The organism is Nostoc sp. UHCC 0870 (assembly GCF_022063185.1).
Taxonomy (GTDB): Bacteria; Cyanobacteriota; Cyanobacteriia; order Cyanobacteriales; family Nostocaceae; genus Trichormus.
Genome location: NZ_CP091913.1, coordinates 1 through 57,671 on the forward strand (window position 1 = coordinate 1; position 57,671 = coordinate 57,671).

At 40.1% G+C, this 57,671-nt stretch carries 41 protein-coding genes and 1 tRNA gene (1 of these 42 running past the window's edge); 22 read left to right on the plus strand and 20 right to left on the minus strand.

Annotated features, from left to right (window positions below; genetic code table 11):
• Complete coding sequence (gene dnaA, locus L6494_RS00005; protein WP_237990860.1) at window positions 1–1,380, plus strand: chromosomal replication initiator protein DnaA; 1,380 nt, start codon at window positions 1–3, stop codon at window positions 1,378–1,380.
• Between the two features lie 536 nt (window positions 1,381–1,916).
• On the plus strand, window positions 1,917–3,077 hold the full coding sequence (dnaN, locus tag L6494_RS00010; RefSeq protein ID WP_237990861.1) for a DNA polymerase III subunit beta: 1,161 nt from the start codon (window positions 1,917–1,919) through the stop codon (window positions 3,075–3,077).
• 115 nt (window positions 3,078–3,192) lie between these two features.
• Here the strand turns inward: dnaN and L6494_RS00015 are convergent, their stop codons facing one another.
• From L6494_RS00015 to L6494_RS00030, 4 genes are all read right to left on the minus strand, one after another.
• Window positions 3,193–4,380 (minus strand): TRC40/GET3/ArsA family transport-energizing ATPase, encoded by a 1,188-nt coding sequence (locus tag L6494_RS00015; protein ID WP_237990862.1) that lies wholly within the window; start codon window positions 4,378–4,380, stop codon window positions 3,193–3,195.
• A 108-nt stretch (window positions 4,381–4,488) separates the two neighbouring features.
• Window positions 4,489–4,764, minus strand: a complete 276-nt coding sequence (locus L6494_RS00020) for a hypothetical protein (RefSeq protein ID WP_237990863.1) — start codon at window positions 4,762–4,764, stop codon at window positions 4,489–4,491.
• Window positions 4,765–4,840: 76 nt separating this feature from the next.
• Window positions 4,841–5,230, minus strand: a complete 390-nt coding sequence (locus L6494_RS00025) for a DUF2358 domain-containing protein (RefSeq protein ID WP_237990864.1) — start codon at window positions 5,228–5,230, stop codon at window positions 4,841–4,843.
• Window positions 5,231–5,234: 4 nt separating this feature from the next.
• Window positions 5,235–5,813: a hypothetical protein gene (locus L6494_RS00030; protein ID WP_237990865.1), complete on the minus strand. Its 579-nt coding sequence runs from the start codon at window positions 5,811–5,813 to the stop codon at window positions 5,235–5,237.
• A 772-nt stretch (window positions 5,814–6,585) separates the two neighbouring features.
• On the opposite strand from L6494_RS00030, the gene ppsA reads away from it, so the two are divergent.
• The 7 genes from ppsA to L6494_RS00065 all read left to right on the plus strand — a co-directional run bounded on the left by ppsA (window position 6,586) and on the right by L6494_RS00065 (window position 17,548).
• The gene (ppsA, locus tag L6494_RS00035) at window positions 6,586–9,078 is read left to right on the plus strand and encodes a phosphoenolpyruvate synthase (protein WP_237990866.1); all 2,493 of its coding nucleotides are present in this window, start codon (window positions 6,586–6,588) and stop codon (window positions 9,076–9,078) included.
• A gap of 237 nt (window positions 9,079–9,315) precedes the next feature.
• Window positions 9,316–10,209 (plus strand): adenine-specific DNA-methyltransferase, encoded by an 894-nt coding sequence (yhdJ, locus tag L6494_RS00040; protein ID WP_237990867.1) that lies wholly within the window; start codon window positions 9,316–9,318, stop codon window positions 10,207–10,209.
• Complete coding sequence (locus L6494_RS00045) at window positions 10,190–11,308, plus strand: restriction endonuclease (RefSeq protein ID WP_237990868.1); 1,119 nt, start codon at window positions 10,190–10,192, stop codon at window positions 11,306–11,308. Before yhdJ ends, L6494_RS00045 begins: the two co-directional genes overlap by 20 nt.
• A 283-nt stretch (window positions 11,309–11,591) precedes the next feature.
• Window positions 11,592–13,088: a dolichyl-phosphate-mannose--protein mannosyltransferase gene (locus L6494_RS00050; protein ID WP_237990869.1), complete on the plus strand. Its 1,497-nt coding sequence runs from the start codon at window positions 11,592–11,594 to the stop codon at window positions 13,086–13,088.
• 385 nt (window positions 13,089–13,473) lie between these two features.
• On the plus strand, window positions 13,474–15,771 hold the full coding sequence (locus tag L6494_RS00055; RefSeq protein ID WP_237990870.1) for a sensor histidine kinase: 2,298 nt from the start codon (window positions 13,474–13,476) through the stop codon (window positions 15,769–15,771).
• A complete protein-coding gene (locus tag L6494_RS00060) occupies window positions 15,725–16,171 on the plus strand; it encodes a response regulator (protein WP_237990871.1) in 447 nt (148 codons plus the stop codon). The genes L6494_RS00055 and L6494_RS00060 overlap by 47 nt, the downstream gene beginning before the upstream one ends.
• 222 nt (window positions 16,172–16,393) lie before the next feature.
• On the plus strand, window positions 16,394–17,548 hold the full coding sequence (locus L6494_RS00065) for an ATP-binding protein (RefSeq protein WP_442947022.1): 1,155 nt from the start codon (window positions 16,394–16,396) through the stop codon (window positions 17,546–17,548).
• 118 nt (window positions 17,549–17,666) lie between these two features.
• On the opposite strand, the gene L6494_RS00070 is transcribed toward L6494_RS00065, so the two are convergent.
• Entirely contained in the window at window positions 17,667–18,290 is a 624-nt protein-coding gene (locus tag L6494_RS00070; RefSeq protein WP_237990873.1) for a class I SAM-dependent methyltransferase, read from the minus strand.
• Window positions 18,291–18,383: 93 nt separating this feature from the next.
• Here L6494_RS00070 and hemH point away from each other — a divergent pair, with 93 nt between their 5' ends.
• Window positions 18,384–19,550: a ferrochelatase gene (gene hemH, locus L6494_RS00075; RefSeq protein ID WP_237990874.1), complete on the plus strand. Its 1,167-nt coding sequence runs from the start codon at window positions 18,384–18,386 to the stop codon at window positions 19,548–19,550.
• A gap of 245 nt (window positions 19,551–19,795) precedes the next feature.
• Here hemH and L6494_RS00080 read toward each other — a convergent pair whose 3' ends face one another.
• The 5 genes from L6494_RS00080 to L6494_RS00100 all read right to left on the minus strand — a co-directional run bounded on the left by L6494_RS00080 (window position 19,796) and on the right by L6494_RS00100 (window position 27,126).
• Window positions 19,796–20,335, minus strand: coding sequence for a DUF4126 domain-containing protein (locus tag L6494_RS00080; protein ID WP_237990875.1), 540 nt, complete (start codon window positions 20,333–20,335; stop codon window positions 19,796–19,798).
• 200 nt (window positions 20,336–20,535) lie between these two features.
• Window positions 20,536–21,093: a recombination mediator RecR gene (gene recR, locus L6494_RS00085; protein WP_199319279.1), complete on the minus strand. Its 558-nt coding sequence runs from the start codon at window positions 21,091–21,093 to the stop codon at window positions 20,536–20,538.
• Between the two features lie 183 nt (window positions 21,094–21,276).
• Window positions 21,277–22,359 carry a photosystem II q(b) protein gene (gene psbA / locus L6494_RS00090; RefSeq protein ID WP_237990876.1) on the minus strand — a complete coding sequence of 361 codons (1,083 nt, stop codon included), beginning with the start codon at window positions 22,357–22,359 and terminating at the stop codon, window positions 21,277–21,279.
• 196 nt (window positions 22,360–22,555) lie between these two features.
• A complete protein-coding gene (locus L6494_RS00095; RefSeq protein WP_237990877.1) occupies window positions 22,556–24,055 on the minus strand; it encodes an MBOAT family O-acyltransferase in 1,500 nt (499 codons plus the stop codon).
• A 77-nt stretch (window positions 24,056–24,132) separates the two neighbouring features.
• On the minus strand, window positions 24,133–27,126 hold the full coding sequence (locus tag L6494_RS00100) for a DUF1574 family protein (protein ID WP_237990878.1): 2,994 nt from the start codon (window positions 27,124–27,126) through the stop codon (window positions 24,133–24,135).
• Window positions 27,127–27,502: 376 nt separating this feature from the next.
• On the opposite strand from L6494_RS00100, the gene L6494_RS00105 reads away from it, so the two are divergent.
• From L6494_RS00105 to L6494_RS00125, 5 genes are all read left to right on the plus strand, one after another.
• The gene (locus L6494_RS00105; RefSeq protein WP_237990879.1) at window positions 27,503–27,742 is read left to right on the plus strand and encodes a hypothetical protein; all 240 of its coding nucleotides are present in this window, start codon (window positions 27,503–27,505) and stop codon (window positions 27,740–27,742) included.
• Between the two features lie 152 nt (window positions 27,743–27,894).
• Window positions 27,895–30,972, plus strand: a complete 3,078-nt coding sequence (gene ppc / locus L6494_RS00110) for a phosphoenolpyruvate carboxylase (protein WP_237990880.1) — start codon at window positions 27,895–27,897, stop codon at window positions 30,970–30,972.
• Window positions 30,973–31,152: 180 nt separating this feature from the next.
• Window positions 31,153–31,413, plus strand: coding sequence for a hypothetical protein (locus L6494_RS00115; RefSeq protein WP_237990881.1), 261 nt, complete (start codon window positions 31,153–31,155; stop codon window positions 31,411–31,413).
• 31 nt (window positions 31,414–31,444) lie between these two features.
• Window positions 31,445–31,750 carry a small RNA NsiR4-regulated ssr1528 family protein gene (locus tag L6494_RS00120; protein ID WP_237990882.1) on the plus strand — a complete coding sequence of 102 codons (306 nt, stop codon included), beginning with the start codon at window positions 31,445–31,447 and terminating at the stop codon, window positions 31,748–31,750.
• Window positions 31,751–32,035: 285 nt separating this feature from the next.
• Entirely contained in the window at window positions 32,036–32,890 is an 855-nt protein-coding gene (locus tag L6494_RS00125) for an SDR family NAD(P)-dependent oxidoreductase (RefSeq protein WP_237990883.1), read from the plus strand.
• A gap of 124 nt (window positions 32,891–33,014) precedes the next feature.
• Here the strand turns inward: L6494_RS00125 and L6494_RS00130 are convergent, their stop codons facing one another.
• The gene (locus tag L6494_RS00130) at window positions 33,015–33,443 is read right to left on the minus strand and encodes a hypothetical protein (protein ID WP_237990884.1); all 429 of its coding nucleotides are present in this window, start codon (window positions 33,441–33,443) and stop codon (window positions 33,015–33,017) included.
• Between the two features lie 887 nt (window positions 33,444–34,330).
• Between L6494_RS00130 and acs the strand changes: the two genes are divergently transcribed.
• Window positions 34,331–37,126 carry an acetate--CoA ligase alpha subunit gene (gene acs, locus L6494_RS00135; RefSeq protein ID WP_237990885.1) on the plus strand — a complete coding sequence of 932 codons (2,796 nt, stop codon included), beginning with the start codon at window positions 34,331–34,333 and terminating at the stop codon, window positions 37,124–37,126.
• A gap of 194 nt (window positions 37,127–37,320) precedes the next feature.
• Here acs and L6494_RS00140 read toward each other — a convergent pair whose 3' ends face one another.
• From L6494_RS00140 to L6494_RS00170, 7 genes are all read right to left on the minus strand, one after another.
• Complete coding sequence (locus tag L6494_RS00140) at window positions 37,321–39,648, minus strand: NACHT domain-containing protein (RefSeq protein WP_330911060.1); 2,328 nt, start codon at window positions 39,646–39,648, stop codon at window positions 37,321–37,323.
• 54 nt (window positions 39,649–39,702) lie between these two features.
• Window positions 39,703–40,836 (minus strand): hybrid sensor histidine kinase/response regulator, encoded by a 1,134-nt coding sequence (locus L6494_RS00145; protein ID WP_237990886.1) that lies wholly within the window; start codon window positions 40,834–40,836, stop codon window positions 39,703–39,705.
• 32 nt (window positions 40,837–40,868) lie between these two features.
• On the minus strand, window positions 40,869–43,805 hold the full coding sequence (locus L6494_RS00150) for a PAS domain S-box protein (RefSeq protein ID WP_237990887.1): 2,937 nt from the start codon (window positions 43,803–43,805) through the stop codon (window positions 40,869–40,871).
• A gap of 200 nt (window positions 43,806–44,005) precedes the next feature.
• Window positions 44,006–44,578: a response regulator gene (locus tag L6494_RS00155; RefSeq protein ID WP_237990888.1), complete on the minus strand. Its 573-nt coding sequence runs from the start codon at window positions 44,576–44,578 to the stop codon at window positions 44,006–44,008.
• A 428-nt stretch (window positions 44,579–45,006) separates the two neighbouring features.
• Window positions 45,007–45,462 carry a cupin domain-containing protein gene (locus L6494_RS00160; protein ID WP_237990889.1) on the minus strand — a complete coding sequence of 152 codons (456 nt, stop codon included), beginning with the start codon at window positions 45,460–45,462 and terminating at the stop codon, window positions 45,007–45,009.
• A gap of 3 nt (window positions 45,463–45,465) precedes the next feature.
• Window positions 45,466–46,257: a cysteine hydrolase family protein gene (locus L6494_RS00165; RefSeq protein ID WP_237990890.1), complete on the minus strand. Its 792-nt coding sequence runs from the start codon at window positions 46,255–46,257 to the stop codon at window positions 45,466–45,468.
• Between the two features lie 75 nt (window positions 46,258–46,332).
• Window positions 46,333–48,372: a serine/threonine-protein kinase gene (locus L6494_RS00170; protein ID WP_237990891.1), complete on the minus strand. Its 2,040-nt coding sequence runs from the start codon at window positions 48,370–48,372 to the stop codon at window positions 46,333–46,335.
• Between the two features lie 381 nt (window positions 48,373–48,753).
• On the opposite strand from L6494_RS00170, the gene L6494_RS00175 reads away from it, so the two are divergent.
• Window positions 48,754–50,013, plus strand: coding sequence for a peptidase (locus L6494_RS00175; protein ID WP_237990892.1), 1,260 nt, complete (start codon window positions 48,754–48,756; stop codon window positions 50,011–50,013).
• A 260-nt stretch (window positions 50,014–50,273) separates the two neighbouring features.
• The gene (locus L6494_RS00180; protein ID WP_237996308.1) at window positions 50,274–51,671 is read left to right on the plus strand and encodes an amidohydrolase; all 1,398 of its coding nucleotides are present in this window, start codon (window positions 50,274–50,276) and stop codon (window positions 51,669–51,671) included.
• 273 nt (window positions 51,672–51,944) lie between these two features.
• Here the strand turns inward: L6494_RS00180 and L6494_RS00185 are convergent.
• Window positions 51,945–52,016 (minus strand) — tRNA-Gly (locus L6494_RS00185).
• A gap of 639 nt (window positions 52,017–52,655) precedes the next feature.
• Between L6494_RS00185 and L6494_RS00190 the strand changes: the two genes are divergently transcribed.
• Together L6494_RS00190 and L6494_RS00195 are read left to right on the plus strand one after the other, a co-directional pair.
• On the plus strand, window positions 52,656–53,531 hold the full coding sequence (locus L6494_RS00190) for an Npun_R2479 family HD domain-containing metalloprotein (RefSeq protein WP_237990893.1): 876 nt from the start codon (window positions 52,656–52,658) through the stop codon (window positions 53,529–53,531).
• A gap of 387 nt (window positions 53,532–53,918) precedes the next feature.
• Window positions 53,919–55,037 carry an ABC transporter permease gene (locus L6494_RS00195; protein WP_237990894.1) on the plus strand — a complete coding sequence of 373 codons (1,119 nt, stop codon included), beginning with the start codon at window positions 53,919–53,921 and terminating at the stop codon, window positions 55,035–55,037.
• A gap of 124 nt (window positions 55,038–55,161) precedes the next feature.
• On the opposite strand, the gene L6494_RS00200 is transcribed toward L6494_RS00195, so the two are convergent.
• Window positions 55,162–56,130 (minus strand): DNA polymerase III subunit delta', encoded by a 969-nt coding sequence (locus tag L6494_RS00200; RefSeq protein ID WP_237990895.1) that lies wholly within the window; start codon window positions 56,128–56,130, stop codon window positions 55,162–55,164.
• Between the two features lie 345 nt (window positions 56,131–56,475).
• Between L6494_RS00200 and L6494_RS00205 the strand changes: the two genes are divergently transcribed.
• Together L6494_RS00205 and L6494_RS00210 are read left to right on the plus strand one after the other, a co-directional pair.
• Window positions 56,476–57,216 carry a choice-of-anchor W domain-containing protein gene (locus L6494_RS00205; protein WP_237990896.1) on the plus strand — a complete coding sequence of 247 codons (741 nt, stop codon included), beginning with the start codon at window positions 56,476–56,478 and terminating at the stop codon, window positions 57,214–57,216.
• Between the two features lie 159 nt (window positions 57,217–57,375).
• A protein-coding gene (locus tag L6494_RS00210; RefSeq protein ID WP_237990897.1) for a class I SAM-dependent methyltransferase crosses the window boundary here: on the plus strand, window positions 57,376–57,671 show its 5' portion. 457 nt of this gene lie beyond the right edge of the window; 296 of the gene's 753 nt are visible here — the first part of the coding sequence; its start codon is at window positions 57,376–57,378; its stop codon lies off the right edge, out of view.

Sequence of the window (57,671 nt, forward strand, 5' to 3'; positions counted from 1 at the left end):
ATGGAAATTACTATTGACAATTTATGGAATCAGGTACTAGATCGCTTACAAATAGAATTATCCCGTCCCACCTTTGAGACTTGGATTAAAACTGCTAGTGTAGAAAAATTAGAAAATAATTGTTTATTTATCGTTACCCCTAATCCTTTTGCTCGTAATTGGTTACAAAAGTATTACATTAATACCATTGCTAATGTAGTACAGGATATCCTGGGACATCCTGTAGAAATTTATATTAAAGTCGCTCAAAGTGATGCAGTTGAAGAACTAGGGGAATCAGCAGTCAATTGGGAATCACCAACTCCAAATACTACTTCGGAAACTGGGACTAAAAAAAGACAGCCAAACACTGACTTAAATTCTAAATATGTATTTTCCCGCTTTGTGGTAGGAGCAAATAGTCGCATGGCTCATGCTGCATCGTTAGCGGTTGCTGAATCGCCTGGGAAGGAATTTAATCCTTTATTTTTATGTGGTGGTGTAGGTTTAGGCAAAACTCATCTCATGCAAGCGATTGGTCACTATCGCTTAGAAATTTGCTCTGATTGTAAGATATTTTATGTTTCTACAGAACAGTTTACTAATGATTTAATTACAGCTATTCGCAATGACAAGATGCAGAGTTTTCGAGAACATTATCGGGCTGCTGATGTGTTGTTAGTAGACGATATTCAGTTTCTGGAAGGTAAGGAGTACACCCAAGAAGAATTTTTCCATACTTTTAATACGTTACATGAAGCTGGTAAGCAAGTTGTAATTGCTTCTGACCGTCCACCTAATCAAATACCCCACTTACAAGAGCGTCTTTGTTCTCGCTTTTCAATGGGGTTGATTGCTGATATTCAGTCTCCAGATTTAGAAACGAGAATGGCTATTCTCCAGAAAAAAGCGGAATACGAAAATATCAGATTACCCCGTGATGTCATTGAATATATTGCTGTTAATTATACTAATAATATCCGGGAATTAGAGGGAGCTTTGACGAGAGCTTTAGCTTACATTTCTATTTGGGGGTTGCCGATGACGGTAGAAAATATTACCCCTGTTTTAGAAACTTCCACGGAAAAATTTGAGGCTACACCAGGGGCAATTTTAACGGTGATAGCTGAAAATTTTGCTCTCTCAATTGAAGAACTGAAAAGCAACTCCCGCCGACGGGAAATTAGTTGGGCGCGTCAAATTGGGATGTATTTAATGCGTCAACATACTGATTTAAGTCTACCGAGAATTGGTGAAGAGTTTGGCGGTAAAGACCATACAACTGTCATGTACAGTTGTGAGAAAATTACTCAACTGCGGGAAAGCGATCGCAGTTTATCACAAACTCTCCGTCAACTTAGCGATCGCATCAACATGACTAGTTCATCACGGCGAAAATAATTCTACAAAGTTTTCCACAACTAGTAATCATGCCACTCTCTAAAAATGATTTTAAATATTAAGTAATGTATAAAAATAGATTAAATTTAAATCTATTTTGTGGGAAACTGGAAATTTTCGGGGAAAATTTTCTTAAGTATAATTACCCTGTGGAAAATACCAAGGGGTTTTCCACAAGTTTTCCACAGATATTCATCTTCCCAACTGTGACTAACTAGGGAATTACGGAAGGTTTTCCACAGTTTCCACAATTTTTAACCTAGGTGTTTACAACAACAGTCTGAGAGGTTGTTTGAAAAGTTTTGTCAGGTATCATTTGTCATTCTGAGTGGAGCTTTGCGGAAGGAAGAATCCGCGTTTTCACCGTTATACTGGGATGCTTCCTTCGTCAGCATGACATAAAAGGGGACTTTTCAAACATCCTCTGATAGCCGTGACGATGGCAGACGTTAAATTAAAACTAAAAACTATTCTCGTCTGCCCCCTTAGCTAGATATGGGAATGCTACTATATTTACTCACCTGCTGAATCTGATCATGAAATTAGTTTGCGCTCAAAGCGATCTCAGTACAAACCTCTCACTTGTTAGTCGTGCTGTACCGTCACGACCAACTCATCCCGTACTTGCTAATGTGCTACTGCAAGCAGATGCTCAAACTAACCAAGTAAGTCTCACAGCCTTTGATCTCAGCTTGGGTATTCGCACTAGTTTTAATGCTGAGGTATGGCAAGAGGGAGCGATCGCACTTCCTGCTAAATTACTTGTAGATATCACCTCCCGTCTACCAGAGGGAGAAATCACCCTAGATGATGAATCGACAGATAGCACCGCCACAGGAGAGGGTTTAGTTGTTACCCTCACACCCAAAACTGGAAAATACCAGTTACGCGCTATGGGTGCAGAAGAGTTTCCCGAATTACCTCTAATTGAAAATACTCAAGCTATTAATATCACCGCCACAGCCTTAATCGAAGGATTGCGGGGTTCTTTGTTCGCTACGAGTTCTGATGAAACTAAGCAAGTCCTCACGGGGGTTCATCTGACCGTTAAACAAGACACATTAGAATTTGCTGCTACTGATGGACATCGCCTAGCAGTAGTAGAAACTAGTAATGAGCGTCCATTGGAAGATAGCGAACAACAACTAGAAGTTACAGTACCAGCGAGAGCCTTACGAGAGCTAGAAAGGATGTTGGCTCATAAGGCTGCATCTGATGAACCTATAGCCCTATATTTAGATCAAGGTCAAGTGGTGTTTGCATGGGGTAATCAACGCCTTAGTAGCCGTACCTTAGAAGGTCAATATCCCGCTTATCGGCAACTCATTCCTAAACAATTTGAACGACAAGTTACAATCGAACGCCGACAATTTTTAAGTACATTAGAGCGAATTGCTGTATTAGCCGATCAAAAGAATAATATTGTTAAACTTAGCATTGATAGCAATGCCCAAGAATTAACCCTATCTTGTGAAGCGCAAGAAATGGGTAATGGTAGAGAGTCAATGTCGGCTCAAATTTCTGGAACAGATATAGATATTGCCTTTAATGTCAAATATTTAATGGAAGGATTGAAAGCTTTACCATCCTCAGAAATTCAAATGCACCTGAATCAAGATTTAACTCCAGTAATTTTTACACCATTAGGTGGGTTAAAGATGATTTATTTAGCTATGCCAATTCAATTGAGAAATTAAAAAGGAGATTGAGGAAAGGGTATAAACCGACCTTCTACCCTTTCCTTGTTCCCTGTCACCTGATCAATAAAACAAGATGATTATGGCTTTAAGATTTGCTCAGGATTCTGAATTTTTAGACTCTGGCATTATCGGCAAAGCGAATTTTGAGATAATCATCTTCCATCTTTGCACCTGCGGGTTGTAGTGCAGCTAGGGCTTGGGGTAAGACTAGGTTACGGCGATGATTACCAATCGTAATATTTAATTCGTCCCCAGTTTTACTAAGTTGAACTTGGTCTTTGGGAATCCCCGGCAAATACAATTCTAAGCTGTATTGATTTTGTTCTTGCACTACTCTCAGGGTAGTTTCTTTGTAATATACTTGGGTTGGATCTTCATCTTTATAGAGGGTTTCTTTTAACCTCTCTAAGGCTGCCAAACCACACATCTCTTCAGAAAATAATGGTACTTCTTTGACAGGGAGAGGATGAAAATCATCGTGAATTTCTTGACGATATTCTTCTTGATTTTGTTTCCAACGTTGGAAGAATGGATCTTGCACTTCTGGCGGGATAATTCGATTAGCTACAACTAAATCTGTGGCGACATTATACAAGCTGAGATAGGCATGAGCGCGGAGAGATTCTTTAATCACCATCTTCTCTGGATTAGTGACTAAGCGGACTGAAGTTTGAGTATTATCTGTTAATACTTTTTCCAATGCTTCAATTTGCTCATAAAACTCATAAGGCGCATCCATTACTTCTTTGTTGGGTAAAGAAAATCCCGCAATGGGTCTAAAAATGGGTTCAACTAGGGGACGCAGTGCTACTGAGATGTTTTGAAATGGCTTGTAAAAACGCCGCATATACCAACCACCAACTTCCGGTAAACTCAACAGTCGTAATGCTGTGCCGGTGGGTGCAGAGTCGATAATCAAGACATCATACTCGCCTTCATCGTAGTGGCGTTTCATTCTGACCAAGCCAAAAATTTCATCCATACCTGGTAGGATGGCTAATTCTTCTGCTTGTACTCCATCTAAACCTCTTGCCTGTAAAACCTGGGTAATATATCGTTTGACTGCACCCCAGTTTCCTTCTAATTCTTGGAGTGCATCTAATTCTGCGCCCCACAATTTAGGACGAATTTGCCGGGCTGCATGGCCTAGTTCCATGTCAAAACTGTCTGCTAATGAGTGGGCAGGGTCTGTACTCAAAACCAGTGTACGATATCCTAATTCTGCACAACGCAGTCCAGTTGCTGCTGCAACGGAGGTTTTACCCACGCCGCCTTTACCTGTCATTAAAATTACTCGCATGGATGATTATGCCCTGCCTGAGAATTGTTTACATTTATTTACGCTATTTCTATTATCAATGGTTTTGCGGATTGGGGCATTGGGCAAGGGGCATTGGGTATTGAAGATTTATTCATCTTGGGGATGTTGCTGCAATAGTTGATCTAGTTTGGTTTCAATTTCTGAGAGTTTGTTAAGAATTGTGGGGCGATTGCCATCTACGGAAAGTAACAGGTTGAAGATTCCTTCTTGTACCTGGGTTAATCGTTCTACTGCTTTTTGTAGTTGGATCATACCTTCACGGAGTTCTTGCCGTTCCTCTCGTGTGTCTGTCATGTCATCTAACATGGCTTGGACGGTTTTAGCGTTAGCTTCTATGAGTTGTTTGAGGTCTTTGTCAGCCATTGCGATCGCTCTTTGGGATATATACTTATCCTAATTTGTAGCTGAGATTGGGTAACTACTCCAACTTAGATTCGATTTACTGCTGTTTGCCAGGGATTATATGCTGTTTCAACACGTCTAGACGGGAACAGTGCCAATAATCAATGTGAGAAACTATCAAGCCATCTGAGTTAAGTCCTAGTTCACTCCAACCAGAGATAGAGATGCGCGGTTTCCAGGGTAAGGGAGTATTCCAACTGAGTGTCCATTCTGTTTTGATGGTGTCTCCCAAGGGTTGAATATTATGTACATCCATGTGGCAATTGAGAAACCAAGTTTTGATGAATTTAATCATCTGTTTATAGCGTTCAACACCGCGAAAACTATTTAGCGGGTCTTGAAAATAAACATTTTCGGCATAAATACTGTAGGTTTGATTGTCTGGGAAGCGTTGATAGTCTAGTTTCAGGATTTCGATGATGTCCATTGTCTTATTCTGGTTGAGATTCTACTTCATGCCATAGCCGTTCTAGCTGTCGTTGCCAAGCTGCTAAAACTTCTTCTCTTGTTTCTGTCGTTTGGTTGATTTCTCCTAACAATCCTTCAGCATAGAACCGTTCTAGGGTTTGCATTGTGGCTTGCAGAGATTGTCCTTGTTGTTTTGCAGCTTGCACAATTTGGCGAATGCGGTTTTCGATGAGGCTATTGAAGACATCGTTTAAGCCTGCGGTATGTAACGATATGAGTCTAGCGATCGCATTTTTCAAGTCATCTCTCACTAAAGTACCGCTATGATGCTGATATACTCCCCACATCACGCTGTCATACAAGGCGTAGCGGACTTCTTGGGTGTCATCAAAGTTGGCTGATAAAAACTGTGCTAAGAATGGTTGCGCTTCTTGTAATGGCACAATCGGTAATAAAACCCGCAACCAATTGCTATCTTCCGACAGCAATACTAAAAGCCTAAATGTAGATGTGTCTATTTGCCACGAGCCAGATGTGATCTCTTGTACATTGGTTGTCCCAAATAATTCGGTCAAAGTCTCTGCAAGTTCTCGAGGTGTCATAGTTTTTTTGAGCTTTAACCTCTAGGGTAACGCTATTACTTTTATTGATACATCAGCTTATTATTGAAATTATAAGGGGAATGCTGAAAACCCGTGAGAAGCAGGACACGCAGGTGTCCGAACTTCGTACTTCTCCCAAGGGGAGACGCTGCGCGAACAGGCACGGGATGAAAGCTTCTTTATTGCCTTTAGGCTTAAGTCAATTTTGTTGATGAACATGGTAAAATACTCTAATCAGTACAAGATTTAAAAACCTACCCCCGGACTGGGGGAAAGTCTACGCCCGAAAAACCTTGAGGAGATATCACTACGCCCTACTGGGCAAACGTGGTGAGCCTGGGAATCTGTGCAAACAGAATATTAAGGCTGTGAGGTCTTAAGAATCTCCGTACCTTTAGGTCGGAGAGTGTCAATCTACGACTTTCAGTTAAAATTAATCCCAACAAAATATACGTTTAACATCCGCGACTTCTTCAAAAAGTTGCGGATCTGCTTTTTTAAGGATAGTTGAAGTTGGTTCACCATGTAACAAAATCTTAATTAAAACCTCCATCTGTGGTTATAAATTGTTGTCAAAAATGAATTGTTTTGAAAGCAAAACCAAAATCTAATTTTTTTTGTTATGGTGATCCCAAAGGAAACATTAAGCACTCAAGCAAGGTAGAAAACACGATATTTCGTGTCTATCAGGCTGGCAATTGCCAAATCAAACAATAAGTCAAAAACCTAACTTACTATCAATAACCAGAGTACAATCGGGGAGGTAATATCTATGTTTACAGTATCTCATCGCACTGTGGCTCAATTCTCTAAAGAGAAATCATTTGTTCTCTGGTTTGATGAAGTGGGAATTGCGGATATCGGCTTAGTCGGTGGGAAAAATGCGTCTTTGGGGGAAATGATTCAACAGTTAACACCCCAAGGCGTGAATGTACCTACAGGATTTGCCACTACAGCTTATGCTTATCGTTACTTCATCCAGTCGGCGGGTTTGGAAGGGAAGTTAAGAGAACTATTTGCTGACTTGGATGTAGAAGATGTCAAAAATTTACAAGCAAGGGGAAAACAGGCGCGATCGCTCTTGATGGACACACCATTTCCTCTAGAATTACAACAGGCGATCGCTAGTGCATATAAAACTCTGTGTGAAGTGTACAACCCCAACACAGATGTAGCAGTGCGTTCCAGTGCTACCGCCGAAGATTTACCCGATGCTAGTTTTGCAGGACAGCAAGAAACCTATCTGAATATTGTTGGTGTAGAAGCAGTATTAACAGCTTGTCATCAATGTTTTGCTTCCCTATTTACAGACCGTGCTATTTCTTACCGCCATACCAAAGGATTTGATCATTTTAGCGTCGCCCTAGCTGTGGGTGTACAGAAAATGGTGCGTTCTGATTTAGCTACCTCTGGGGTGATGTTTTCTATTGACACTGAAACAGGTTTTAAAGATGCTGCTTTAATTACGGCTGCTTATGGCTTAGGAGAAAACGTTGTCCAGGGGACAGTTAACCCCGATGAATATTATGTTTTCAAACCAACTTTAAGAACAGGTTTTCGTCCCATTATTGATAAAAAATTGGGCAGTAAAGAATTAAAGATGGTCTATGACCAAGGCTCTCAATCTACTAAAAATATACCTGTATCTAATTTAGAACAAAATCAATTTGCCCTGAGTGATGAAGAGATTTTACAACTAGGGCGTTGGGCTTGTTTAATTGAAGACCATTATTGCCAAGTCCACGGAATTTATACGCCGATGGATATCGAATGGGCAAAAGATGGGATTACTAATCAACTATTTATAGTCCAAGCGCGTCCTGAAACAGTCCAGTCACAAAAGCAAGGTAACGTACTGCGGAGTTATCGGTTGGTATTGGGAAGTGGGGATTGGGGACTGGGGACTGGGGAGAAAACTAGCCAAATCTCTACTCCTCAATCTCTACACCCCTTAGTTATTGGACGGGCGATTGGGGAAGCGATTAGTCAAGGAAAAGTGCGAGTAATTTTAGATGTTAAACAAATAGAAGAGTTCCAGGCTGGGGACGTTTTAGTTACAGAAAGAACTGACCCAGACTGGGAACCTATTATGAAACGCGCCAGTGCGATTATTACCAATTCTGGCGGACGTACCTGTCATGCAGCAATTATTGCACGGGAATTGGGTGTACCTGCGATCGTTGGTTGTGTTAACGCAACGGAAGTTTTAACAACTGGTCAAGAAGTGACGGTTTCTTGTGCAGAAGGTGAAGAAGGCAAAGTTTATGCAGGTTTATTACCTTTTGAAGTTAAGGAAGTGCCTTTAGAAAACTTACCTCGTACCCGCACCCAAATTTTAATGAATGTCGGTAATCCCCAAGAAGCCTTGAGTTTATCTGCAATTCCTAATGATGGGGTAGGTTTAGCGCGGACTGAGTTTATCATTGCAAACCAAATCAAAATTCATCCTCTGGCGTTGATTCACTACGACAAATTAGAAGATGCGGACGCAAAAGCCAAAATTGCTGCCATCACCGCCATGTATGATGATAAACCCCAGTATTTTGTCGATAAATTAGCCCAAGGGATAGGTAGAATCGCCGCCGCCTTTTATCCCAAACCTGTAATTGTGCGAATGTCAGATTTTAAGAGTAATGAATACGCCAACTTGGAAGGTGGTAGACAATTTGAGCCAAAAGAAGAAAACCCCATGCTTGGCTGGCGGGGTGCGGCACGATATTATGATGAAGGCTACAAAGATGGTTTTGCCTTAGAGTGTCAAGCCATTAAGCGAGTACGGGAAGATATGGGTTTAACCAATGTCATCCCGATGATTCCCTTCTGTCGCACTCCTGAAGAGGGACTGTTAGTTTTAGCAGAGATGGCAAAAAATGGGCTAAAACAAGGCGTGAACAACTTGCAGGTGTATGTAATGTGCGAGTTACCTAGTAATGTAATTCTGGCAGAACAATTTGCTGAGATATTTGACGGTTTCTCGATTGGTTCTAATGATTTAACTCAGTTGACTTTGGGTTTAGATAGGGATTCTGCTTTGGTAGCGCGACTGTTTGATGAACGTAGTCCGGCTGTGAAGCAAATGGTGAAAATGGCGATAGAAGCAGCTAAAAAACACAACCGCAAAATTGGTATTTGCGGACAAGCACCCAGCGATTACCCAGAATTTGCTCAGTTTTTGGTAGAACAGGGTATTGATTCTATTAGTCTCAATCCTGATTCGGTGTTAAAGACAATGTTAGAAGTGGCGAAGGTGGAACAGCAAAAGTAGGTGAGTGATTGCACTGGAGTACAGCTTTGTGTAAAATTGTGACGAATTGAGGTTGATCTTTGAAGGATAATGTCTACAGTGGTGAGCAATAAAAGTAACAATGTTCATAACCATGCTTTGTTGCTTTCCGTCTGCTTATTTGCTTAGAGCATAATCTGTAAACTAATAGACATCTCCGAAAAAGAATATGAAAGCCTTGTGCAGTGAGGGTTGATACCTCATTTATGGAGATGTCTAATGGTAATGTTTGAAAGATATGAAGATGGAGCGCATACGATATTTCACGGTGATGCTCTGTATATTTTGTCCAGCGAGATTGCCTCCGAATCTGTAGACCTAATTTTTCTTGATCCTCCCTACAACATAGGAAAAAGATTTTCAACATTTTACGATAAGTGGGAGTCTGACGAGGAATATGCAAAGTGGGCATATACATGGCTAGATGAGTGTATTCGTATACTCAAACCGAACGGAAGTCTATATGTGATGACAAGTACGCAAGCCATGCCGTACTTTGATATTTATTTAAGGCAAAGATTGATCATTCTGAGCCGAATTATCTGGCATTATGACAGTTCTGGAGTTCAAGCAAAAAAGTATTTTGGTTCAATGTACGAGCCATTACTCTATTGTGTCAAAGATAAAAATAATTATACTTTCAATTCAGAACATATAAAAATAGAAGCAAAAACTGGCGCACAACGAAAGTTAATCGATTATAGAAAAGCTATTCCAACACCATACAACACAGAAAAAGTCCCTGGTAATGCCTGGTATTTTCCTCGTGTGAGGTATCGAATGGAAGAATATGAAAATCATCCCTCACAAAAACCAGAATCATTACTGGAAAGAATTATTCTTGCAAGTAGTAATAAAGGTGATATTGTACTTGATCCATTTGCAGGTACTTTTACAGTTGGTGCTGTTGCTAAAAAACTGGAGAGAAATTCAATTAATATAGAATCTCAGGAAGAATATTTAAAAATTGGATTGAGAAGAGTTTTGAAATGTCAGGAATACAAAGGTGAACCCCTTTTATCTATACAAAAAAATCATATTAGAAAAAATAAAAATGGGCAGAATTTAGATATTTTACAGGGGAATCTCTTTGATGCCAACAGTACAGCATGAATTCACAAAAAAAATAATTGAAATTCTAGATATTCATTTTCCTAATCAGGGCAATCTAGTTTTAGAATCTAGTGAGCTATTACAGTATCTAAATATCAAAAGTAAAGCTGCAAATCGAGGTTCTAAGTCACGAGCAGGATTTGCCAATCATTATGCAATCTATGTATTAATCGAAGATTATATAAAGCATGATTTTCATATTAATAATAACTATGAAGACTATGAAGGTTCTCAGTTTACTGTTCTTTTGAGGAGACAAAGAGAACTTCCTTTTGGAAGTAAATTACAAAATCATGCACTAAATCATAGACTAAATGAAGAGTTCAAAAAATATTTTCCTACATCTTTGCATCTACCTATTATTAGAGACGCTACAACAAATAGATATTGGATTAATGAAAATATTATAAAAATCATTGTTAATAATCAACAAATCAATATTGCTTTAGCTATAAAAAACATTATTGATACTTATATACAAGCAAGAAGTGAGGCTTTTAATGAATTCATGGTTTATTGCCAAGAAATGATAAACATTCAACAACAGGATGCAACACAATCTATCGAATTTATTCGAGGATTGCTCAGACCAAATATAGATGCAAGGATTTTTGAGATTGTAAGTTATGCAATTTTAAAAGAGTATTATGCCGAACAGCAGATATACTGGGGTTGGTCACAAGATGATCTAAATACTGATTCTTTAATTCTGTATAAAACAGGCCGTACTAATGCAAATGATGGCGGTATAGACTTCGTAATGAAACCACTTGGTCGCTTCTTTCAAGTGACAGAAACTATAGATGTAGGTAAGTATTTTTTGGATATAGATAAGGTGCAAAAATATCCGATTACTTTCGTTGTCAAAACTGAGGAAACAGTTAATAAAATCCTAAAAAAATTAGAGGAACAAGCAACAGCAAGATACAAAATTAAAGCTATTATTAATAGATATATGTCATCCGTGGAAGAAATTATAAATATACCAGAAATAATGCGTCGTTTTGATACAGTTTTAGCCTTTAATAAAGGTGCAGCAGTAATTGAAGAGATAGTTATACAAAGCCGAGTTGAGTTCAACGTAGAAGCAGAAGAATAGGATCTCCTCACCTACGAACAAACGTTAATTTAAGCACCCAAATACCAGAACAGTTTGTTTGTTTTGTTACACACTGATGTTAATCCCTAAAATGTTGGGTTACTTTGATATTCAGCAGTGATCATTCACTACGTATACCAGAACACATGAAAACGAAGATGGTCGGGATAAGTTATAGTTCGTAGTGGGTAGCTCATTGCGTATAACAAGTATGATGAAGGACTAAAGTCCTTACTACAAACGTTAATGGGGTAACTCAAGAGTGACTAATAACTAATGAGTAATGACTAAGAATTGGTATCGAATTGGGTTGGTAGGGATATTTCTGCTGTCTCTGACTCTACGTTTTTGGGGATTAGATAGATTTAATACGTTGGTATTTGATGAAGTTTATTATGCTAAGTTCGGTCATAACTATCTAACCCATACACCGTTTTTTGATGGTCATCCACCTTTAGGTAAGTATATGATTGCTTTGGGAATGTGGCTTGGTAGTCATGTTCCTTTTTGGCAAGAACCAGTAAATGGAATGACAGGTTCTTTGCGATCGCCTTGGAGTTATCGCTGGATGAATGCTCTATCTGGTTCGTTTATTCCTATTATTATAGCTAACATTGCCTATCAATTAAGTTACCGTCGCAGCTTTGCTTTACTAGCAGGGTTATTCACTGCTTTGGATGGTATGTTTATTGTCGAATCTCGCTATGCTTTAATTAATATTTATATAGTTCTGTTTGGATTATTAGGACATTGGTTGTTTTTATTAGCGTTAGCCAAGCAACAAAAACGGCAATTATATTTAGTGTTGGCAGGCATAGCTTTTGGTGCTTCCTGTGCTACAAAATGGAACGGGCTATTTTCTTTATTTGGTATCTATGTTATTTGGAGCTTCAGTTGGATATACCAATTACTTACCCATAGAAATCAAACTAAAGATATTATAAAAAATTTATTTACGTTTAATATAATTAACTCATCTAACCAGCAATCAAATAATATTACCAATCCTTTACCACTACAAAAACTTACACAAATCAACTTTTGGCAATTTATCTTGTCTCTAGGAATTGTTCCCGTCGCTGTCTATAGTCTCCTCTGGATTCCTCACCTACAAATGAATCCTAAATATGGATTTATAGCAGTACACAAGGAAATTTTAGGATTTCACGAAAAACTCGGTGGTAATTCTCCTACAGTCCATCCCTACTGTGCTGCTTGGTATAAATGGCCTTTGCTGACTCGTCCAATGGCTTATTATTATCAGACAGCGCAAAGTATAACTGATCCTTTACCTGTATTGGGGCCTCCTTTACCTAGTGGTACAGGAAAAGTTATCTATGATGTTCATGCTATTGGTAATCCTTTTTTGTGGTGGCTTGGTTTCGCATCTATATTATTTCTGCTGGGGATGCTATTAACATCTGTTGTGATTCCTGTCATTAAACAAAGACGCTTATCTTTACCTGAAAATATTCCTACTGATAGTTGGATAGCTTTATTTTTAGTCGTAAATTATGCTGTCAACTTACTACCTTGGGTAAAGGTAACAAGGTGTGTTTTTATCTATCATTACATGACATCTGTCGTATTTGCATTTTTAGCGATCGCCTGGTTTATCGATCAATGTCTACACAGTTATCATCGATCACTCAGGGCTGTAGGCATTTCTATCTCTTTTCTCATTATCGCCGCTTTTGTTTTCTGGATGCCGATTTATTTAGGTTTACCCCTTTCGCCTGAAGGTTATAGATTGCGGATGTGGTTTAGTTCTTGGATATAAGCCTAAAACAAACTTGTAGAGACGCGATTCATCACATCTAAAAATAGTTTACACAGCTAAACACAATCTGCTTAATCAATCACTTAACTTTTCACATTTCTTATCTCTGCATATCATGAGTGCCTGTTAGACTGTAAAACGCGGACAGTGTAGAAATCAACTGCCGCTAACTTACTGAGGAGTTAAAAATTAGTAGTCTGAAACCGTTAGCCAACGTAACAATAGCAGAACTAAAGGGCAAATTGAGCCAAGATAGATGATGACAGGATAGAATTTTATATTTTGGTGTTTCTAACGTAATCTAGATAAAAATTGCTGCTCTTTGGACTCTAGAAATATCAAAATTATTTTGATGACCTCAGACAATAAAAGAGGATATTTATTTATGACCATAAGCTTAGAACTAGCAGATATTAATGTAACGCGTTTAAAAGAAGCTCCAATTCATCTTTCTAGCCAAGTTCAACCGCATGGAGTGTTGCTAGTCTTAGAAGAACCTGATCTAAAGATATTACAAGTTAGCAACAATACCTGGGATATTTTAGGCATTAATGCTGAATCTGTTTTACAGAAAAAGCTGGAAGACTTACTTGATTCATTCCAAGTTGAAAGAATTAAAGCTGGATTATTAGAAGGTAATATCGAATTTATTAATCCGACCAAGCTGTGGATGCGGAAGAAAGGAGATGATTACGTAGTTTTTGATGCCGTCTTCCATCGGAATTCTGAAGGATTTTTGATTTTAGAGTTAGAACCTGCTATTTCTCAAGAAAATATTCCTTTTTTAAGCTTTTATCATCTAGCTAAAGCTTCTATTAATGAGTTAGAAAGAACGGCGAATCTGCGAGATTTCTGTCAGATAATTGTGCAAGAAGTCCGCAAAGTCACAGGTTTTGATCGGGTGATGTTATATAAATTTGATGATGATGGACATGGTTCTGTTGTCGCTGAGGAAAAAATCGCCAGCTTAGAACCATATTTAGGACTGCACTATCCAGAATCGGATATTCCTAAACCTGCGAGAAAATTATTTATTTCTAATTCTATTCGACTCATCCCAGATGCTCAGGCTGAAGCTGTACAGATGTTACCAGTGAAAAATCCGGTGAGCGATCGCCCGCCTGATTTAACTAATTCTATCCTGAGAAGTGCCGCTTCCTGTCATTTGGATTACTTACACAATATGGGTGTAGGTGCTTCCTTAACTATTTCCTTGATTAAAGATCAAAAACTTTGGGGATTAATCGCCTGTCACCATCAGACACCTAAATATGTTTCCTACGAATTACGCAAAGCCTGCGAATTTCTAGGAAGAGTGATATTTGCAGAACTTTCAGCCAGGGAAGAAACGGAAGACTACGATTATCGAATGAATCTCACCCATATTCAATCATTGTTGGTTGAATATATGTCCCAGGAAGACAACTTTATTGATGGTTTAGTTAAACATCAACCTAATCTTTTAGATTTAACCAGCGCGAAAGGTGCGGCTGTGTGTTGTGGCGACCAATTTACTTTGATTGGTGAGACTCCTAAAGAAGAAGACTTAGTTTTTTTGGTGCAGTGGCTGAAAAATAACGCCGAGTCAGAAATTTTCTCCACCGATTCACTACCACAAGTTTATCCAGATGCGGAAAGGTTTAAAAACGTTGCTAGTGGGTTGCTAGCCATTCCCATTTCCCATCGTAATTATGTATTGTGGTTTAGACCGGAAGTGATTCAAACTGTAAATTGGGGTGGTGATCCTCACAATGCTTTTGAAGTCAGCCAGTCTGAGGGAAATGTGCGCCTCTGTCCCCGAAAATCCTTTGAACTGTGGAAAGAGACAGTCCGCCTCACCTCATTACCTTGGCGATACGTAGAAATTAAAGCCGCGCTAGAATTGAAAAAGGCAATTGTCAATATTGTCCTGCGCCAAGCCGATGAACTAGCACAGTTAGCGCAAGATTTAGAACGTTCCAACGCCGAACTGAAAAAATTTGCCTACGTTGCTTCCCATGACTTGCAAGAACCGCTTAATCAAGTAGCGAATTACGTCCAACTATTGGAAATGCGCTATGAAGATGAGCTAGATGCAGATGCGAAAGAGTTTATCAACTTCGCAGTTGAGGGAGTCAGCCTCATGCAGACATTAATCGATGATGTCTTAGCATACTCCAAGGTAGACACCCAAGCGATCGCTTTTCAACTTACGGATGTAGAAATCCCACTAGAAAGAGCATTAGGCAATTTACGCCAACGCATTATCGAAGCCAAGGCTACCGTCACCCATGACCCCTTACCCACAGTCATGGCTGGTAGCACCCAACTCATGCAGCTATTCCAAAACCTGATTGCTAACGCCATCAAATTCCGCAGCGACAAACCACCCGAAATTCACATCGGTGCAGAAAGATTAGACGATGAGTGGTTATTCTCAGTCAAGGATAACGGAATTGGGATTGATCCACAATTTAGCGATCGCATTTTTGTGATCTTTCAACGCCTGCATACACGAGACGAATATCAAGGTACAGGTATGGGTCTAGCCATCTGTAAGAAAATTATCGAATGTCATCGGGGACGCATTTGGGTAGAGTCACAACTTGGTGAGGGTGCGACCTTCTACTTTACAATTCCAGTTGGAGGCCGAGAGCGTGAGCGTAGAAACGGAAGAAAAACTCAAAACAATATTTTTAGTTGAGGATAACAAAGCCGATATTCGTCTCATCCAAGAAGCGTTCAAAAATAGCTCAATCCCACACCAAGTGGTTACAGTCCGGGATGGTATAGACGCTATGGCCTATCTTCGCCAAGAGGGTGAATATACTGATGCGCTACGTCCAGACCTGATTCTGTTAGATTTGAACCTACCTAGAAAAGACGGTCGAGAAGTATTAGCCGAAATCAAAGCCGACCCCTTACTCAAACGCATTCCGGTAGTAGTGCTGACAACTTCGAGAAACGAAGATGACATTTTTCACAGCTACGAACTGCACGTAAACTGCTACATCACCAAATCTCGCAACCTCACTCAACTATTCCAAATTGTCAAAGGAATTGAAGAGTTTTGGCTATCTACAGTTACGCTACCACCGGTGTAGGGGTGTAGGGGTGTAGGGGTGTAGGGGTGTAAGGGTATAGGGGTGTAGGGAAGAATTTGTAATTTCCCACTCACAACTCATTACTCATTACTCATTACTCAGCACTCAGCACTCAGCACTCAGCACTCATTACTCATTACTCAGCACCGGCTAAACGCCGCGCTACCGCTAACAGCACTCAGCACTCATTACTCAGCACTCAGGAGGTGAACCCAGAAGATGATAGTTGGAAATTCAGTAAAAATTTTGTTAATTGAGGACAACATAGCAGAAGCGAGGTTATTACAAGAATATTTGCACCAAGCTGAATCCAAACAATTTCTTCTGGTTCATGTGAAGCGATTGCGGGAAGCACTCAGCGAACTTAGTCACACTAGTTATGATGTGATTTTACTAGACCTTACACTGCCTGACAGTCAAGGTTTGTCATCTCTATCTTTGCTGATAAAGCAAGACCCTAGTGTGCCAATTGTTGTTCTAACTAATACCAATGACGAAGATTTAGCAATTGAAGCAGTGCGACAAGGAGCGCAAGATTATCTAGTCAAGCGACAGGTAAATGTTCATGTTTTGGTGCGGGCTTTGTGTTACGCAATCGAGCGTAAACAAGCCGTAGAAAGCTTACGTGTCCTTAACCAATCTCTAGAAAACCGTGTTGAAGAACGCACGGCTGAACTGGTAAAAGCTCAAGAAATCAACCAGTTTAAATCTGAGTTTGTCTCTATGCTTTCCCATGATATTCGGAATCCCTTAAATACTATTCTTTTAGCTGCCGGATTATTGCAAGATAATGAAGAAAAACTCAGTCAAGAGAAAAAACATTCTCATTTTAAAATGATTCGTTCAGCAATCAAAAATATGGCACAGCTATTAGATGAAGTGTCATTCATTGGTAGAGCGGATGCTGGTAAACTTTGGTGTGACCTGATTGCCATAGATTTAGAAGCATTCTGTCGTCAAATAGTAGAAGAAGCGCAGTTAAGTATTAAAGATAAGCATCTTACAGTTATTTTCAACTGTCCTCAAAAATTAGAACCAGTATTATTAGATGAAAGCTTGCTGCACCACATTTTAGGTAATTTGCTAGGTAATGCTATTAAGTATTCACTACCCAGTGGTATAGTCAATTTTGAATTATTTGGTCAAGAACACGCGGTAATTTTTAAAATTCAAGATTGGGGTATTGGCATTTCCCCACAAGACCAAAAGCATTTGTTTCAGCCTTTCCATCGTGGAGAGAATGTTGGCGGAATTGCTGGTACTGGGTTGGGTCTATCAATTGTCAAAAAATGCGTTGATGCTCACCAAGGAGAGATTTTAGTTCATAGTGAAGTAGGCGTTGGGACAAGTGTTACTGTCATTTTGCCTAAGGAATAGGGGACAGGGGACAGGTGACAGGGGACAGGTGATAGGGGACAGGTGACAGGGGACAGGGGAGAATGTTTTGAGTATTGACATACCAATTCCTCATTCCCAATTCCCCATGCCTAATTAATTATTTTTTCGCCTGAATGACCTGCAAACTACCACCCGCATACAAAGTTGGTTGACTTACACTAAATCCTATTTCAGTTAACAACCCAGTTAAATCAGTTTTTAATAATTTCCAGGCTGTTTCTGTCTCAAACAACCAAAAAAATAACGCTAAACCAGGCCAGAAGATGGGATTAGTAGGTGGATGAAAATCAACAATAGTAAATACTCCTCCTGGCTTCAGTACGCGATAAACTTCTTGAATAATTTCCCGCAATTGTGCAGGCTGCATTTCATGTAAAGCCGCGCTGGTATGCACTACATCAAATTGAGCCTCCGTAAAGGGTATTTTTTCCGCAAAAGCTTCTACATAAGCTGCTTCAGGTACATTCTGCCTAGCTCTTTGTAAAGATAATGGTGAAGCATCTAGTCCTGTTACATTTTGTGAATATTTAACTAAAAATTGCGTTGTTTGACCACTACCACAACATAAATCTAAAACATGAGTATCTGATTGAATTGTTAACCCTTGCAGAGCCAATTGCCGAAAACGAGGTTCACCACCAACGCTAAGGGCTGCTAACCGCGATATTCCATCATATAGCCATTGATAGCGATAACTTAAATCTCTTAAAATTGTTGCCATTGTACCTTTGCTCACTATTAAGCTTTATATTTAATAAAGATATATTGTTAACATTAGTAAAAAATCTGAAAAAGTCGGGGGAAATTAACTGCTATGGGTCGTGTAGGCGTATTATTACTCAATCTCGGTGGACCCGATAAATTAGAGGATGTCGGGCCGTTCTTATATAACCTCTTTTCTGATCCAGAAATCATACGCTTACCATTCCGTTGGTTACAAAAACCCCTGGCTTGGTACATCGCCTCAAGACGCACGAGCATATCGCAAGAGAACTATAAGCAAATTGGTGGTGGCTCGCCCTTACGGCGGATTACAGAAGCCCAGGGAGAAGCTTTACAAGAACAGTTAGGTGATTTGGGACAGGAAGCCAAAATATATGTAGGAATGCGTTATTGGCATCCTTACACAGAAGAAGCGATCGCACTTCTCACCCAAGACAACCTTGACAACTTGGTGATTCTACCCCTCTATCCTCAATTTTCTATCAGTACAAGTGGTTCTAGCTTCCGGCTTCTAGACAGACTTTGGCAAGAAGACCCCAAACTACAACGGATTGAATACACCGTCATTCCGTCTTGGCATAAACAACCAGGTTACTTGCAATCAATGGCGGAACTGATTAGCCAAGAAATTGACCAGTTTGCTAATCCTGATGGAGTTCACATCTTCTTTAGCGCACATGGTGTTCCCAAAAGCTATGTCGAAGAAGCCGGCGACCCCTATCAGCAGGAAATTGAGGAATGTACTGCTCTCATTATGCAGACCCTCAATCGTCCCAATCCTCACACCCTAGCCTACCAAAGCCGTGTCGGCCCGGTAGAGTGGTTACAACCCTATACGGAAGATGCTCTCAAAGAACTAGGTGCAAAGGGCGTTAAAGACTTAGTTGTCGTACCCATCAGTTTCGTCTCAGAACATATTGAGACATTACAAGAAATTGATATTGAGTATCGGGAAGTCGCCGAGGAAGCCGGAATCCACAACTTCCGTCGCGTACCCGCACCTAATACCCATCCAGTCTTTATTAGAGCTTTGGCAGATTTGGTAATTGATGCACTGCAAAAACCCAGTCTTAAGCTTTCCCAAGTCACCCAAATGAAGAAGCGGGTGAAAATGTATCCTCCAGAAAGTTGGGAATGGGGGATGACCACCAGTGCAGAAGTGTGGAATGGTCGGATTGCAATGCTAGGCTTTATTGCCTTAATTATTGAGTTGGTTACAGGTCAAGGTTTACTACATATGATCGGACTGTTGCAGTAAAACTTATACTAAACAAGTGTTTTTTCACTTTTAACTTCCCTCTTTTGGGAGGTTTTTGTTTTTATATGTAGTATTTTAATGCTTTTGGGCTTCCCATCACAGACAGATGTAGTTAGACAGCAATTGCAGGAATATCGTCAGTAAAGCTTGAATTTTCTGTTTATTGGCGGTGAGCAATGAAAAAAATGATTGGGTTTTCTACCGTAAGTTTAGCGACCCTATGGTTTCGCCCAAATTCAGGTATTTTAACGGCTTTTGTGATACCAGTCATACCACTCTTTAGCACTACGTAAGGCAAACCACAGGAGGATTAAAGCAATTAATCCTCCTTGCCACGGAGCATCAAACGCAAACAGCACTAAGGCTATACACAAAACATCCTGTAGAAACACTGCCCACAACGGCAACCCACGTAAGCGATAGAACCAACCGACCTGAACTAGCTGCAATACTAAAGCCAATGAACCCCCAATCACAGCTATTAACCAGTGTGGCGTTGCTGTCGCTGAAGCTACTGCTAACCCCATAATCGCCCCCACTAGGGGAGATAAGAATAAATGAATTATTTGTAAAATTCGTTGTCCCCAAAGTTTTTTGGAAACAAATAATTCAAAAAATGAACAACTAATTAAACAGGTTAATAAAACCCCAGGGGAAACGTGAGAGACAATTGGCACTTGTGACCAAAAGTTACTACCCTGCAAAAGCACAATAATTAATAAAGGTATACCTATTCTTATTCCTGCTGCGGCAGAAGCAGAAAGTGTAGCTAGAATTTCAATCATCAGGGTACTCGAATAGCGAATAAATAATAAATGAAGTCTTCGCTTTGTTATTGAGATTATCCATTACCGAGAGAAATCACAGCAATAACTTTACAGTCATTAAAAAAATATATTTTGTTTTTAAAGATTTTACATATTGCACAAATCTAGAACCCCGGTTTCTCCAAGAAACCGGGGTTCTAGAGAAAATAGGGTTGGTTTTAATCTAACTCTCGCCGTCCTTCTAAAGCCCTTGCTAGCGTCAATTCATCAGCGTATTCCAAATCGCCACCTACAGGCAACCCAAAAGCAATTCGCGTCACTTTAGTAAATGGTTTAAGTAGCTGGCCTAGATACAAAGTCGTAGTTTCCCCTTCTACACTAGGACTAATCGCCATAATTACTTCTTGGGGTTTTTGCTGACTCACCCGCCTTACCAAAGCTTGAACAGTCAACTGTTCTGGGCCAATACCATCTATGGGAGAAATCACTCCTCCTAAAACGTGATACTTACCTTTGTATTCACGGGTTTTTTCCAGTGCAATCACATCGCGCGAATCAGCTACTACACAGATAGTCTGATTGTCGCGGTTGGGATTACGACAGATTTCACAAACAGGTTCAGATGAAAGATGGAAGCATACAGAACATAAACCTACCTGTTTTTTGGCATCAATTAGGGCTTGCGCCAAAGCCTCTACTTCAGATTCTGGACGTTTTAAAATATGCAAAGCCAGTCGCTGGGCAGATTTGGGTCCAACTCCTGGAAGGCGTTGCAACTGTTCGATTAACCGTGCTAAAGGACGTGCGTAAACCGTGGCCGTATCTCCCGTATGTTCTCACCTTAACTATGATGACATTTTTCGCGTACTCTTATTTGCATCTGGTGGGTGCGAATTTCATTGCATGAAAAAACGCCCCCTGTTTCCAGGAGGCGTTTTTTATTTAACTAAGCTTGAAGATTAACCGTTGATAGCAGGTGCGCTGATAGCAACAGGAGCAACTTCACCAGCAGCCAAGTCTAGGGGGAAGTTGTGAGCGTTACGCTCGTGCATTACTTCCATACCCAGGTTAGCGCGGTTGATTACATCAGCCCAGGTTGCAATGACGCGACCTTGGGAGTCAATGATGGATTGGTTGAAGTTGAAACCGTTCAAGTTGAACGCCATTGTGCTGATACCCAAGGCGGTGAACCAGATGCCTACTACTGGCCATGCAGCCAAGAAGAAGTGCAAGGAACGGCTGTTGTTGAATGAAGCGTATTGGAAAATCAAGCGACCGAAGTAACCGTGTGCTGCAACGATGTTGTAGGTTTCTTCTTCTTGACCGAATTTGTAACCGTAGTTTTGTGATTCGGTTTCGGTGGTTTCACGCACCAAGGAGGAAGTTACCAATGAACCGTGCATTGCGGAGAACAATGAACCGCCGAATACACCAGCTACACCCAACATATGGAAGGGGTGCATCAAGATGTTGTGTTCTGCTTGGAACACGATCATGAAGTTGAATGTTCCGGAGATACCCAAGGGCATACCGTCTGAGAATGAACCTTGACCGATTGGGTAGATCAAGAATACTGCGGTTGCTGATGCCAAAGGTGCAGAATATGCTACGCAGATCCAAGGGCGCATTCCTAAGCGGTAGGATAGTTCCCACTGACGACCTAGGTAACAAGCACATCCGATCAAGAAGTGGAAAATTACCAATTGGTAAGGACCACCGTTGTACAACCACTCATCTAAGGAAGCTGCTTCCCAGATTGGGTAGAAGTGCAAGCCAATGGCGTTGGAGGAAGGAACAACTGCACCAGAGATGATGTTGTTTCCGTAGATTAATGAACCTGCTACTGGTTCACGGATGCCATCGATGTCTACTGGAGGTGCAGCGATGAAGGCGATGATGAAGCAGGTGGTTGCGGCTAGCAAGGTGGGGATCATCAATACGCCGAACCAACCGATGTAAATCCGGTTTTCGGTGCTGGTGATCCACTCGCAGAACCGTTCCCATACATTCGCGCTTTGACGCTGTTGTAAGGTTGTGGTCATTTTTTTATGATTGCTTTGGGTTTTATGATTGAGGCGTGTAATATTTTCGCCTGCCCATAAACTTTACATCTATTTACTTTATTTTATTGATTGAATTTCTTATGTGTTGGTTAATTAATAATTAATTTTACTTATATCAAAAGTGTCTCTGTGTTAGAAGGGGATTTTTTAACCACGGAGACACGGAGAAGATAAATTAGAAATCGAAGTAGATGTAAGGAAGGCTACCTTCAGGGGCGAGCAACCAAACAGCATAGAAGCAAAGTGGTACAAATACTAGTTTGAGAGGCCAACTCAGATCCAGTTTGAGTTTACCTTTGAAGGCATAAGTTATGCTCATGAAAGCGGCTAACAAGACCATCATCCAGGCGATTTGATAGGGGCTGGTGTTGAGAGCTTCGACATAAACTTTTTGATAAAATTGGGCATCAGCAGTATGACCCCACAGGTGCTGAAATACCCAAGTGGATTGTTGGGGGTTAGGTAGACGAAACCAAATCCAAGAGGTGAAGACCATTAGTTGGGTTAAAAGCCAAGCTATGAGTACGCCTAGAGGATTTTGCCAGAATTGTTCTAGTTTCTCATAGCGATCGCTCATTTCATCTGTGAGTCGATGCACTACTAAGGCTAAACCGTGATAAACACCCCAAATGATAAAGCCCCACAATGAACCGTGCCAAATCCCAGCAATTAGCATGACAATAAACAAGTTCCCACAGGTGCGTGTTAAACCTTGACGAGAACCACCTAAAGGAAAATAAACGTAATTACGCAGCCAGTCACCCAGAGTCATGTGCCAACGTCGCCAAAATTCCGCAATACTGGTGCTGAAATAGGGAAAATCAAAGTTTTCTGGGAGTGCTAACCCAAACAGTAAAGCACTACCACGGGCAATATCTACATACCCACTGAAATCTAAATACAATTGCAAACCATAGGCTATGGTAGCCAACCATAAATCATGACTACCAGCCCGTTGCAGATTACCAAAACATAAATCAACGAAAATGCCTAGATTGTCTGCTAAGATGCCTTTTTTCACAGCACCTCTAGCAATTAACCATAGAGCTTCGGCTATTTTATCAGTACCAGGAAATTCCAGAGAGTTAAATTGATTTGCTAAGTTGTGATAGCGGGTAATTGGCCCGGAAATTAATTTAGCAAAGAACAATTTGTATGTCGCAAATTTGATAAATTGATTACTAGCAGGCGCACCCCGATAAACATCTACTAAATAAGCAATGCACTCAAAGGTAAAAAACGATATCCCCAAAGGTGCAATGATTTTAAAAGGGCTATCTGATGCACTAACTGGCACATCAAAAAGTAATTTTACTAAGCCATTTATATACTTAAATCCTAATAATATTGAGACATTTAAACCTATTCCCAGCCATAATAGCTTTAATCTGCGGCGATTCCAATCCATGTGGGCAAATTGCCATTCTTCATTAGAAATCTGCCAATCTAGACTATGTTGTCCCGGCGAAGTATTTTTGCCAATTTCTCGCCCTAACTGAAAGTTAATAAAAGTTAGTGCTAATAGGAGAGGTACATATTGTATATTTAAAGATGCGTAGAAAAAAAGGCTTGCAATCAATAAAGCCCATAGGCGCAATTTTGGCAGTTCTAAAGACCAATAAATAACCAATACACTCAGCAAAAACAGTCCATAAAGAATAGATATAAAGTTCATATTTTAGTCATTATTTATTAGTTGCTCTCCCCTGTCACCTGTCACCTGTCCCCTGTCACCTGTCCCCTATCACCTATCTACTTCACTGGCCAAGGAATCATCGGATCATTGGCTAGTTTTTTCGAGACTTCGTAACCACCAAAACGATTGAGGTGGCTGGGGTCAGAAAAGTATTCATGGGCTTTTGTCCAAAGTTGACTTAAATCTCTATAAATAAAGTTGGGATTAGTTGACAATCGCAACATATATGTTTGAAATTCTTGTTCATGTTGGCGGCGGAATTGATCCAAATACTCAGAAGTGAGGGGGAGATTAATAAAGACTAAAGGAATATTTCGAGATTGGGTAAATTGCAAAACATCTTGGAATGCTGCATCTTGTTCTGCTCCTAGTTGAAAATCTTTATAATCGTTATCATATTTGCCAGCAACTTTAGGATGTTGTTGATAGTATCTAGCAGGATTAAATCTTACAGATAAGGGTAGAAAACCATCAAAGTCAACTGCTTGTGTCAAGGTACTGTCATCTTCAGAATTATCTGTGTTTGATTGGGTAGGTGATGAAGGTTTTTGAGATTCTTTCAATATTGGTAAAGATTCTAGTTGCTTGTGGAATAAAGTTTGAATTTGGTCGCGGTGTTGGTAGCTAGTGGAAAGACCACCAAAAACCTGATTTAACCACTTATTAATAACTTGATAGTTGTTTATTTCATGTTGAGGTGTTGTTTTAGTATCTTTAGGGGAATTGGCTTGATTTTTTACGGATTCATCGCTGTCACTAGATTTTTGTGCCTGTTTTAACACATATTCATAACCTGGAGAAGTAGCGATCGCTTTAAATGTTAAGTCATCACGACCACTGTTAAAAGCACGAGAACCATCCGCCCATAGAATTAATTTTGGTAGTTCCGATGGCTGTAACACTTGACGAATCACAAAATCTACAACTTGTGAGGTTGCACCGTTAATGCCAAAATTAAATACGTCAACATTGGGATAACCTTGACGCGCCAAGGCTTTTGACAACGCGACTGGATCAACTCCCCGCAAGGCACGGGATGAACCGATAATTAAGACATCGGCAGGTTTACCGTTTTTGGCAATGCGTTGTCTGTATAAGGCTAATTGCTCATCTAATTGCCGAATATTAAAGCTAGGCATGGACGATCGCGCCGCCAGTAAAATAGCTGTAGCATTGGCTTTATCTTTTAATGGTGCAGCTCTTAAATCTCTGGGTTGATCGTCTTCTTGGGTAAACCCAGACCGATTAAAGGCTGCATTTGGTGGCTGGGAATTAGTAAAAAATGCTGTCCTTTCGTTTTGATTGTCTCTGGCACTTGCAGATGATTTTGGCTCAGAGGATGATGGTGATGAAATATTGTTAACCTGTGGTGAACTCGGTATGGTGCGAGTCACGATGTAACCCAAGACCCAATCGGTTTGTAGGGTGAGCAATAAACCTAAAGTACCCCAGACTAAGGCAACTTTCACGCCTTGAGCATCAGGAATTTGGCTAGTTGACTGATCGCTTTCTGTAAATAACTGAGTATTCAAAAGCCATTGTTTAACTGTGGTAGTTGCAGTTTCTACCCAATCCCGCGCGACTTCGGTGACAAAACTTTGAACTTCTTCTGTAGTTAAGTCAGGACGCAAAATGGGTTCGTCGTCATCTTGGGTAATTAAGTCACTGACATAATCAGCAGTAGCCGCAAATTCTGGGGTAGCCTCTGGAACTAACCGTTGACGCTGGGCTAAATCTACACCATGATGCCAAAAAGGTTCTTTATTACCAGCGCGTCTACCATAAACCCGCACTCCAGCAATTCCAGGAATTTTTAATTGGCGAATAAATTGGGTAACTCTGGGGGCTACTTGTTTACGACTGGGACAAATAGGTGCATCACACATGATGTGGAATAAATCATCTTTCCGCAACAGCAGCACCCGCAAACCGCCTGTTTTTAATTTGCGATCCAAATTGGGATTAAGTAAGCGTTCTAGCAAGAAAATAATTGCTGGTTCATCACCTTCAGCCGCCAATTCTAAAGCTGGAGTAGCCAAAGCAGGATATTCTTTAGCTGGTAAAGTCAGCCAATCAATCCAGTCGGGTTGCTTATCGTCATTGGTTTTCTGTCCGTAAACAGTGGCGGCGAGGATACCTTGAGGCGCGATCGCATCTAATTGCTGTGATATTTTTTCTATACATACTGCTTTCTCTGGTGTAGAGGAGTTAGCAAGCGGTAAACAAAAGATATGTAAGGTCGATTCTTGTAGAGAAACCTGGACAGTAACTTTTAATTCTGATAATACTGCTGTTAACAGTCGAGCGATCGCCTGCACATCACCCCACCGCGCCCATTCTTTGAGCATTACTTCCGGCGGTGTTAAATCAATCCGCAACCGCCAATCATGCTTTGTTTCACCACTAATTTGGGAAACAATCACTGCATCTTTGTAGCCAGTTAGCTTTAATTGCCGCAATTGATGGGCTACTGGTTCGGCTAGTATTGAAGGATCGGGATTATAGCTTGACTGGCAAAATATCCACAGACGATTAGATACAGCTTGACTATCATCGCTAGCTTCGATCTGCTTAACTTTTACCTGTACCGCCACACCCATAGCACTCAGAGTTTCGCTGAGATAGCGGGCTATGGCGTTGGGATCTCCCCGCCGTGCCAAACTTTCATTAGAAATAATTAACGCGCCCCCAGGGGCTTTAGCGGCATCTTCTAACAGGGCTTTTTCTACCTGTTCTAGATGACGTTCTAGTTGATTTAAGTAAACTTTGTGACACCACTGGGGACGATATTCCCCCTTCTTTCGCCCGTAGACGAATACTTGGTATATTGATGGTTGTTCGTGGCTGGTTAAGGCATCTAAATCTGTTTGTTGGAGTGCATGAAGCAAATCAGATAGAGTCCGCCAGCGTTGAGGACACTCTGTACCTTCACACAAAATATGAAGGTCATTTCCCCGTAATCGGACTTTCACCCCTAAAGTGTTAATCCCTGTTGCTTGGCTTACCCACTGCAATAAGGATTGCTGGCTATCTAATACTAATGTTTTCATGGGCAGTTAACTCTGAAGGAACACTGGGGACTGGGGACTGGGGACTGGGGACTGGGGACTGGTCTACACGTAGTATCATTTACCGGGTGGGAAGCAAGCTATGGTCGGGGTTTAAATCCGCTACTCTTCGCGTAGCTTGTCTTAGGCAAAATGTCTTGGATTTTAAATTTTGAATTTTGAATTGTTAACGGGGGGTATGGCTTGGACTTGTAAACTAGAACCATAGGTCTATCACATTTTGGATTTTTTTGTTAACAGTTTTGTTACCATCTGAGCTTGCCAAGTGAGACAGAATAGTCTTATAAGGTTGCAAGTCATACAGATTTTGAGTTTTGCGTTTTATTTTACTCGTTGGCCAATCACTAAGAACAAAGCAATGCCTCCTATTACCCAACAGTCCACAACTGAATCAGGATTGAATTTGGTTCTGTTTAGCATTCCCCAATCTCTCCTCTTACAAATAGGTTCAGCGTCTATACTAATGCTGCTTACTACAGGGAAAATGTCAATAAAAGCCCTAGAATCTATGGGGCAAGCCAGTGAAGAATTATTTCGGGGCGATCGCCTGCCGATTCTTCCCTTCCCAAATGAAACAGAATTAGATAATTACAGTTAAAAAAAATATACTTACCAAAAACTGCTCAATCGAATGTCAACAAAGTCATGATTCAAAACTAGCAAAAAGCTTCCTAGATAAGACTTTTGACTTTTGACTTCCGCGTAGCGGCACACCGTTAAACAGCAATCGGCTTTACGAGACAAGCAAATATGAGTTCTGTTTTATACTCTTTATCTGAATCTGCCAATCTATACCCCACCTCAGAATTATTTTTGCGTCATCGCCTCCAAATTGTGGAAGAATTGTGGGAGTCTGTACTCAGGCAAGAATGCGGGCAGAATATGGTGGATTTGTTGCGGCAGTTGCGTGACTTATGTTCACCAGAAGGACAAGCGACAAAAGACCAAGCCATTTCTGCTGTCAAGTTGATTGAACAGTTAAATATTAACGAAGCAATTCGGGCTGCGCGGGGTTTTGCTTTGTATTTTCAGCTGATCAACATCATAGAGCAGGAATACGAACAACGGCAGCAATTAACTCGCTATTCTGAAGCCGAACAAGAACTAGCCCATCAAGAAAATTCTCACAATATTAGCTATTCCTCTAACCAAAATGAAGATGATGTCATTTTCAATGGTTCAGGAGGAATGGACTGGCTAACTAAAAATGGTTCTTCCAGAGAACAAAACAGACAAAAAGGTACATTCGCCGCCCTGTTTCCCCTATTACACAAGTTGAATGTTCCACCCCAACAGATTCAACGCCTAATTTCCCATTTGGATGTGCGTTTGGTATTCACAGCCCACCCGACAGAAATTGTCCGCCACACCATTCGGGATAAACAACGGCAAGTAGTCAAATTACTACAACAACTGGATGCGGTAGAAAACCGGAAGAGTGAAGGCGGTGGCTATCCTTGGGAAGCTGGAGAAATCCGCGAAAAATTAATGGAAGAAATTCGCCTCTGGTGGCGCACTGATGAACTGCACCAGTTTAAACCCACGGTGCTAGATGAAGTAGATTATGCTCTGCACTACTTCCAAGAAGTCTTATTTGATGGTATCCCCCAACTATATAAACGCTTCAAGTACGCTTTGGGGAAAACATTTCCTTGGTTAGAACCACCAAGTACAGATTTTTGCTCCTTTGGTTCTTGGGTGGGTTCAGATAGAGATGGGAATCCATCTGTCACCCCGGAAGTTACCTGGCAAACAGCCTGCTATCAGCGCAAAATGGTGCTGGAGAGATATATCAAGTCAGTTACACAATTAATTGAATTACTGAGTATCTCCATGCACTGGAGCGATGTTTTACCAGATTTGCTGGAATCTTTAGAGTTAGATCAATCCCAATTAAGTGACGTTTACGACGCATTGGCTTTAAGATATCGCCAAGAACCCTATCGTCTCAAACTATCTTATGTCCTGAAGCGGCTGGAAAATACCCGCGATCGCAATTTATCTTTGTACAAGGGCGAAACTCCCACCAACGAAGATAGCCCCATGTACCGTTCCGGGGCAGATTTCTTGATAGAACTGCGGATGATTCAGCGCAACTTGACGGAAACTGGCTTAAGTTGCCGAGAATTGGATAATCTCATCTGTCAAGTCGAAATTTTTGACTTTAACCTCACCCAGCTAGACATCCGCCAAGAATCTTCCAGACATTCGGATGCTTTAAACGAGATTCTGGAATACTTGCAACTTTTACCCCAATCTTACAATGACCTCTCAGAAGAACAGCGCGTTGAATGGTTAACCAGTGAACTGCAAACCCGCCGCCCATTAATTTCGTCAGAACTACCATTTTCTGACAAGACTAATGATGTCATTAAAACCTTTAGGGTAGTGCGATCGCTACAACAAGAATTTGGGATTAGTATCTGCAAAACTTACATTATTAGTATGTGTCGTCAAGTCAGCGACGTACTGGAAGTTTTGCTGTTAGCCAAAGAAGCCAGATTATTTGACCCCGCGATCGCAGTCGGCACAATTCAAGTTGTACCATTATTTGAAACAGTCGAAGACTTACAACGCTCTTGCAGCGTCATGCGTCAATTGTTTGAACTGCCCTTATATCGTGCCTTATTAGCTGGTGGCTATGAAAGTGCTGAGTTAAAAGTAACGAGTGCTGAGTCAACAAACAACTCACAACTGAGTATTCAGAACTCCCTACTCACCCCCGACTTACAAGAAGTCATGCTGGGGTATTCTGACAGCAACAAAGATTCTGGCTTCTTAAGTAGTAACTGGGAAATTCACAAAGCCCAAAAATCCTTGCAGAAAATCGCCGAAGCATACGGTATACATCTGCGGATTTTCCACGGGCGCGGCGGTTCAGTAGGAAGAGGAGGCGGCCCAGCCCATGAAGCGATTTTGGCGCAACCAGGGCATAGTATCAATGGCCGCATCAAAATTACTGAACAAGGGGAAGTATTGGCTTCTAAATACTCCTTGCTGGACTTGGCTTTATACAACCTCGAAACCATTACTACAGCAGTAATTCAAGCCAGTTTACTACGTACAGGGTTTGATGATATCGAACCTTGGAATGAAATAATGGAAGAATTGGCAGCGCGATCGCGGCAGCATTATCGTGGTTTAATCTACGAACAGCCAGATTTTATTGACTTCTTCCACCAAGTCACCCCCATTGAAGAAATTAGCCAACTACAAATTAGTTCCCGTCCCGCCCGTCGTCCCTCTGGTAAAAAAGACTTAAGCAGTCTCCGCGCCATCCCTTGGGTATTTAGCTGGACACAAACCCGCGTTTTGCTCCCTTCTTGGTACGGTGTAGGTACAGCTTTACAAGAATTTTTGGGTACAGAACCAGAAGAACACCTGAAATTACTCCGCTACTTTTACGTGAAGTGGCCGTTCTTCAAAATGGTCATTTCCAAAGCTGAAATGACACTAGCGAAAGTAGATATGCAAATGGCGCATCACTACGTTCAGGAATTATCTAACCCTGAAGACAAACCCCGATTTGAGAAAGTATTTGAGCAAATCGCCAGTGAATTCTATCTCACTAGGGATTTAGTTCTCAAAATCACTGACCATAGTCGGTTATTAGATGGTGATCCTGTGCTACAACGTTCTGTACAGTTACGTAACGGTACAATTGTCCCCCTTGGTTTTATCCAAGTTTCTCTCCTCAAACGCCTGCGCCAGTCAAAAAATATTGCTACCTCCGGCGTAATTCATTCACGTTACAGCAAAGGCGAGTTACTCAGAGGCGCATTATTAACTATTAACGGTATCGCTGCGGGAATGAGAAATACAGGTTGAAAAGTGCTGTTAGCGGTAGCGCGGCGTTTAGCCGGTGCTGAGTTTGGTAAACAGTCAATAGTCAAAAACCATTTATGTTGACTGTTGACTGTTGATATCAATTTTCTATGAAATTGCACCAAATAAATAATGTAGAGACGTTGCATGAAACGTCTCTACAGTGCTAATAAATAATGATTTATGACTAAAAATCCAATTTTAATTTGTACCTTTCTAGCACTAACATCAGGATTTTTCGGCAGTTATATTGGCGGACAAATCACTTTGATGCTGCATAGCCAAAAGTGTCAAAATCAGTCTTGGGCATTACAACAAATGTGCCAAGTTTGGATAACACCCGGCGCAACATGGAAAGGTAGTACAACAGGTATTTGGACAGGGACAATATTAGGTGCTTTTGTTGGTGGTTTGGTAATACGAGAGAAGCGACATCACTGGTAAGATATACCTATAACTTTAAGAAAAAACTACCATGACTGCTGATACTAACCAAGTAAATACCGCTACCAAGGGTGCTGATGCTATTGATGAAGCGATCGCTAAAGGCATCGATTTTGATGGTACACCGATTCCAGCAGCAAAGTTAGACCTATACACCAAAGTCATGGCATTAGAAGCCAACAGACAGCGTAGTGGTGTATCTAATACTATGCGATCGCGCATCATTCGCATTGGGGCAAAACACATCCCTCAACCAGAACTCGATCAATTACTCATAGAAGCAGGCTTTGCACCCCTAAAAGAAAAAGATATTGCTTTTTTCTACGGCGGTAAGTAAGTTTGAGCGTAGGCGGAGCATCGCCTACGCTCATCTTTGTGAGTGAGCGCAATGCTAAAATAAGCGCAAAAAATTCAATTCATTGCTGAAGAGAAAGAAGAGGTAATATCTTTCTTTTAGCAGATGAAAAAATATTATAAAGATATAAAGCAATAGTAAATAGGAAACCCAACCTATTTTTTGCAAAGATTAAATAACTTAATAAATATGAAATATAAGTAGCAAATCTATCATTTGTTATTAGCAAGTAATTTTATAGTTAATCTCAGAGAGTGGATAACATAAATGCTTGCAAAAAATCAAGGTACAGTTGTTATTACAGGCGCATCAACAGGAATTGGTGAAGCCTGCGCTTTGCGTTTAGACAAATTAGGATTTTGTGTCTTTGCTGGTGTGCGTAAAGATTCTGATGCTCAAAAACTTCAACAAAAAGCCTCTCAAAGACTTATCCCTATTTTTTTAGATGTTACTGATGCTGATTCCATTGCATTTGCAGTTGAGACAGTAAAAAATACAGTTGGTGATGAAATTTTCGGTTTAGTAAATAACGCTGGAATCGCCGTTCCTGGCCCATTAGAACTATTACCAATTGCCGATTTTGAACAACAAATGCAAGTTAATGTCACCGGACAACTAGCAGTCACACAAGCATTTCTGGGGTTATTGCGCCAAGGTCAAGGACGAATTGTCAATATGGGTTCTATTAGCGGTAGAAGTGCTGCGCCCTTTCTTGGTGCTTACAATGCTTCCAAATTTGCACTTGAAGCACTCACCGATGTGATGCGTATGGAGTTACGACCTTGGGGAATTTCCGTTTCAATTATAGAACCAGGTGCGATTGCGACCCCCATTTGGGAAAAGTCTTTCACTCAAGCTGATACAGCAAAGCAAAATTTATCACCATCTGCCCTAAATCTCTACGGTCATGCGCTGACTGCTGTCCGTAAACAAGTAGGAATTCTGGCATCGAAGAGTATTTCATCGGATATTGTAGCTGATGCTGTTATTCACGCACTCACAGCAAAAAAACCAAAGACACGCTATCTCATTGGTCAAGACGCGAAAATAGGAGCATTCCTCAAGTATCTTTTGCCTGATAGATTGTATGACCGTGTAATTTTATATTCAATGGGTTTATAGATAATTTGCGATCGCACATAGGGCGACTAATTTTTTGTTCTGAATCTCAAGGATTGCAATTCGTCTGCGATATTTTACCGAGATTCTTTCTTAGGGTGTGTTAAACCAATTCGCAATTCAATTCCTAATCACTCGGTTTATTAAACACTTCTAAAATCTGACGACAAACTTGTTTTAGTTTCTCTGTGACTTCGGGAGAAGGGATACACTCACCGACAAAACTCCAAGTTTCTACTGTCGAAAGTCGCCACACCTCACCCCGATGGTCAAACCCAGCTACCTCTAAGCCAATAGCCCGTCGTAATTTCGTGATGGGGTCTTGGTGAAACCGAATTTGAATTAGAACGCTGCGACTGCGCCAAGATTTACTGACACCTGGAAAATGAAACCCTATATCTATAGAGTCTGGATCAACTAATTCTCTGGTGTCTGGGTCATTTTTCCAGGGTTTTAAATCTGATTTAGCATCAGGAAACTCGAATTTGAACAAGTTAACTGCTGTAGCAATCTTGCTGGCGAGTTCAAGGTTGGTTGCCTGTTCAGCTGCATTCACGAAAAAACACTCCTTGATGTGGACTGAATTAAAGGTGGGGGAGTGGGGAGTAGGGAGTAGGGACTGTGGACGGGGAATTTTAGATTTTGGATTTTGGATTGAATAATCTAAAATTCACTCATTGCAAATCCAAAATTGAAAAGCTGGGGACTGGGTATTAGGTCAATTATCCAGCCTTTAGCCTCTATCCTCTAGCCTTTAATCTCTAATTAAGTAATTGTACTTAAAAATTTTACCAAAATAGCTCGTACTGAGCTTTTTGTGGAAAATAGCAAGAGATATATTAAAAATTTTCTCCAAAATCATTTGCTGGTAGGAATCCCCAATGAATTATTCAGGGTTGGTAACAGGCTTGCCCCGAATCAAGTAAGCTCAATATTTTTAATTTTTGCTTCTGATATTTGAGACATTTTTTACCCTCAAAATTTTTGAGTTTTTTTGATTGTCTCACTTCTGGTATCGCCCATAAATCAGCATCATAAAACAATCTATGTTTAGTTTTGTGAAAGGACTGAAACCAAGCATTTATGAGCTTTTTCCCGACTTTATACTTCGCAATCTAGGTTTATTCTTAATACCGAATTACTTAAAGATTATGAGTATTTTTATTTACTCGTATCACAGCAGCATTACGTAATATATTGCACTACATTATGAAGTGCGGAATGTGGGTTTAAAAAAACCTTGAATTTTCGGTTTGAGAAACTAAGTCTCAGTTAGAGTTAAGCCAAAAGGCAAAGGACATTTTACCCCAATGCCCAATGCCCAATTACGTAAAGCCTGCGGCATAGCTGCGCTTAGAGCGTAGCGGGGCGCAGCCAATTACGAGTTACGTTAGCGGAGCGGGGCGTTAGCCCATTACAAATTACGAATTATTTGGAGGATTGATGCAAAAGTCTCTCAAGCCCAGCGATGCAAGTATAGATCGCGCTTATGATATTTTGCAGGCAGAGAAGGTCAATCCTCTCAATGCCATCTTTGCACCCCAGAGTGTCGCGGTGATTGGTGCTAGCGAAAAAGTCGGTAGTGTCGGACGCACGATTTTATGGAACTTAATTAGCAGTCCCTTTGGTGGTACTGTTTACCCTGTCAATCCCAAACGCCATAGTGTTCTCGGTATCAAAGCCTATCCCTCTATTGCGGATATTCCCGAAACTGTTGATTTAGCAGTAATTGCTACCCCAGCCTCCACCGTTCCAGGAGTCATTGCTGATTGTGTCGCAGCAGGGGTAAAGGGGGCAATTATTATTTCCGCAGGTTTTAAAGAAGCTGGTGCGGAGGGTATAGCCTTAGAACAGCAAATTTTAGAGCAAGCACGGCGCGGCAATATCCGCATTATCGGCCCTAATTGCTTGGGTGTAATGAGTCCCCAAAGCGGTCTAAATGCTACTTTTGCCAGTGCAATGGCTCGTTCTGGTAATGTCGGCTTTATCAGTCAAAGTGGGGCATTGTGTACTGCCATCCTTGATTGGAGTGTGCGGGAAAATGTCGGTTTTAGTGCTTTCGTTTCCATCGGCTCAATGCTAGATGTGGGTTGGGGTGATTTGATTTATTACCTCGGTGATGACCCGCAAACGAAAAGTATAGTCATTTACATGGAATCCATTGGTGATGCGCGGTCTTTTATCTCCGCCGCGAGGGAAGTCGCACTTACCAAACCAATCATTGTCATTAAAGCCGGACGTACAGCCGCCGCCGCCAAAGCCGCCGCCTCCCATACAGGGGCTTTAGCTGGTAGTGATGCCGTCTTGGATGCAGCTTTCCGGCGTTGTGGAGTGTTGCGGGTTGATAGTATTTCTGATTTGTTCGATATGGCGGAGGTACTGGCAAAACAACCCCGTCCCAAAGGGCCAAAATTAACAATTCTCACCAATGCTGGGGGGCCTGGGGTACTAGCGACTGATGCACTCATCGAGGCTGGCGGGGAACTGGCGACAATTTCCCCGGAAATCATTACCTCCCTGGACCAAATTTTGCCGAAACACTGGAGTCACAGCAACCCAATTGATATTCTCGGTGATGCTGACCCCCAACGCTACACCCAAGCTTTAGAAATTGCTGCCAAAGATCCCCACAGTGATGGTTTACTGGTAATTCTCACACCCCAAGCCATGACTGACCCCACCCAAACGGCAGAACAGTTAAAACCCTACGCCCAAATTGCCGGTAAACCCATCTTAGCTAGTTGGATGGGGGGTGCAGATGTGGCAGATGGGGAGATGATACTTAATAGCCAACGCATCCCTACCTATCCTTATCCAGATACGGCGGCGCGGGTGTTTAGTTATATGTGGCAATCTAGCTATAACTTACGCGGTATCTACGAAACTCCGGTATTACCTACAATTGATGCTGATACTGGCATTCCCTATCGCCACTTAGTCGAGAATATCATCTCCTCGGCTCGTCAATCAGGACGGACGATTTTAACGGAATATGAATCAAAGCAGATTTTGGCAGCCTATGGTATACCCACTGTGACAACTTGTGTCGCCAAAACTGAAGATGAGGCGGTGCGATGTGCCGACAATATTGGTTATCCAGTTGTTGTCAAACTCTATTCTGAGGTCATCACCCATAAAACTGATGTCGGTGGTGTACAGTTAAACCTACAAGATGCCGATGCAGTCCGCCGCGCCTATCGCACTATTGAATCGAATGTCCAGAAATTAGAAGCTACTTTCACCCACTCCCCCCTCTTCCTGGGTGTGACAGTGCAACCAATGGTAAAAATGGACGGCTACGAACTGATTATTGGTAGTAGTTTAGATCCTCAGTTTGGCCCAGTGTTGTTATTTGGTGCTGGGGGACAATTGGTAGAAGTATTACAAGATAGCGCGATCGCACTTCCTCCCCTCAACACAACTTTAGCGCGGCGGATGATGGAACACACCAAAATTTACAAAGCCCTCAAAGGTGTGCGGGGACGGCAAAGTATTGATATGGATGCCCTTGAGCAGTTGCTGGTAGCCTTTAGTCACTTGGTAGTAGAACAGCCTTGGATTAAAGAAATTGATATTAATCCCTTGCTGGCGACTCCTCCCAACCCACAAAATCAAGGTAATGGGGGATTAATTGCTTTAGATGCGCGGGTAGTTCTCCATGAACCAGAGATGACAGCAGCACAACTACCCAAGTTAGCCATTCGTCCCTACCCTACACAATATGTAGGAGAGTGGACAATGAAAGACGGTACACCTGTAACTATCCGTCCCATTCGTCCCGAAGATGAGCCATTGTTGGTGCAATTCCACGAAACACTCTCAGAGGAAAGCGTTTATTTCCGCTACTTCCACCTGATGAAATTAAGCCACCGCATCACCCATGAACGGCTGACACGCATTTGCTTTATTGACTACGATCGCGAAATGGCGTTAGTAGTAGAACACCAAAATCCACAAACCGGGACACGGCAAATCTTGGGAGTTGGGCGATTAAGTAAATTACATGGGACTAATGCAGCCGAATTTGCGATATTAGTAAGCGATCGCTATCAATGTCAGGGTATCGGTACAGAATTAGTTAGCCGATTGCTACAAGTAGGACGCGATGAGCAAATCACACAGATCACAGCCGATATCCTCGCTGATAATAATGGGATGCAAAGAGTCTGTGAAAAACTCGGTTTCCGCGTAGCCAGCACCAGCGATACCACCGTCAGGAAAGCTGAAATTGCCCTCTAGCTGTATTGATACCGTTTCTTAATGAAGATGCGCTTTATTCTGGACTGTAGAAACGTTCCATGCAATGTCTCTGCATATTTATTCCCCTTCCCTAGTAGGGAAGGGGGTTAGGGGGTTAGGTTTTCCACATAACGTAAAAAGTCAGCAATCCCGACGACCTAAAAATCAGGACTGGAGGGCATTTTAATGCAATTCTACGAGTAACTGACAACAGATGTATCTGGAGAGAGAAACAAACTTTTTTCAATCAAATTTTGTAATTGCGGAGTAACATTACTAGCCGTATTCAGACAAGAGACTAATAAACTATTGGCATCCCAATATTGTTGAATCAACTCCAATTGTTCATCACTAAATTGCCAATCATAACCAATTTGACGGTGACTTATCAGCAAATTTTTTAATTGCCTAGTCCAAGATTGACCGTTAGTTTGCCACCATAATTTTAATACTTTCCTATCTTGATTTGAATCTGGTAATTCATCTTGCAAATTTTGCAGAGATTGACCTAACAATGAATCTTCTGGTAGTAAATACTCAATATCCAGAGCTATTTTGACAGCAGAGATACGTTTACAAAAAATCTCTGCTGTCAAAGCGAGGGTGACAGCCAGAGTATGGCTAAGAGCCAAATCTAAAGCTAAATCATTAGACAATTTACCAGCAAAATGATTATCCAAACTTATAGCTAAAGCTTGGTTTCGGGATAGATGATAATGGGAAGGTAGAGCCAATGTAAAGTAAAAAGCGCGTACAGCCGCCGGATGATAAGTAGTGCTAACTGCTAAAGATTTCTGTTTTACCCAATCTATAAAACCCTTTAATGTGTCATCATCAGCAACTAATTCATCAACTTTTTGCTTCATTAATTGGAACAAGTGATCAGCAGAAACTAACATTTCACTGGTGAGGATAATCACTTCGCGCCAGCGTATTTCCGGCAAATAATTGACAATTTTTTCCAATGTTTTTGGATCGCTACTAGCAACAAATTTTCTAGCAGTGAAATATTCGTGAAAGGTTAAGTGAGAAAAAGAATAAATACCCCTCGCTTGTTCAACTAATAATCCATGTTGTAATTCAATAGCTTTGAGGACAGTTTTACTAACTAGCTGTAAATCTTCTATATCTGTTGGTGCATTAGGTAAAAGACAGAGATGATCAGCTATTAATTGACAAATTTTCTTCTCTTCAAAAAAATACTCTCCTCTTTCAAAGGTAATTTCAGCTATGGAACTGAGCAATTTAATCTTTTGCGCTAAGGTTAAATTTCGATAAACTTCATCTCTTTTGATTCCCCTAGCTTCATCCCATTGCACCAGCAATAATTCTAATCCTTGTCGATAAATTTCTGAGCGTTTATTGGGAAAATCACCCAAATACTGAAATACCAAACAAGTGAGATTTAATAATAGAGGTGTAGTTGCTAGTTCTTGAATCAGACGATTTTCTGGGAGTGTGAGTTTTTCTATAAATTTAGCTGCTGAGGTTTTTTCTTTATTAACAGTATTTTGAGAAAAAACTGTAAACCATTTATGAGCAAAATCGGAAATCTGTAATTTAGTGAAATCAGCAATTTCTACTTCTGCAAAACTTTTAAATTTATAATATTGAGACGCAATTCGAGAAGTAATAATTATAATATTTTTGTAATAAATTTCAGCAAATTGACTAATAATTTTATTAACTAGATCACTATTTTTTGCTGTTACTTCATCTAAACCATCTAGGAGAATGATAATTTTACCTTCATAAAGTAAAAATTCTAATTCTTGGGGAGTAATTTTATCAAGACTAAATTCTTGAATTAAATAATTAAATAAAATATTTTCATCTTCAAACTTAATCTTTTCAGCCAAATCTTTTAGGCTAATAAAAACCGGGATGCGCTGCTTTTGAAATTTACCATAATTACAAAGTATCGCCACAGATTGCAAAAAAGTAGTTTTTCCTGATCCGGGTTTTCCTAATACTAGCAGCTTAGAAAATTTCTCAACAGCGTCTAAACTTGTAATTTTATTTTTGCCAACTTCATGAGATAATTTGCTCTCAAATGTGCTTAAATCTGCAATATTTAACCATCTCTGACAGGTAAGTTCTTCTAGAATATTTACATCAACATATAATTCATCTAATGTGACAACTCGACCCACATCCAGTAACCTAAGAGTGCTACATTGATTTTGAATTTTCTCAGAGTGAGCAGCACGGACTTTATTGACTAAAGTGACGATATTATCAGCAGTGTCATTTTTGAGGGTTTTGTGAGGTGCTAATTCTTCCTCTGATTCGCAATCTACTGGTTGGACAATATCTTCTGGATTTAGCTCTAAAAAAAAGCAAATCTCATTAAAGATGCGGCGATCAATTGACTTACCAGCAAAAAACTTCCAAATTGGTTGACGACTGTCTATACCAACTTGACTCGCCAGAGATTCTTGTGTCAATCTTTTACGATTAAAAGCACGTTTGGCTTTTTTTATACCATCCTCTGAAGCCTGGAGCGATCGCTTGGTCATCATCAATATCTATTGTTGAAGCTGCTGTTAAAGAAAAAATGTACTTACATCCAACACTTAAACAGGTAAGGTGTCTAGTTTCCAGGGTAGCTTGACTGTAAATGTCGTTCCTTTACCTAAAGCACTATCAAAGTATATTGTACCCCCGTGCAATTCGGTAGATCGTTTCACAATTGCTAGCCCTAGTCCTGTCCCTGGAATGCTACCAACGTTGGTAGCACGTTGAAATGGTTCAAACAGATGAGATTGTGATTCTGGTGGAATCCCTATACCCTCATCTGTCACTTGAAAACATAAGCTATTTTCTGCCCAGATTAACTTTAAAAATACTTTACTACCTACGGGAGAATACTTAATTGCGTTAGCAAGTAGATTATTGAGTAAATGCCACATTAGCTGTTCATCTAGACAAGCAATTCGGCTATTACCATCTACTGAAAAGTTGATTTTATATTGTTCTTTAACCGATATCTGCAAAGATTCTACTATTTCTTCACAGAAAGTTACAATATCTATAGGTTTAGGGTTAAATACCAGGTTTTGAGATTCGGATCTACCTAATGTTAAGATGTTCTCTAAAAGATTGTTCAAGCTATCTGTAGCAGATTCAATGCGATTAATATGATTTTGTTTTCTTTGCTCTGACATCTGATCGCCATAGGCCTTTAACATTTCTGCACTCAGTTTAATGGTAGTCAGAGGATTACGAAACTCATGTACTGTTATATATAAGTTTTGGGATGTTTTTTGGTTTTGAGATTCAGCGATTTCTTGATTATTTTTAGCAGCGAATAAGGCTTTTTTAACTTCAATTTCTGCTTGGTGTCGGGAAATAGCAATTTCAATTGTAGTTCCTAGTATTCTTTCATCAAATGGTTTTAAAATATAGCCAAAAGGGTGTGAAGCCTTAGCTCTCTCTAATGTCACTCTATCAGCATTAGCAGTTAAGTAAACCACAGGTAAATGAAAGCGAGACTGAATTTCAAAAGAGGCTTCAATCCCATCTATTTCCCCTTCTAGTCTGATGTCCATTAACACTAAATCAGGCTGTAATTGTTCTGCTTTAAAGATTGCTTCTTCCCCTGATGCTACTAAATCACAAACAATATATCCCAGATATTCGAGAGTTTCTCTGAGGTCATCAGCAACTAGTTGCTCATCTTCAACAATTAAGATACGGATAGGATTCATAATTAATATTTTTGCTTGAGTAAATTTATAATTTATAGGTTATTTGAAATAAAGTTAACGTAGAAGGTAGTACCTGACTCACGCTCTAAGAGAATTTTACCTTTGATTTGCCTGGTAAGGTTTTTCACAATCCTTAACCCTAGAGAGTCAGTATTTTGCCAATCTAATGTTTGGGGAATGCCTATACCAGTATCTTTGACTATCAACATTAGTTGATTCTCTGGAAATTTTTCTAAGCAAATAGTTATTTCCCCCTTTTGTTGGGGAGAAAACGCATATTTTAAGCAATTAGAAACCAATTCGTTAATAATCAGTCCGCAAGGAATAGCAGTATTAAGGGTTAATTTAATGCCATTGGTTTCTATATTTAGGCGAATTTGCCTTTGACTGACTCCGTAGCAGCGAAACAAGTTATCTGTCAGACTGCGGATGTAGTCGCCAAAATCGATTTGCGAAAGCTCTGGTGATTGATACAATTGTTCATGAATCAATGCCATTGATTGCACTCGATTTTGGGACTCTTGAAATAGCATAGAAGTTATTTCATCATTAGCCCGTCGAGATTGCATCCTCAGTAAGCTAGAGATAATTTGCAGATTGTTTTTCACTCGGTGGTGAATTTCTTTGAGTAATGTTTCTTTTTCTTCTAGCGATCGCTGAATTTGTTCTACTGTTTTCTTGCGTTCGCTAATATCTAACCAGTAGCCAATCAATTCTACCGGATGTCCCCTTTCATCTTTTACCAGTCTTGCCCGATCGTATACCCAGCGATAATTTCCCTTGTGATCTAAAAAACGATATTCTAGATCAATCTCCCCTTTGATTTTCATTTGTTCTAATATCCCCATCACCAAGGGTTGATCTTCAGGATGAATACGGCTGATCCAAAATTCATGATTTGTAATATATTCCCAAGGTTGGTAGCCAAATAAAGCTTCTACATTCTCACTGATAAAAGTTGCGCCGTAATCATCTGTAGCTTTGCTGGTATAAATTACCCCAGGGCTAGAAATCAGTAAAAATTCTAAACGTTGCTGTAGTTGCAGCATTTTCACTTCGGCTTGTTTGCGTTCAGTGATATCTTCAATAATAGCCATCGCACCGATCAGATTATCACCTGCATCCCTGACTAAAGCCGTAGAAAGGCTGATATCTAAACAGCTATGTTTGTAGTTTATCTGAGTTTCGACTTGATTTAACGGCCTATTAGCTAAGGTATTCTGCACAAAACTCTGGAGTTGTTGCTGCTGATTTTCTACAAACATCCAAATTGGGTTGTTTAGCACCTCTGTGGCGGAGTAACCAAAAATCCTTTCCGCCATTGGATTCCACAAGATGAGATTCCCTTCAGCATCAACCATACTAATGGCTACGGGTGCAGATTGAATGATTGCTTGCAAAAGAGCATTTTTTTCTCTAAGTGCTATTTCAGCTTGACGCAGTTCATTCTCTACCCGTTGACGTTCGCTAATTTCTGTGAGGAGTTTGGTGTTAGCTTGTTCTAAATCAAGGGTACGCTGTTGGACTCTATCTTCCAAAGATTGATTGAGTTGTTGCAAGGTTGCTTCTGTTTGTTTGCGTGGGGTGATATCTCGACCTTCTGACAGTAGTAAAATAACTTGCCCAGTTTCATCAAAGATCGGTTTGATGGAAAAATCTAGGGTTGTCATTGTACCCTCGGCATTACTTAGGCTCAACTCAGAACTGATCAACTGTCCCTGAGACGCTTGCAAGACAACAGTTTGTAAATTACTCTTTAATTGTGGGCAATCAGAACAAGAGAATGAATCCCAAAAAGTCCGCCCGATCACGTCACTGCGTTTGGACTTAACATACTCTAGATATGCTTGATTCATTTCTACAATTGTGCCATCTGGAGTTAACAGCCCGACAAACTGGATAGTCTGCTCAAAAATAGCACGGAATTTATACTCGCTTTTTTCTAACTCTGCTGTCCGTTTCTGCACTTTCGCTTCTAGCTGTGCATTGAGATTTTGTAAATTTTCGTATAGTTCTGCTTGTTGAATGGCGATCGCTAATTGAACCGATAGTTGCTCTAATAACTCTATTTCTGATTTTTGCCATTGGCGTGGACTAGAACATTGATGAGCAACCAGTAACCCCCACAGAGAATGATTATTATTCGTTTTTCGACAATGGCTATCTAACTCTGATTGTTGATTACATAAAAAAATCGGAATAATCACCTTTGCTTTTACCTGAAAATTCTCCAGCATTTGCAAATGACATTGAGAATATCCAGCTTCATAAATATTAGAAACTACTATTTGTTTACCTAAACGGTAGCCCTTTAATCCATGTTCACATAAATAAGTATCTTGACAATAAAAATTCAGTAAAGTATTCCATTCCGGTAGAACTGATTCTGCTACAACTTTACCGCTCATATCTTGTTGAAATTGGTAGACAAGCACTCTATCAGTCTTAAAGAGATGACGAACTTCGTCTACTGCTGTATCTAAAACGCTCTCTAAACTCAACGATTGACGAATACGCAATGCAATATCAGCAATTAAGCGTTGTTGTTCTTGTTGCTGCTCTAGTTGCTGCATCAAGCGAAATCTTTCTATTACTGTCTTACAAGCACGATTGAGGGCTTCAGCAGTTATTTTACTTTTAATTAAATAATCTTGTGCGCCATTTTTCATCGCCTTGACTACAATGGTTTCATCAACAAATTCTGACAGTATAATTGCAGGAATACTCGTGTTACCTCTGTGCTGTTGAAGTTCTGCCAGGAAATCTATTCCCGTGGTATCGGACAAATTCAAACCTAACAGGATGACATCGGGTAGAGCTTGTTTGCAATATTCTAAAGCCTGTTTTGTTGATGCAAATTCGACAATTTTATATGTGTATCGCTGCTCCTGTTCTAGTAAACGATGATAGATACTGCGGTCTTCTGATAAATTGTCAATAATAACAACAATGTTTTGAAAATTTATCATGATTCTTTTTTAGACTTGATTTAATTTGTCTAAATCATAGTTTAAGTTCATATATCTTATTTTACTTAAAAAGGGAGGAACTGAATCAAAATCCCCCTTTTTAATGGGGGTTTAGGGGTATATCAAAGTATTTGATACATCACCAAAGACCTTGAAAACATCCTATTATATTGTTAAACCAGATGCTAAACCAAAATAATTTAAATTACGTAATTTTGACTCAAACTATAAATTTCATTGAGAGATTTTAACATCTCTTCTCGCTCAACCATATCATAGTTATCTATCAGCTTCTTAGATACCGTCATGATCTGATGAAGATGATCGCACAAACCATGATTAGTTGATTGATTAATATAGTTGTAATACTGGGTAATTTTTTTTTGAGTTTGTCTATTAAATGCCTTTTGTTTATCAAATCTAGCTGTGATTGCACCGAGTAATTCTGCTCTTGTAAATGGCTTCGTTAAATAATCATCTGCACCCAACTCTATGCCTTGACGAATATCAATTTGGGAAGATTTAGCTGTCAGAAATATAAAAGGAACTGATTCAGTTTCTGGATTTTCCCGTGACCAAGTAACAACCTCATATCCATTTAATTTGGGCATCGCAATGTCACAGATAATTAAATCTGGGACTTCTTCCTGTAATAATTTAATACCAACCTGTCCATTTTCTGCTTCCAAAACATTAAATTTCTCTTGAGTCAGCATTTCTACAACAATGCTACGGATATCTTCCTGATCTTCAATTACTAGAATTTTTTCCATGATTACAGTTTTATTAGCTATTTCAGTACGTGAAAATATTTAAAAATTTAATTAGTTTTGCCATTCATATTGTTTTATAAACTAATACGATGCTTTATCAAACCTGAAATTTACTTATTTTTAGCTCTTACACATATAGATAAACCTGACTTCTAAGTGTAATTACATAGAAGATTACTAGCCTTAAATGCTCTAATTTTTCCCAAAATTGCTTTCGTATACATCTCATACAAAATATACATTTAAAACCACCCCCAAACCCTCCTCGTTCACTCAGAATTTAAAGAAGGCTTAGGCGTGGCGGTGTAGAATTTTTCGTGTTTTATAAGCAAATTAAGTGAATAATAACCATACAAATCCTAGAGCATTCGTGAAATCTAAAAACCCTGGTTTCTTGAAGAAACCAGGGTTTTTAGTCTGGCTTTTTTTTAACAAGAGATTAAAGCATCTGACCTTCCTAAAACTGTCATATCTTCTGCATCTAACTCCAAAGGTGTTCCACTGCGAATTAATTCTGCAAAATCTTCGTTAGGCACCATAATAGTTAGTGTGTACAAACGAGTATTACCCGTATTTTTAATCAAATGAGTCCCGGTAGGAGGTACTAATAAACTATCTCCAGCTTTAATGGGAACTTTCTTCCCATCACACATAGCGATACCTTCCCCTTTCAAGACAAAAAACATTTCCACCGCCCATTGATGGCGATTTGGTGGTGTTTGTCCACCAGGATCAAAAATTTCTACACAGCAAGTTAGAGAGGTATTAGCATTTGTGGAATCAAAGATAATTGCTAACCTATTGGTATCGTGGGGACTAATACGGTAGACTTGATAATCTTTGGGAGACTTAATGACAGGAATGACACAACGAGTAGCTTGCATTGATTATTCCCCTCCTGTTACTTCAGGATGATTCATGGCTGTTAAAATCGCTTGTGATTCAGTCAAAAAACCAAAACATTGTTTGACGTTATATAACGTTGCTAGCCAACAATAATCGGGAGAAGTTGTAGCAGTGCAGTCTTTAATTAAAATGCAGTCATAACCTAAAAAATTTGCATCACAAAGTGTTGTAAGTACACATTGATCGGCATTGACACCAGCAAAAAATAACGTTGTTACTCCTAAATTCCGCAGGATGCTATCTAAAGGCGTATCCCAAAAACCACTTATGCGGTATTTATCCACACGAATATCTGCTGGTAATTGGGGGAGTTCGTCTACTACAGCCGCCGCCCAACTCCCTGCCATTAATACCTTAGCACCATTTTTCGGTAACGGATCACCCAAACCCACACCATCGCCTGTGGGGTTATAGACATGACGTAAACCAGCACTGATATTGAGTAAGTCGGGACGATTACCCCAATTTATCCAAATTACAGGCACATCAACGCCACGGAGTTCTGGGAGTAGACTATTTAAAGGTTCGATGGGTTTACGTGCAGGGGTCACATCTACGCCGATATGCGCCAACCAGCCGTCAGGGTGACAGAAATCGTTTTGCATATCGATGACGAGGATGGCGGCTTTTGCCAAGTCTAGGCGCAGGGTTTTCGTTTCTGTTGATAAGATAACGGGTTGTGGGTTTTTTTGGGGACGGGTGATATCTGCGATCGCCTGATTCACCATCCAAGCATTTGGTGCAATTCCCAATGTCCGCAAAGACTCATTCATAATTTGCCATACCCAACACCATTTTCTATTTTGTAACTCGAAATTCTGTTGAGTGCTTAATTGCTTAATTAAATGTCAATTAGATAGATTTAATTTTACCCCTTGCCCAATCTCATTTTGAGATGGCTCAAAAATCCGCCAAATCTCAATATCGTAGTTAGCGCGACCACTAAAAAGACTTTTTCCATTGGGATTGAATCTAATCGCTGTCACTTTGCTGGGATCTTGCTTTAAGGTGGTATTTAGTTGATTTGTTCTCAGATTCCAAAGTTTAATCGTACCGTCGTAACTGCCGCTAGCCAGAGTTTTACCATTAGGATTAAAGTCTAGGGAAACTATTGCTCCCGTATGTCCCTCAAGAATAGCGATCGCTTTTCCTGTCTCCAAATTCCACAATCTGATGGTCTTATCAACCCCAGTGCTAGCTATCATCTCTCCATTGGGACTAATCGCGGTAGAAACTACCTCTTTAGTGTGACCTGTTAGGGTTTTACTGACTTTGCGTGTACTTAGATTCCATACTTTAATAGTCTTATCCCAACTACCACTTACAAGAGTTTTACTATCTGCACTAATAACAATAGAGTTGACTATATTAGTGTGACCTTCCAAGGTAGTAATTGCTTTTTTAGTTTGCAAATTCCAAAGTTTGATTCTGTTACCTTGTCCACTAGCAAGAATCTTACCATCGTTACTGATAGCCAGGCTAGTCACTGGCAAAGAAGCTTCACCCAAAGTAGCAATTTGTTTTCCTTGTTGTATATTCCACAATCTAATAGTTTTATCTCGACTACCACTAGCCAAGATTTTGCCATCTGGACTGAAAGCAACAGACCAAACGAAATCAGAATGTCCTTTGAGGGTATGTTTTACCTCATTTGTATCCAGATTCCACAGTTTAATAGTATTATCACTGCTACCACTGGCCAGTTTTGTAGCATCAGCACTAATAGCAATAGTATTCACTTCCTCCGTATGGTCTTTGAGGGTCTTCGCAAGATAATTATCAGCACGGGAATTAGTATTGATTGTGGGATTGGCGGAAAGATCAGTCTTACCTAAACGAAATTGTAAAGACGCTATTCCCGCTCCTATTGCTAATAGCAGAACTAAAGCACTAACAAACCCAGGTTTCTGAGCTTGTCTCACTAATAATTTTAAAATAGAAGACTGTGTTAGGTGCGTTTGCGAAATGAGAGTTGGGAAAACTGATAGTGGTGGTGGCTGGGGTGTTAAGTCTGCAAGAACTTCATCTGCTGACTGATAACGTTCATGGAAATCTATTTTTAAGAGACGATCAAGCACTTGAGCAAATTTCTTACTCACAGGGTGTTTTATATGTTCTCGCCAAGATGCAACCCAACCATAACCATTCTGTATCCACAATTGAGAAGGAGAAAATCCACTCAGTAAATGAAAGCAAGTTGCGCCTAAGCTATATAAATCACTTGTTGGGTAAGCTTCTCCCCCCTGTAACTGCTCTATGGGTGTATATCCTTGTGAACCAATAGTTGTTCCCTTTTGAGCCTGCACTGTGACACTCAGTTGTTTCGATGCACCAAAATCAATTAATACTAATCGCCCATCTTTTTTACGGCGAATAATATTTTGTGGCTTAATATCCCGATGAATAACTCCTTGTTGATGGATAAATTTGAGGACTGGTAATAAATCAAGTAATAATTCCTGAATTTCATGTTCTTGATAAGTCAAACGTTGATTTAATTCTTGAGATAAGTTCTGACCATCAATAAATTCTTGTACTAAATATAAATTATTATCTTGTTCAAAGTAGGCAAAAAGCTGGGGAATTTGGGCATTTTCTCCTAACTGTTGCAGTCGTATCGCCTCTTCTTTAAATAACTCAACAGCTTTTTTCAACGCCCAAGTACCCTGTACTCGCGGAGCAAGTTGCTTAACAACACATTGATCATTTAGCTTATCTACATCTTCTGCTAAATAAGTTCTGCCAAACCCACCTTCATCAGATAGTAGATTTACTACCCGATAACGATTTCTAAGTAAACTTGTTAACTCTGTACCGCAAGCTAGGCAGTATTTTGTACCTTCAACATTTAGAGGACTGGGACAATCTGGATTTAGACAGCAAATCATAGAAGAATATATTTTTTATATAGGACTCACTTTGATTCTTGAAACATAGGTATGTTATGCAATGCACCCCCACTACCGCAAGGCGGAAGTCAAAAGTCAAAAGTCAAAAGTCAAACCATATAGAATATGTTGTTAATTTTACGCTTAGGCTAATACACTAATAATTATGATAGTGTATCAAATAAATTAGTATAATTTTTAGTGGTGGAAGAATTTAAAAGTTAATTCTGAAGAGTTAAATTTAATACATCTATACCTTGTTGAGCTTGACAAAAATTCTATTTTATGGATTGAAATCGATATATTCTCCAGAAAAAATTTCTTTCAATTGTTTTGAAAGTAGAAAGACGTAAATCCTGTTCTATATTTTAGGAGTGAGCAATGAAAAAGCAAGACGATAAAAAATCTGCACATAAATTAAAGTCTCTGTTTATCTATGGCATTAGTTCTAGTCTCATCATATCGAGTTATATCCTACCAATCAGTGCGGAGAATATTCAGAATAAAAGGCGAGAATTTATCATTGCTTCACTACCAATAGATGACCCAACGTTAAAGCAAGGAATCAATGAGATTAAAGTTCCTGAAGCTCCTAAATCTCAAAAAGATGAAGCACCTATTAAAGCTCCTATAAATCCTAATCCGAAAAATCAGCCTAATACAAGCGTATCTAATAATATTAATCCCAATAGAGGTAATAGCTCCACTAGTAACACCTCCAATAACAGCAGTAGTTCTAATAATCGCCCGACAAATAGTAGCAGTAGTTCTAACAATCGCCCGGCAAATAATAGCAGTAGTTCTAACAATCGCCCGGCAAATAATAGCAGTAGTTCTAACAATCGCCCTGTAAATAACAGCAGTAGTTCCAGGAGTCCTAATAGAAATAACAGAGGCAGTTCAAGGACTCCTAACCCGGTAACATCAACTAATAGCTCATCTAAAGAGCCTACATATAGAAACATTGATTTTGTAGATATTCCCTTTGGAATATTATCCCCCGGTGATTTTAAATCGGAAGGCAGGTATTTTCATTTCTACCGATTTGAGGGGCAAGAAAATCAAGTAATTCAACTCAGACTCACAGGAAGTGTAGATAAACGTCGCACCAACAACTTGAGTTTACAACCCTATATGTTTTTGTTAGATCCTGATAATAATGTGATCTTGCGAAGGGGAAGTTCAGACAAGAGTAAAAATATTAGAGATGCTTCCATATTTGCCAAACTGCCAGCAAAAGGTAGTTACACCATTGCTGTTACTAGCCAAAACCCTGGAGATATAGGCCGTTATACATTAGCATTGAGGAATGATAGAGCTAGCTACATCGAAGATGATTTTAGTGAACTAACTGATACTAGCCCAACTCTACAAAATGGCAACTCATATAATGTCACTAAGTTAGAAGGTAAAAAAGGCCAGCTTGTCAGTATTCGTGCAGATAGTGTCTTTGAAGATTTTTCTCCCTTTATAGTTTTGTTGGATGCTAAGGGGAAGGTAGTATCTTCAGATAGTGAAAGAGAAGGTCAATACAGCGCGTTAATTGATCGAGCTAAATTACCTGATGATGGAACTTACTATGTGGTGGTATTTTCCAAAACTGCCACTAGACGTGGGAGATATAGATTAACTATTTTCTAATTTTTTTTGGGGATTTATCTGGGCGTAATTTATAAAAACCCCACCCCCAACCCCCTCCCCGCAAGCGAGGAGGGCTATGATATACCTCATGTGATTAGGAAACACTATCTCCCCGCAAGCGAGGAGGGGGCTATGATATACCTCATGTTAGGAAACGCTATAAGTTTAGAGAGATTCTAACTTAAATCATAATTATTAAATAATTAAAAAATGGGTTGGAGAATTGAAGCCAAGGTGGAAATATGATCTGGGAACATACCCTGAAGTTTACTATCCAAAACGTATTGATTGCTGCCGATCGCAGTTACACAACTAGAGATGTGCAGATTATAGACGGTAAAATTGCGGCGATCGCACCCAATTTAGATGTAATCGGTACGGCGATTGACGGTGAGCATAAATTATTACTACCTGGCTTTATCAATGCTCATACCCATTCTTCCGAAAAGTGGCAACGGGGCGTGATTCCGCCTTTACCTCTAGAATTATGGTTAGCACACCTATATGATTCTGCACCAGTTGACATAGAACAAGTTTATCTAAGTGCTTTGGGTACAGCTGTAGAAACTCTCATGTCTGGTGGTACAAGTGTAGTAGATCATCTGGTATTAATTCCTGGACAAGAGATAGAAACTATCACTAGTGCGGTTCGTGCTTATCAAGAAGTGGGGATACGGGCTTTTATCGCCCCTCTCATTCAAGACGAATCTCTCATGGCTGGAATACCGGCGGGGGAATCAACCCAAACCCATGAACCGTTTTTTCGTTCCACAGCCGCAACTCTCGAAATCATCGAAGCAGCAATCCAACAGTTTCACCGTCCCGATGAGGGTGTGAGTGTTTTAGTTGCCCCAACGGGGATACAATTGTGTACAGATGCTTTATTTGAGGGTTGTATTGAATTAAGCGATCGCTATAATATTTGTCGTCACTCTCATTTACTCGAAACCAAAGCCCAAGAGAAACTCGCCCAAGAAAAATACGGTTGTACTGCTGTTGAACATCTTAAACGAATTGGTTACTTGAGCGATCGCACTTCCTTAGCTCATTGTGTCTGGTTGAATGATGCTGATATCGCCATCCTGGCAGAAACTCAATCTACCGTTGTACACAATCCCCTCAGTAATCTACGTTTAGGTAGCGGCATCGCCCCAATTTTAAAATATCAGCAAGCTGGGGTAAATGTAACCTTTGGTTGTGATGGTGCTTCTAGCAATGACTCCCAAGACTTATTAGAAGCCATCAAAATCGGTTCTATTCTGCACAACATTACAGACTTAGATTATCGCTACTGGATTACACCCCGAAAAGCCGTAGAAATGGCATCATTAGGCGGTGCAAAGGGGTTAAATATGGCAGATCAACTGGGGTCACTCACCGTTGGGAAACAAGCCGATTTAATGCTTTATGACCTCACTAATTTATCATTGCTACCCCGTACAGACCCCATTGGGTTATTAGTTTTAGGTCGCCCTACCAATGTAGTAGATAGCGCATGGGTGAATGGTAAGCAAATTATTGCCAATGGTAAAGTAACGACGATTAACGTTGATGAACTGCGACAAGAATTATTTAACCGCAGCCAGTGGAATACCAAACCCCAGTCGCCAACGGTAGCAGCAATTGAGGCTCATTATCGTACAGTTATGGGTTTGTGAAACCCTCGATAGTACGCCTTGTCTACCTTCTGCGTTGACAAAGGTGTACACACATCTGGGTGCTGAGTGCAGAATGTCGTTTTAATACGGTGCAGATTTGAATGTGACAGAGTTCGACCATGACAAGTTGTGGAGTGGATAACACCGACGTTGCCACCGTGAAGCAAGAAGTATTTGTTAGCAAATGCTAGTAAATATGGAACGGAAAGTGCTTTTTGATGAGAACATCAATATGTTAACAGTGACAAATAATTAGTCAATGTACATCTGAAAAGCGGGCGATGGGACTCGAACCCACGACGTTCACCATGGGAAGGTGACATTCTACCACTGAATTACACCCGCGAATAGCCTTGATATTGATTCAGGTAATCATTATATCATTATCTCCTGAATAAATCAGGACTTACGCACAAAGGTTATTTGTTAAGAATGGGTGTAAGGGTGTGAGGGTATAGGGGTGTAAGGGTTTTGAACACCTACACCCCTATACCCCTATACCCCTATACCCCTATACCCCTATACCCCTATACCCTTTATTTTTCGTATCACTGCGTAAGTCCTATAAATAAATTCAATTGTTTAATCTTGAGTTGAAAACCTGAAATTATACAGATATCATAGCAAATTATAAAAAATATTAAGTTTAATCACAATATATTAAACATAGCCCAATTTTTGATTATCTAACTGTAATAATTGCCGCTATAGTAAAGAGAAATAAGTATTATTTTTAATTTATCAAACAACAAGATTGCGTGTTTATACTGAAACGTAGAAAAGGGACATTACTTTATATTTTTGTCAATCGATCATACTTATTTGAATCACACAAGCTGAGTTATTAGATCACAGACACCTAATAATTAAGAGTGGAATATAGATAATCAAAAGAAATCTGCATTTTCAAAATGCCATTTAGGGTTTCCCTGAAGGTATTGTTTGTAAAAAACTTTAAATAATTTCCCAACTTAAGTAAATTATATGTTCAACGCTACTGAAATTTTAATTGATGCTTTTGTCAAACAAATTAGAGAAGGATACAGCCGCACATATGGTGGTTTCAAAAATGATTATCAAGATATTATCGCTTGGGCTGGTAATATGGCGTTGGAAAACATAGCCAACAGCGATGCGCTCTATCACAATGTTGAACATTCTATATTAGTTACCCTAGTAGGACAAGAAATTCTACGCGGCAAACATATCCGCGAAGGTGGTGTTTCTAGTGAAGATTGGTTGCATTTTATTATTTCCTTGTTGTGTCATGATATTGGCTATGTCAAAGGAGTTTGCCGACAAGACCAAGAAAATAAAGGCTTATACTCCACGGGCAAAAATGGCAGAATGATCTCTCTTCCTCCTGGGGCTTCTGATGCTAGTCTGACACCGTATCATGTAGATAGAGCTAAACTTTTTATTGATGAGCGTTTTGGCGGACATAAACTTATAGATGCTGACGTAATTAAAAGTAATATTGAATTAACTAGATTTCCTGTACCGACAGCAGAAGATCATCAAGAGACAACTAGTTTTGCTGGATTGGTGCGTGCTGCTGATTTGATTGGGCAATTAAGCGACCCACGTTACTTAAAGAAAATCACCTCTTTATTTTACGAGTTTGAAGAAACTGGAGTCACTAAAGTTTTAGGGTACGAAAATCCTGCCGATTTACGCAAGAATTACGCTAAGTTCTATTGGAATGGGGTTCATCCCTACATCACCGACGGGCTAAGATATTTATCTTTGACGCAGCAAGGGAAGCAAATTATGGCTAATCTCTACTCAAATGTATTTGTTGTAGAGCATGAAAAAAACCAAGAAGAACAAAAATACTTGGTTGAGCAATTACAAGGTTAGTTATTGGGGACAAATCAATTCAAAATTCAAAATTCAAAATTCAAAATTCAAAATTAGAGGCTGTTTGAAAAGTTTTGTCAGGTATCATTTGTCATTCTGAGTGGAGCTTTGCGGAAGGAAGAATCCGCGTTTTCACCGTTATGCTGGGATGCTTCCTTCGTCAGCATGACATAAAAGAGGACTTTTCAAACACCCTCTTAAATAACTGGGGATTGGGGATGAGTTTAAATCTAAAACTCACCTGTCCCCTGTCCCCTGTCCCCTGTCACCTGTCACCTATCCCCTATCCCCTGTCATCTACCCAAAGATTTATCTATATACCCTTGACTATATTGACCATTCACCCTTAACTAATGACTAATAACTAATGACTAATAACTAAAAACTATGAATTGGTGGCAAAGACTTCAGAAAAATCCTTTGGCACGATTTGGGGCAATCTTGTTGCTGGTTTTCTATATGGCGGTAATTGCTGCTGATTTCATCGCCCCATACAACCCTTACGTGTCACAAGCTAATGGTTCACTATTACCACCTACTCGGATTTATTGGGTTGCCAAAACATCGGGTAAGTTTATCGGACCCCACATTTATCCAACAACTCAGGGAGATACGGACTTAGAAACAGGCGATCGCCAATTGATTGTAGACTATACAAAGCCTTCGCCTGTAAGATTGTTTGTTGCTGGGCCAGAATACCGATTATTTCAGTTGAGTCTACCACTACCCCCGAAATCGGAAGAAGTTACTATCATCCCTGGTATACCCTTAAATTGGCATTTGTTTGGTGCAGATGGGGATGCAAAATTAAATCTTCTAGGGACTGATGAACAAGGACGTGACCAACTTAGCCGCCTGTTGTATGGTGGGCGCATTAGTTTATTTATTGGGATTATTGGTGTACTTTTCACCTTTCCTCTCGGTTTATTGATAGGTGGGATTTCTGGCTATTTTGGTGGTTGGATTGATAGCGTCATTATGCGAATAGCAGAAGTGCTAATGACTTTCCCTAGTATCTATCTGTTGGTTACTTTGGGTGCAGTCTTACCGGCTGGTTTAAGCAGCAGTCAGCGATTTTTATTAATTGTGTTGATTACTTCTGTGATTAGCTGGGCTGGTTTAGCTAGGGTAATCCGTGGACAAGTCCTGTCAATTAAAGAGCGAGAGTTTGTCCAAGCAGCGAGAGCAATGGGTGGGAAGCCAATATATATTATTATCCGCCATGTTTTACCGCAAACGGCTACTTATGTGATTATCTCTGCTACCTTGGCAGTTCCCAGTTTTATTGGCTCGGAAGCAATACTAAGTTTGATTGGTTTGGGTATTCAACAACCCGACCCATCTTGGGGAAATATGCTGTCTTTAGCCAGTAATGCGTCTATTTTGGTACTACAACCCTGGTTAATTTGGCCTCCGGCTTTGTTAATTATTATGACAGTTTTGGCTTTCAATTTACTGGGGGATGGGTTGAGAGATGCGCTTGACCCCCGGAGTTTGCGTAGGTAGGAGAGAGGGGACAGGGGACAGGGGACAGGGGACAGGGGACAGGGGACAGGGGACAGGGGACAGGTGGATTTAAACCCAATCCAAAATCTAAAATCTAAAATCCAAAATTAATTGAATTGCCCATTTAATTTTGCCAATTTAACGTTTGAGATAGGAATAATAACAGACATTCCCAAACTAGACGGGGTTGGGCGTAAGCTAGTAGATATTTACGGGTTTGTTCTAATTGGTTAATGATGGGTGGTTGATGCCACTGTTGCCAGTAAGACTGTTGTAGATAATCTACTAACCATAGTTGGGTTTCTGTGTCTAATTCTTTGTCAATTTGTTTGGCTAGTTCTAAGGCTTTGCGTTGAGATGTCGGTGCTTTCATCAAATCTTGGAGTAACTGGGGGGGAATTGCTTGTAATTGCTCGTAAGAGGCGATCGCATTTCCCGGACTACCGGCTGCTATGCTCAAGATTGCTGGATGCTGCAAAATTTCTTGATTACCTGTTTGTGTGAGGATTTGAGTTAAAGACGCTGTATCTAACCGAGAAAAAGCAATGCGTTGACAGCGTGACACTAAAGTCGGTAACACTGACTCAGGGGAAGGGGTGATTAAAATAATTGTCGCTTTTCCTGGTTCTTCTAAAGTCTTGAGTAGCGCATTAGCTGCTGGTTCTGCCATTGTTTGGGCTTCTTCCAGCACTACTATATTCTTCGGTGCTTCCAAGGGGGGACGGCCGAGAAATTCGGTAATTTCTCGAATTTGTTCTAGGCGAATTAAAGGCGGTGCTTTGCGCTTGAGTTTCTTTTCGGCGGCTTCGGCGGCTGTGAGGCGTTGTCCTTGATATTGGTAAGTTGGTTGCACCCATAAGACATCGGGGTGATTACCTTGACGCAATCTTTGTTGTAACGATGACAGCGATTGCTCTTTTACAGCACTAGCAAATAACAACTCAATAAAACACCGCGCCGCTAAACTTCGTCCTATACCATCTGCACCGACAAACATATAGGCTGGTGCTACGCGGTTTTGCATGACAGCCTGAGTCAATAATTCGATGGCTTGTTGTTGTCCTAACAATGGTGCAAACGATTCTCTAATCATTTAGATCAAGCTTTGCTTCCTTACCTAATTCAATTTATATATTGATTCATAACTTAATGAAGAGAAATATTATTTTGTCTATCACAAGTAAAGATACTCAGCATTGGTAATTTATGATTTATTTTCCTAAGTATCATTACTTTAAGAAAAATCAACTATAACTTACGTATTTTACACAAATTATTGAATAATTTACATCAAAAATCAAAATTTTCATAAAAAAGCAGAATTTTTCTGGACAAATGACAATTCAAGTATTACCGTAATAAGCACATAGCAAAATAAAATCTGCTAAACCAATCACAGAATTTTTACTTTTTAATAACCATTAACCATCGAGAAACAATGTTAAAATCACAACTATCTCTCTACAAAAGCAAGTTTCTAACGGCTTTAGGATTAACTACCATCAGTTTATTTCTAGCAGCTAACCCAGCCCAGGCTTTTACTCTCGTTGATAGATCAGGTTTTACTGATGGAGATTTTAATAATCTATTGAGTGACGGCGAATTTACAGAATTATTCGTTGCTGAAGGTCGAATTGGTAACAATAGCTTAAATAATGCTGAACGAGAATTAGGTATTAATACATCTACCGGTCTGCCTGTTGCGTCAGGTCAGCGTATATGGGGAAATGGTACACCAGTAGATTTCACTTTGGAATACACTGGCACTCAAGTGAATTATACCGTTAATGGAGAACTACTTAGTAGTAATGCTTTTGCTAGTGTTGCTGATAATATCTTTCTCCGTACCCGTGCTGCTGACGATAGTTCCATCACACTGAGTAATTTAGCATTCAATGGCACGGCAATTGGTCAAGATTTGTTCTCTTCAGTCTCAGAAGCAGGAACTGATATAGACTATTTAGAAATTAGTGATATATCTTCTCCCTTTACTCTCACCGGTGAAATATTAATGAGTTGGACTGGTACAATTCCCACCAATTCAAGACTTGCTTATCAAATTAAAGTTGGTTCTACAAAGTCTATACCTGAACCTGGTGCTGTTGGTGCTATGTTCTTAGTTGGCGTTGCTGCTGTTGGTTATAGCAAAAGAAAACAATCTGTTAAAGCATCAGTTTAAGAAGTCACTGTGTGATGACAGTACAAGTGTTGGTGCTGACTGTTGAAAATAAAATTAGTAGTTTAAGTATTTAGTGGGGTGTGTGGCGCGATCGCGTAACTCACCCTATTAATGTTACTCATGGAGATGATTGCATTTCTCATGTAACAAACAACAATAATGGAACAACAAAACGAACAAATCAATGCTCTCATTGAATTACATCGTGGACTAGCGCGACAAGGGCCAGGTGATGCTGCATTTTCTAGACACATATTGTCTATACTGCCAGAGTTACCGAAAAGTCTGCGGATTGCTGATTTAGGAAGTGGTGCGGGGGCTGGGACAATCATTCTGGCAGAATGGTTTAATACAACTATAACGGCAGTAGATTTTTCGCGTGCATTCCTCGACGAGTTAGAATCCAATGCAAAGGTGCAGGGGCTTGATCATTTGGTCAAAACTGTGGAAGCTGA

Coding starts and splice junctions, on each gene's coding strand:
- L6494_RS00160 (WP_237990889.1), bottom strand. CDS start 45,462: ATGCAAGCTACTCGTTGTGTCATTCCTGTCATTAAGTCTCCCAAAGAT.
- L6494_RS00125 (WP_237990883.1), top strand. CDS start 32,036: ATGCTTGCAAAAAATCAAGGTACAGTTGTTATTACAGGCGCATCAACA.
- ppsA (WP_237990866.1), top strand. CDS start 6,586: ATGTTTACAGTATCTCATCGCACTGTGGCTCAATTCTCTAAAGAGAAA.
- ppc (WP_237990880.1), top strand. CDS start 27,895: ATGAGTTCTGTTTTATACTCTTTATCTGAATCTGCCAATCTATACCCC.
- L6494_RS00080 (WP_237990875.1), bottom strand. CDS start 20,335: ATGATTGAAATTCTAGCTACACTTTCTGCTTCTGCCGCAGCAGGAATA.
- L6494_RS00100 (WP_237990878.1), bottom strand. CDS start 27,126: ATGAAAACATTAGTATTAGATAGCCAGCAATCCTTATTGCAGTGGGTA.
- L6494_RS00020 (WP_237990863.1), bottom strand. CDS start 4,764: ATGGCTGACAAAGACCTCAAACAACTCATAGAAGCTAACGCTAAAACC.
- L6494_RS00070 (WP_237990873.1), bottom strand. CDS start 18,290: ATGGCAACAATTTTAAGAGATTTAAGTTATCGCTATCAATGGCTATAT.
- L6494_RS00145 (WP_237990886.1), bottom strand. CDS start 40,836: ATGAATCCTATCCGTATCTTAATTGTTGAAGATGAGCAACTAGTTGCT.
- L6494_RS00175 (WP_237990892.1), top strand. CDS start 48,754: ATGAAAAAGCAAGACGATAAAAAATCTGCACATAAATTAAAGTCTCTG.
- L6494_RS00095 (WP_237990877.1), bottom strand. CDS start 24,055: ATGAACTTTATATCTATTCTTTATGGACTGTTTTTGCTGAGTGTATTG.
- L6494_RS00195 (WP_237990894.1), top strand. CDS start 53,919: ATGAATTGGTGGCAAAGACTTCAGAAAAATCCTTTGGCACGATTTGGG.
- L6494_RS00190 (WP_237990893.1), top strand. CDS start 52,656: ATGTTCAACGCTACTGAAATTTTAATTGATGCTTTTGTCAAACAAATT.
- L6494_RS00120 (WP_237990882.1), top strand. CDS start 31,445: ATGACTGCTGATACTAACCAAGTAAATACCGCTACCAAGGGTGCTGAT.
- L6494_RS00030 (WP_237990865.1), bottom strand. CDS start 5,813: ATGACACCTCGAGAACTTGCAGAGACTTTGACCGAATTATTTGGGACA.
- L6494_RS00165 (WP_237990890.1), bottom strand. CDS start 46,257: ATGAATGAGTCTTTGCGGACATTGGGAATTGCACCAAATGCTTGGATG.
- L6494_RS00115 (WP_237990881.1), top strand. CDS start 31,153: ATGACTAAAAATCCAATTTTAATTTGTACCTTTCTAGCACTAACATCA.
- L6494_RS00205 (WP_237990896.1), top strand. CDS start 56,476: ATGTTAAAATCACAACTATCTCTCTACAAAAGCAAGTTTCTAACGGCT.
- dnaA (WP_237990860.1), top strand. CDS start 1: ATGGAAATTACTATTGACAATTTATGGAATCAGGTACTAGATCGCTTA.
- L6494_RS00055 (WP_237990870.1), top strand. CDS start 13,474: ATGACCATAAGCTTAGAACTAGCAGATATTAATGTAACGCGTTTAAAA.
- dnaN (WP_237990861.1), top strand. CDS start 1,917: ATGAAATTAGTTTGCGCTCAAAGCGATCTCAGTACAAACCTCTCACTT.
- L6494_RS00045 (WP_237990868.1), top strand. CDS start 10,190: ATGCCAACAGTACAGCATGAATTCACAAAAAAAATAATTGAAATTCTA.
- L6494_RS00155 (WP_237990888.1), bottom strand. CDS start 44,578: ATGGAAAAAATTCTAGTAATTGAAGATCAGGAAGATATCCGTAGCATT.
- yhdJ (WP_237990867.1), top strand. CDS start 9,316: ATGGTAATGTTTGAAAGATATGAAGATGGAGCGCATACGATATTTCAC.
- L6494_RS00025 (WP_237990864.1), bottom strand. CDS start 5,230: ATGGACATCATCGAAATCCTGAAACTAGACTATCAACGCTTCCCAGAC.
- L6494_RS00170 (WP_237990891.1), bottom strand. CDS start 48,372: ATGATTTGCTGTCTAAATCCAGATTGTCCCAGTCCTCTAAATGTTGAA.
- hemH (WP_237990874.1), top strand. CDS start 18,384: ATGGGTCGTGTAGGCGTATTATTACTCAATCTCGGTGGACCCGATAAA.
- L6494_RS00150 (WP_237990887.1), bottom strand. CDS start 43,805: ATGATAAATTTTCAAAACATTGTTGTTATTATTGACAATTTATCAGAA.
- L6494_RS00105 (WP_237990879.1), top strand. CDS start 27,503: ATGCCTCCTATTACCCAACAGTCCACAACTGAATCAGGATTGAATTTG.
- L6494_RS00050 (WP_237990869.1), top strand. CDS start 11,592: ATGACTAAGAATTGGTATCGAATTGGGTTGGTAGGGATATTTCTGCTG.
- psbA (WP_237990876.1), bottom strand. CDS start 22,359: ATGACCACAACCTTACAACAGCGTCAAAGCGCGAATGTATGGGAACGG.
- L6494_RS00140 (WP_330911060.1), bottom strand. CDS start 39,648: ATGATGACCAAGCGATCGCTCCAGGCTTCAGAGGATGGTATAAAAAAA.
- L6494_RS00200 (WP_237990895.1), bottom strand. CDS start 56,130: ATGATTAGAGAATCGTTTGCACCATTGTTAGGACAACAACAAGCCATC.
- acs (WP_237990885.1), top strand. CDS start 34,331: ATGCAAAAGTCTCTCAAGCCCAGCGATGCAAGTATAGATCGCGCTTAT.
- L6494_RS00015 (WP_237990862.1), bottom strand. CDS start 4,380: ATGCGAGTAATTTTAATGACAGGTAAAGGCGGCGTGGGTAAAACCTCC.